The 57,671-nt window shown below is 59.8% G+C and carries 38 protein-coding genes and 2 pseudogenes (1 of these 40 running past the window's edge); 18 read left to right on the top strand and 22 right to left on the bottom strand.

The window, feature by feature from the left end:
- Positions 1 to 710, top strand: the 3' portion of a protein-coding gene (locus K5D32_RS20160) for a metal ABC transporter solute-binding protein, Zn/Mn family (protein ID WP_221593905.1). 208 nt of this gene lie to the left of the window's left edge; the window shows 710 of its 918 coding nt (coding positions 209-918); its start codon lies off the left edge, out of view; its stop codon occupies positions 708 to 710.
- A gap of 176 nt (positions 711 to 886) precedes the next feature.
- On the opposite strand, the gene K5D32_RS20155 is transcribed toward K5D32_RS20160, so the two are convergent.
- From K5D32_RS20155 to K5D32_RS20140, 4 genes are all read right to left on the bottom strand, one after another.
- Positions 887 to 1,114, bottom strand: coding sequence for an MbtH family protein (locus tag K5D32_RS20155; RefSeq protein ID WP_221601559.1), 228 nt, complete (start codon positions 1,112 to 1,114; stop codon positions 887 to 889).
- 82 nt (positions 1,115 to 1,196) lie between these two features.
- Complete coding sequence (locus K5D32_RS20150) at positions 1,197 to 2,597, bottom strand: aspartate aminotransferase family protein (protein ID WP_221578622.1); 1,401 nt, start codon at positions 2,595 to 2,597, stop codon at positions 1,197 to 1,199.
- 180 nt (positions 2,598 to 2,777) lie between these two features.
- On the bottom strand, positions 2,778 to 15,785 hold the full coding sequence (locus K5D32_RS20145; protein ID WP_221601570.1) for a non-ribosomal peptide synthetase: 13,008 nt from the start codon (positions 15,783 to 15,785) through the stop codon (positions 2,778 to 2,780).
- 95 nt (positions 15,786 to 15,880) lie between these two features.
- On the bottom strand, positions 15,881 to 16,639 hold the full coding sequence (locus K5D32_RS20140) for a thioesterase II family protein (protein WP_221601558.1): 759 nt from the start codon (positions 16,637 to 16,639) through the stop codon (positions 15,881 to 15,883).
- 320 nt (positions 16,640 to 16,959) lie between these two features.
- On the opposite strand from K5D32_RS20140, the gene K5D32_RS20135 reads away from it, so the two are divergent.
- A complete protein-coding gene (locus K5D32_RS20135) occupies positions 16,960 to 17,490 on the top strand; it encodes an RNA polymerase factor sigma-70 (RefSeq protein WP_025260702.1) in 531 nt (176 codons plus the stop codon).
- 74 nt (positions 17,491 to 17,564) lie between these two features.
- On the opposite strand, the gene K5D32_RS20130 is transcribed toward K5D32_RS20135, so the two are convergent.
- Both K5D32_RS20130 and K5D32_RS20125 read right to left on the bottom strand, forming a co-directional pair.
- On the bottom strand, positions 17,565 to 18,086 hold the full coding sequence (locus K5D32_RS20130) for an SgcJ/EcaC family oxidoreductase (RefSeq protein ID WP_221536824.1): 522 nt from the start codon (positions 18,084 to 18,086) through the stop codon (positions 17,565 to 17,567).
- Positions 18,087 to 18,296: 210 nt separating this feature from the next.
- Positions 18,297 to 18,818 carry an SgcJ/EcaC family oxidoreductase gene (locus K5D32_RS20125; protein ID WP_025260704.1) on the bottom strand — a complete coding sequence of 174 codons (522 nt, stop codon included), beginning with the start codon at positions 18,816 to 18,818 and terminating at the stop codon, positions 18,297 to 18,299.
- Between the two features lie 195 nt (positions 18,819 to 19,013).
- Between K5D32_RS20125 and K5D32_RS20120 the strand changes: the two genes are divergently transcribed.
- The 6 genes and pseudogenes from K5D32_RS20120 (at position 19,014) to K5D32_RS20100 (ending at position 25,297) form a co-directional block, all read left to right on the top strand.
- Positions 19,014 to 20,198: a sensor histidine kinase gene (locus K5D32_RS20120; RefSeq protein WP_221540032.1), complete on the top strand. Its 1,185-nt coding sequence runs from the start codon at positions 19,014 to 19,016 to the stop codon at positions 20,196 to 20,198.
- Positions 20,195 to 20,863, top strand: a complete 669-nt coding sequence (locus K5D32_RS20115) for a response regulator transcription factor (RefSeq protein ID WP_025260706.1) — start codon at positions 20,195 to 20,197, stop codon at positions 20,861 to 20,863. Before K5D32_RS20120 ends, K5D32_RS20115 begins: the two co-directional genes overlap by 4 nt.
- Before the next feature lie 77 nt (positions 20,864 to 20,940).
- Positions 20,941 to 22,095: pseudogene (locus tag K5D32_RS20110) on the top strand (PAS domain S-box protein); the annotation flags it as partial.
- Positions 22,096 to 22,512: pseudogene (locus K5D32_RS26010) on the top strand (LuxR C-terminal-related transcriptional regulator); the annotation flags it as partial.
- Complete coding sequence (locus K5D32_RS20105) at positions 22,509 to 24,836, top strand: ATP-binding protein (protein ID WP_311775792.1); 2,328 nt, start codon at positions 22,509 to 22,511, stop codon at positions 24,834 to 24,836. The pseudogene K5D32_RS26010 and the gene K5D32_RS20105, both read left to right, overlap by 4 nt.
- The gene (locus K5D32_RS20100) at positions 24,833 to 25,297 is read left to right on the top strand and encodes a response regulator (RefSeq protein ID WP_025260709.1); all 465 of its coding nucleotides are present in this window, start codon (positions 24,833 to 24,835) and stop codon (positions 25,295 to 25,297) included. The genes K5D32_RS20105 and K5D32_RS20100 overlap by 4 nt, the downstream gene beginning before the upstream one ends.
- A gap of 6 nt (positions 25,298 to 25,303) precedes the next feature.
- Here the strand turns inward: K5D32_RS20100 and K5D32_RS20095 are convergent, their stop codons facing one another.
- The 4 genes from K5D32_RS20095 to K5D32_RS20080 form a co-directional block, all read right to left on the bottom strand.
- Positions 25,304 to 25,735, bottom strand: a complete 432-nt coding sequence (locus K5D32_RS20095) for a universal stress protein (RefSeq protein WP_221559854.1) — start codon at positions 25,733 to 25,735, stop codon at positions 25,304 to 25,306.
- A 213-nt stretch (positions 25,736 to 25,948) separates the two neighbouring features.
- Positions 25,949 to 26,968 carry a tRNA dihydrouridine(20/20a) synthase DusA gene (dusA, locus tag K5D32_RS20090; RefSeq protein WP_221601557.1) on the bottom strand — a complete coding sequence of 340 codons (1,020 nt, stop codon included), beginning with the start codon at positions 26,966 to 26,968 and terminating at the stop codon, positions 25,949 to 25,951.
- 276 nt (positions 26,969 to 27,244) lie between these two features.
- Complete coding sequence (locus K5D32_RS20085; protein WP_221601556.1) at positions 27,245 to 27,529, bottom strand: type II toxin-antitoxin system RelE/ParE family toxin; 285 nt, start codon at positions 27,527 to 27,529, stop codon at positions 27,245 to 27,247.
- On the bottom strand, positions 27,519 to 27,761 hold the full coding sequence (locus tag K5D32_RS20080; protein ID WP_221601555.1) for a CopG family ribbon-helix-helix protein: 243 nt from the start codon (positions 27,759 to 27,761) through the stop codon (positions 27,519 to 27,521). Before K5D32_RS20080 ends, K5D32_RS20085 begins: the two co-directional genes overlap by 11 nt.
- Positions 27,762 to 28,039: 278 nt before the next feature.
- Between K5D32_RS20080 and tal the strand changes: the two genes are divergently transcribed.
- Entirely contained in the window at positions 28,040 to 28,966 is a 927-nt protein-coding gene (gene tal / locus K5D32_RS20075; protein WP_221578785.1) for a transaldolase, read from the top strand.
- 79 nt (positions 28,967 to 29,045) lie between these two features.
- On the opposite strand, the gene rssC is transcribed toward tal, so the two are convergent.
- Both rssC and rssB read right to left on the bottom strand, forming a co-directional pair.
- Positions 29,046 to 29,531 (bottom strand): anti-sigma factor antagonist RssC, encoded by a 486-nt coding sequence (rssC, locus tag K5D32_RS20070; protein ID WP_117166539.1) that lies wholly within the window; start codon positions 29,529 to 29,531, stop codon positions 29,046 to 29,048.
- Positions 29,528 to 30,712, bottom strand: a complete 1,185-nt coding sequence (gene rssB / locus K5D32_RS20065; protein WP_221578786.1) for a two-component system response regulator RssB — start codon at positions 30,710 to 30,712, stop codon at positions 29,528 to 29,530. Before rssB ends, rssC begins: the two co-directional genes overlap by 4 nt.
- A 265-nt stretch (positions 30,713 to 30,977) precedes the next feature.
- Between rssB and K5D32_RS20060 the strand changes: the two genes are divergently transcribed.
- On the top strand, positions 30,978 to 31,277 hold the full coding sequence (locus tag K5D32_RS20060; protein ID WP_025260714.1) for a PilZ domain-containing protein: 300 nt from the start codon (positions 30,978 to 30,980) through the stop codon (positions 31,275 to 31,277).
- A 76-nt stretch (positions 31,278 to 31,353) separates the two neighbouring features.
- Here K5D32_RS20060 and K5D32_RS20055 read toward each other — a convergent pair whose 3' ends face one another.
- The gene (locus K5D32_RS20055; RefSeq protein WP_221601554.1) at positions 31,354 to 32,055 is read right to left on the bottom strand and encodes a VacJ family lipoprotein; all 702 of its coding nucleotides are present in this window, start codon (positions 32,053 to 32,055) and stop codon (positions 31,354 to 31,356) included.
- Positions 32,056 to 32,244: 189 nt separating this feature from the next.
- Here K5D32_RS20055 and K5D32_RS20050 point away from each other — a divergent pair, with 189 nt between their 5' ends.
- Together K5D32_RS20050 and K5D32_RS20045 are read left to right on the top strand one after the other, a co-directional pair.
- Positions 32,245 to 32,850, top strand: a complete 606-nt coding sequence (locus K5D32_RS20050; RefSeq protein ID WP_221578787.1) for an HAD family phosphatase — start codon at positions 32,245 to 32,247, stop codon at positions 32,848 to 32,850.
- Between the two features lie 106 nt (positions 32,851 to 32,956).
- The gene (locus tag K5D32_RS20045; RefSeq protein WP_025260717.1) at positions 32,957 to 33,220 is read left to right on the top strand and encodes a DUF4404 family protein; all 264 of its coding nucleotides are present in this window, start codon (positions 32,957 to 32,959) and stop codon (positions 33,218 to 33,220) included.
- Between the two features lie 42 nt (positions 33,221 to 33,262).
- On the opposite strand, the gene queF is transcribed toward K5D32_RS20045, so the two are convergent.
- From queF to K5D32_RS20025, 4 genes are all read right to left on the bottom strand, one after another.
- Entirely contained in the window at positions 33,263 to 34,093 is an 831-nt protein-coding gene (queF, locus tag K5D32_RS20040; RefSeq protein ID WP_221593901.1) for an NADPH-dependent 7-cyano-7-deazaguanine reductase QueF, read from the bottom strand.
- Positions 34,094 to 34,219: 126 nt separating this feature from the next.
- The gene (locus K5D32_RS20035; RefSeq protein ID WP_198725718.1) at positions 34,220 to 35,464 is read right to left on the bottom strand and encodes a lipoprotein-releasing ABC transporter permease subunit; all 1,245 of its coding nucleotides are present in this window, start codon (positions 35,462 to 35,464) and stop codon (positions 34,220 to 34,222) included.
- Between the two features lie 63 nt (positions 35,465 to 35,527).
- On the bottom strand, positions 35,528 to 36,211 hold the full coding sequence (gene lolD / locus K5D32_RS20030; RefSeq protein ID WP_176767545.1) for a lipoprotein-releasing ABC transporter ATP-binding protein LolD: 684 nt from the start codon (positions 36,209 to 36,211) through the stop codon (positions 35,528 to 35,530).
- A gap of 7 nt (positions 36,212 to 36,218) precedes the next feature.
- Entirely contained in the window at positions 36,219 to 37,469 is a 1,251-nt protein-coding gene (locus K5D32_RS20025; protein ID WP_221578277.1) for a lipoprotein-releasing ABC transporter permease subunit, read from the bottom strand.
- Between the two features lie 101 nt (positions 37,470 to 37,570).
- On the opposite strand from K5D32_RS20025, the gene K5D32_RS20020 reads away from it, so the two are divergent.
- Both K5D32_RS20020 and K5D32_RS20015 read left to right on the top strand, forming a co-directional pair.
- Positions 37,571 to 38,158 (top strand): PilZ domain-containing protein, encoded by a 588-nt coding sequence (locus K5D32_RS20020; protein WP_025260722.1) that lies wholly within the window; start codon positions 37,571 to 37,573, stop codon positions 38,156 to 38,158.
- Between the two features lie 60 nt (positions 38,159 to 38,218).
- Entirely contained in the window at positions 38,219 to 38,941 is a 723-nt protein-coding gene (locus K5D32_RS20015) for a glycerophosphodiester phosphodiesterase family protein (protein WP_221601553.1), read from the top strand.
- A 42-nt stretch (positions 38,942 to 38,983) separates the two neighbouring features.
- Here K5D32_RS20015 and sthA read toward each other — a convergent pair whose 3' ends face one another.
- The 3 genes from sthA to K5D32_RS20000 form a co-directional block, all read right to left on the bottom strand.
- Positions 38,984 to 40,378 (bottom strand): Si-specific NAD(P)(+) transhydrogenase, encoded by a 1,395-nt coding sequence (sthA, locus tag K5D32_RS20010; RefSeq protein WP_221601552.1) that lies wholly within the window; start codon positions 40,376 to 40,378, stop codon positions 38,984 to 38,986.
- Positions 40,379 to 40,522: 144 nt separating this feature from the next.
- The gene (locus tag K5D32_RS20005; protein ID WP_221601550.1) at positions 40,523 to 41,542 is read right to left on the bottom strand and encodes an FAD:protein FMN transferase; all 1,020 of its coding nucleotides are present in this window, start codon (positions 41,540 to 41,542) and stop codon (positions 40,523 to 40,525) included.
- A complete protein-coding gene (locus tag K5D32_RS20000; RefSeq protein ID WP_221601548.1) occupies positions 41,539 to 46,116 on the bottom strand; it encodes a dermonecrotic toxin domain-containing protein in 4,578 nt (1,525 codons plus the stop codon). The genes K5D32_RS20005 and K5D32_RS20000 overlap by 4 nt, the downstream gene beginning before the upstream one ends.
- Before the next feature lie 292 nt (positions 46,117 to 46,408).
- Between K5D32_RS20000 and K5D32_RS19995 the strand changes: the two genes are divergently transcribed.
- Positions 46,409 to 47,701, top strand: coding sequence for an MFS transporter (locus K5D32_RS19995; protein WP_025260727.1), 1,293 nt, complete (start codon positions 46,409 to 46,411; stop codon positions 47,699 to 47,701).
- A 60-nt stretch (positions 47,702 to 47,761) separates the two neighbouring features.
- On the opposite strand, the gene K5D32_RS19990 is transcribed toward K5D32_RS19995, so the two are convergent.
- Both K5D32_RS19990 and K5D32_RS19985 read right to left on the bottom strand, forming a co-directional pair.
- Positions 47,762 to 49,027 (bottom strand): MFS transporter, encoded by a 1,266-nt coding sequence (locus K5D32_RS19990; protein WP_221601546.1) that lies wholly within the window; start codon positions 49,025 to 49,027, stop codon positions 47,762 to 47,764.
- A 95-nt stretch (positions 49,028 to 49,122) separates the two neighbouring features.
- On the bottom strand, positions 49,123 to 50,586 hold the full coding sequence (locus K5D32_RS19985) for a glyceraldehyde-3-phosphate dehydrogenase (protein ID WP_025260729.1): 1,464 nt from the start codon (positions 50,584 to 50,586) through the stop codon (positions 49,123 to 49,125).
- A gap of 215 nt (positions 50,587 to 50,801) precedes the next feature.
- On the opposite strand from K5D32_RS19985, the gene mfd reads away from it, so the two are divergent.
- The 3 genes from mfd (at position 50,802) to K5D32_RS19970 (ending at position 57,593) form a co-directional block, all read left to right on the top strand.
- Positions 50,802 to 54,254 carry a transcription-repair coupling factor gene (mfd, locus tag K5D32_RS19980; RefSeq protein ID WP_221593897.1) on the top strand — a complete coding sequence of 1,151 codons (3,453 nt, stop codon included), beginning with the start codon at positions 50,802 to 50,804 and terminating at the stop codon, positions 54,252 to 54,254.
- Positions 54,255 to 54,265: 11 nt separating this feature from the next.
- Positions 54,266 to 54,790, top strand: coding sequence for a CsiV family protein (locus K5D32_RS19975; protein ID WP_221560753.1), 525 nt, complete (start codon positions 54,266 to 54,268; stop codon positions 54,788 to 54,790).
- 67 nt (positions 54,791 to 54,857) lie between these two features.
- Positions 54,858 to 57,593 (top strand): DEAD/DEAH box helicase, encoded by a 2,736-nt coding sequence (locus K5D32_RS19970; RefSeq protein ID WP_221560752.1) that lies wholly within the window; start codon positions 54,858 to 54,860, stop codon positions 57,591 to 57,593.
- Positions 57,594 to 57,671 lie beyond the last annotated feature (78 nt).

Below are 57,671 nucleotides of genomic sequence, written 5' to 3'. Positions count from 1 at the left end.
GCCAGACCGCCTACTTCACCGGGCGCGGTGCCGAAGCCCTGCGCAAACTGAGCGTGGAAGCCGATGCGGTGATCGGGCTGCGTTCGATCTGGGCCGATGACCCGCTTTACCCCAATGCTCGACGCAGCAATATCCGCATCGTCGAAATCGACGCCGCACGCCCGGTGGATGGCAGCCTGCCGGGCATCGCCTTGCAACCCGGTCAGAACGTCGATGGCCTGAACAGTCAACCCTGGCTGGCCAGCAATAACATGGGCCGCATGGCCGATGTGATGGCGGCGGATCTGGTACGCCTGGCTCCGGCCGCCAAACCGAAAATCGAAGCCAACCTGGCAGCCCTCAAGCAGCAGTTGCTCAAGCTGAGCGCAGCGAGTGAGGCCAGTCTGGCCAGTGCGGATAACCTGAGCGTGGTCAGCCTGTCCGACCGTTTCGGCTACCTGATCAGCGGCCTCAATCTGGAGCTGATCGATACACAAGCCCTCACCGACGAACAATGGACACCCGAAGCCCTGCAAAAGCTGACGGCGACGCTCAAGGATAATGATGTGGCCGTGGTGCTGGATCATCGCCAGCCACCGGAAACCGTGAAAGCCGCTGTGGCTGCGGCAGGCAGCAAATTGCTGGTGCTGGGGGTTGATGGGGAAGATCCATTGGCCGAACTGCAGGGTAATATCGAGCAGGTTATTGCGGGGTTGGCAGGCAAGGAATAAACGCCCATACAGGTCTGTGTGGGAGCGGATTTATCCGCGAAAGCGGCTGACGATGAAGATGCAGTGAGTGGCCCGGCCTCTTCCCGAATAAATTCGGTCCTACGCAGGCTGTGGGCGGCTTGGAAACAAAAACGCCCCGACATTGATCGGGGCGTTTGTTTTATAGCGCTACGCAATCAGTGCGCAGTAGCCGCCTGTGCTTCCATCTTCTGGCGCAGGCTCAGTGGGCGCATGTCGGTCCACACTTCTTCGATGTAGGCCAGGCATTCGTTCTTGAAGCCGCTCTTGCCCACGGTGCGCCAGCCGTTGGGGATCGCCTTGTAATCCGGCCAGATGGAATATTGCTCTTCGTGGTTGACCACGACCTGAAAGACGATGTCGTCGCGGTCGAAAACTGAAGTCATTGCTGCTCTCCATGATTGATTCAGTGCCGCTGCGCCAATTCACAACGGCTATGTAAAGTGAACGTATCGCTACGTCGAAAAATTAAAGACTGGCCACCGCCGCCGAAAGCGCCCGACCGAATATACCGGCCACTTCGTCGATCTGCTCGGCAGTAATCACCAGCGGCGGCAGGAAGCGCACGACGCTGCCGTGACGACCACCCAGCTCCAGAATCAACCCACGCTTGAGGCATTCACGCTGCACCAGCGGTGCAAGACGGGCAAAGACCGGTGGGTGCCCCAGTGCATCGGGCTCGCCATTGGGGTCTACCAGCTCGACACCGAGCATCAACCCGCGACCGCGAATATCCCCCAGTTGCGGGAAGTCGCGTTGCAGCTCGCGCAAGTGCCGGGTCAAGCGTGCGCCCACGGTGTTCACGTGCTCGCAGACGTTGTGTTCCTTCAGATAGTGCATCACCGCCGAACCTGCGGCCATTGCCATCTGATTGCCGCGGAATGTCCCGGCATGAGCGCCTGGCTGCCAGGCATCCAGCCATTGGCGATAGACCACCACCGCCAGGGGCAGACTGCCGCCGATGGCTTTGGACAACACCACCACGTCTGGAATGATCCCGGCATGCTCGAAGGCAAACATCTTGCCGGTACGAGCGAAACCGCTCTGGATTTCATCGACGATCAGGGCAATCCCGGCCTTCTCGGTGATGCGACGCAGGCCCCGCAGCCAGTCCAGGTCCGCCGGAATCACACCGCCCTCGCCCTGCACCACTTCGACGATCACCGCAGCCGGTAGCTGCACCCCGGCTTCGGGATCGTTGAGCAGGTTTTCCAGGTAATGCAGATTGGCCTTGACCCCTTGCGCGCCGCCCAGACCAAACGGGCAACGGTAATCGTAAGGGTACGGCATGAACTGCACGCCGGAGCTGAGCAAGGCACCCAACGGTTTTTTCGGCCCCAGGCTACCCATCAGGCTCAAGGCACCCTGGCTCATACCGTGATAACCGCCCTGAAACGACAACACGGTGCTGCGCCCGGTGGCGGTACGCACCAGTTTCAGGGCTGCTTCCACGGCATCGGTGCCGGTAGGGCCGCAGAACTGGATTTTCGCTTCCTGGGCCAGTTCCTGTGGCAGCAGGCCGAACAGGTCCTGGACGAACTGATCCTTGACCGGCGTGGTAAGGTCCAGGGTATGCAACGGCAATTCGTCGCTGATGACCTGCTGGATGGCCTCGATCACGACCGGATGGTTATGACCCAGCGCCAGGGTGCCAGCCCCCGCCAGACAATCGATGAAGCGACGCCCCTCGACGTCCTCGACATGAATGCCCCTGGCACGCTTGAGCGCCAGAGGAATGCGTCGCGGATAGCTGCGAGCGTTGGACTCCTGGCGACTCTGACGGGCCAGCAAGGGCGATTCGTCGAACTGGTAAAGCGTCTCGGCAGGCTGCGCCGGCTGATCTTCAATAAACCTGGTAGCGACTGACATCTGTGCAACCCTCAATACGCTGTCGATAAGCGAAATCTTTAAGTGGCCTGATGCACGACCTTCTGGTCGTGCAACGTCAGGCATTCATTGCTTCATTGAAAAACGCGCCAGCCGCCTGCGGATTTACACCCTGTCACAGCTTTTTTATCAGCCGTGCCTTTGCGCCGACGAGAGGCTGGTTTACAGCCCCTCCAGCTCAGCCATCAGGTCCGCCAGCCGGTCGAATTTCTGCTCATCGACCTTCTGCCCGCCAAGACCTTCCAGATGCCCGGCCAACCCTTGAATGGTGTTGAACTCGAACATGGCGCGCAGCGGTACATTGCGTTGCAGCAGCTTCTGCGCACGAGTCACCACCTGAGTTGCCAGCAATGAATGCCCGCCCAATTCAAAGAAGTTGTCGGTAATCCCGACCCGCTCGACCTTCAGCACATCGGCCCAGATATCAGCCAATTGCTGCTCAATTTCGCTGTGCGGTGCCACGTAATCGTTCTGCACCTGGCTGACATCCGGCTTGGGCAGGGCCTTGCGGTCAAGCTTGCCATTCGGCGTCAGCGGCATAGCTTCCAGCATCACCAGATGGCTCGGCACCATGTAATCCGGCAGGCTGGTCTTGAGGTGGCTTTTCAGTTCATCGCGCAGCAAGTCCGGGTCCTGTGCATGGGCACGCGGCACCAGATACGCCGCCAGCACCTTGCCCAGTGGGCCGTCGATATCCAGCACCACGGATTCACGAATCCCTTCGTGCTCCTGCAGGCGGGTTTCGATTTCGCCCAGTTCGATGCGGTAGCCGCGAATCTTCACCTGATGGTCGACCCGGCCCACGTATTCGAGCACGCCATCTGCACGTCTGCGTGCCAGGTCGCCAGTGCGATACAGACGCTCGCCCGGTGCGCCGAACGGGTTGGGCACGAATACCGGCACAGTGCGTAGCGGGTCGCTGACATAACCGCGACCGACACCGGTCCCGGCCACGCACAGCTCGCCGACCGCGCCCAACGGCACCAGGTCCAGCGCCTCGTCGAGCAGGTACAAACGGTTGTTGTCGGTGGGCGTACCGATCGGCAGATAGGTGCTGCGGGTCGACGCCGGATCGACGCGGAAGAACGCCACGTCGTCGGAACATTCGGCAGGACCATAAGCGTTGACCAGCCCGATATCCGGGTAGCGTTGCAGCCATTGACTGGCCAGTTCCGGCGGCATCGCCTCGCCAGTCGGCAGCATCCAGCGCAAGCCGTCGAGGGTTGCACGCTCCTCGGCCAGCAGCCCTTGAATCAGGGACGGCACGCTTTCCAGCACACTGATGCGTTGGGCCTGAACATGGCTCAGCAAGGCCTGCGGATCACGGGCGATATCGTTCGGCACGATGTCTACCCGCGCCCCGAACAGCGGTGCCGCCAGGAACTGCCAGACCGAGATATCGAAACTCTGTGAAGCGGTCTGGGCGATCACGTCGGCATCGCTCAGGTTCAGATAAGGCACCTTGCTCAACTGGTTATTGAGCATGCCGCGCTGTTCGACCATCACGCCCTTGGGCAAGCCGGTAGAACCCGAAGTGAAGATCACGTAGGCCAGATTGTCCGGCGCGCTGTAACGGCCAGGATTGCTCTGGGGCAGTTCACTCTGCGGCACGGTTTCCCAGACGAGCAGACGTGGACGATCAGCCTCAGGGATATCGGCCAACAAAGCCTGAGCCTGTTCGCGACATTCGGCGCTGCACACCAGCACCGGCGTTTGGCTTTGCCCGATGATGCCGCTCAGGCGCTGGTTCGGCAGCGCCGGGTCCAGCGGCAGGTAACCGGCACCGGCCTTGAAGCTGCCGATAATCATGCCCAGCAATTCAGGACCCCGTTCGGCCAGCAGCGCAATCGGCTGGTCGAAACCGGCTCCGGCTTCGATCAAGGCATGGCCGAGACGGTTGCTGAGTGCGTTCAGCTCGGCATAGCGGTATTGGCGATCCAGGCAACTGACGGCGATACGTTGCGGGTGCGCCGCGACCTGCGCCTCGAACAGCTCGGCATAGCTGCGCTCCAGCGGGTAGTCATGGTCGCTCTGATTGCAGCCATCGAGCAGGAACTCGCGCTCCGTTGCACTGAGCAGCGCCAGCTCGGACATGTCGCCATGGAAGCCTTCGATCAAGGCCAGCAGCAGGCGCTTGAACTCGCCCAGCATGCCTTGAACCGTGGTTTCGTCGAAGTAGCGCTGGTCATAGGACAGATGCAGCCCAAGGTCATCGCCGGGGTAGCACACCGCCGTAATCGGGTAATTGGTGTGGGTACGGCCCGAATCCGAGGTGGCATTGAGGCTTTGCGCACGGTCCAGCACCGAGACTTCCACCGGCGCGTTCTCGAACACGAACAGGCTGTCGAACAGCGGCTGGCCCTTGGGCAGTTCGCTGTTTTCCTGAATGGTCACCAGCGGCAGGTATTCGTACTCGCGCAGCTCCATGTTGCTTTCCAGCAAACGGCTCAGCCACTGACGAACGCTGCAACGCTGGTCGTCCTGGGGCAGCCCCACACGCAGAGCGATGGTGTTGATGAACAGGCCCACGGTGCGCTGCATCTGCGGCATTTCCACCGGACGCCCGGCCACGGTCACGCCGAACACCACGTCGCGGTCCCCGCTCATGCGGCGCAGGGTCAAGGCCCAGGCCGCCTGGGCAAAGGTGTTGATGGTCAGTTGATGTTGCTGGGCAAGCTCGCGCAGTCGCACACCATCGGCCACATCCAGACGGGTATAGCAATCGCCCACCACCATGCCGCCACTGTCACCGGCATGTTCGCGCAGGAACGGACGGTCGCTCGGGATCGGCGTCGGACGCTCGAAGCCCTTGAGGTTTTGCCGCCACCATTCACGGGCCTGAACCAGACCACGGCGTTGCAGCCAGCCGATGTAATCGCGATAGCGCGGCGGCGCGGCCAGTTGTGCGTCGCGGCCTTCGCCCAATGCGCTGTAGATGTCGAAGAAGTCGTTCATCAGCAACGAGCGGCACCAGGCATCGATCAGGATGTGGTGGTTGCTCATCATGAACCAGTAGCGGGCGTCGTCGACACGAATCAGGCGCAGGTGGAACGGCGGCTGGTTGAGCAGATCGAAACCAGCCTCGCGCTCGGACTTGAGCAAGGCTTGCAGACGCGGTTCCTGCTCGCTCTGCGCCACATCGCGCCAGTCCAGATAGTCAATGGGCGTATTGCCCGGCTTATGGATGACTTGCAGCATGGTTTCGCCGATGTCCCAGCAGAACGAGGCACGCAAGGCTTCGTGACGGGCAATGACTGCCTGCCAGGCCTGGGCGAAACGTTGCGGGTCCAGCTCGCTGTTGATGCGGTAGCGGTCCTGCATGTAATACAGGCCGGTGCCCGGTTCCAGCAGAGTGTGCAGCAGCATGCCTTCCTGCATCGGGGTCAGCGGATAGACATCTTCGATATGACTCGCCGGGACCGGCAGCGCATCCAGATGCGCCTGATCCAGAGCCGCCAGCGGGAAGTCCGAAGGCGTCAGGCCGCCGCTGCCGTCTGCCAGGCAATGGGCAATCAGCGCCTGCAATTGTTCCAGATAAGCCTGGGCCAGTTCGGTGATGGCCTGAGTCTGGTAACGCTCGCCACTGAAGGTCCAGCGCAGCACCAGTTCGCCGCCGTACACCTGACTGTCGATGCTCAGCTCGTTAGGCAGTGGCGCATGAGCGTCATGGGCCGCGCCCGCCGACTCTTCCAGCGGGCGGAACAAGGCATCGCTGCCAAAGCTCTGGTCGAACTGCCCCAGGTAGTTGAAGGTGATCGGCGCGACCGGCAAGGCCTGCATCGCCGCGCGGCTGGTGCCATCGGCCAGATAACGCAACACGCCATAACCCAGCCCTTTGTGCGGAACCTGACGCAACTGCTCCTTGATCGCCTTGATCGATGCGCCCGGCCCGGCCTCTTCGGCAGATGCAGGCGTCAGTCGCAGCGGATAGGCACTGGTGAACCAACCCACAGTGCGGGTCAGGTCGATTTCGTCGAACAGGGTTTCGCGGCCATGGCCTTCAAGCTGAATCAACGCCGACGCTTGCCCGTTCCAGCGGCAAACCACCTGGGCCAGTGCGGTCAGCAGCAGGTCGTTGACCTGAGTCCTATAAGCGCTTGGCGCCTGTTGCAGCAACTGGCGGGTACTTTGCGCGTCCAGCCGCACGCTGACGGTCTGAGCATGAATATTCTGCTGACCGCCCTTGGGATTGTCGCAAGGCAATTCAGCACTCGGCCCGCTGAGCTGGCGCTGCCACCAATCCCGCTCTTCACGCAAGGATTCACTACCGGCGTAAGCCTGTAGACGCCCGGCCCAGTCACGGAAAGCGCTGGTCTTGGCCGGCAACTGGATGGCTGCGGCATCGGCCAGTTGGCGATAGGCAACTTGCAGATCGTCCAGCAGCACGCGCCACGAAACACCATCGACAACCAAGTGGTGAATGACCATCAGCAGGCGCTGTTGACCTTGCGGCCCGTCCACCAGCAAGGCGCGCAGCAGCGGGCCGTTTTGCAGGTCGAGGCTGCGCTGGGTGTCCGCGAACAACGCGGCGCACTCACTCATGTCAGAAACACGCGCTTGCAGCAGCAGGCTTTCACCGGTGACGGCACGGTGCTCGGCCTGCCATTTGCCAGCGTTCTCGCGGAAGCTCAGGCGCAAGGCGTCGTGCTGTTCAAGAATCGCCAGCAACGCCTGTTCAAGGTGACGAGGTTCCAGCGCCGTGGTCGGCTCCAGTACCAGCGCCTGATTCCAGTGCTGACGCGCAGGGATCGGCGTCTCGAAGAACCAGTGCTGAATCGGCGTCAGGGCGGATTCGCCGATCAGCAGGCCTTGCTCGGCCTGCACCCGCTCGCTGGTCGTCGCAACAGCGGCCAGGGTCTGGACGGTCTGGTGCTGGAACAGGTCGCGAGGGCTGAAATGAATCCCGGCCTGACGCGCACGGCTGACCACCTGGATCGACAGGATCGAATCGCCGCCCAGCTCGAAGAAGTTATCGTTGAGGCCGACTTTCTCGACGTTCAGCACCGCGCACCAGATACCTGCCAGGGTCTGTTCCAGTTCGCTGGTAGGTGCCACATAACTCTGACGATTGAGTTCCGGGTCCGGCGCTGGCAAGGCGCGGCGGTCGAGCTTGCCATTGGCGGTCAGCGGCATGCTGTCCAGCAGGATCAGGTGCGTGGGCACCATGTAATCCGGCAGTTGCGCCTTCAAATGCGCCTTGAGGGATTCGCGCAGTTGCGCCTGTTGCTCTTCGCCCTGCCCGGCCACCTCCGTGACCAGATAACCGGCCAGTTGCTTGCCCGCTGGCGTATCCAGCGCCAGCACCACAGCTTCGCGAATGGCCTCGTGCTCCAGCAGACGGGTTTCGATTTCGCCCAGTTCGATACGGAAACCGCGAATCTTCACCTGATGGTCGATACGGCCCAGGTACTCCACCAGACCGTCGGCCCGCTGGCGCACCAGATCGCCGGTGCGATACAAACGCCCGCCATTGCCGCTGAACGGGTCGGCAACAAAGCGCTCGGCGGTCATCGCCGCACGCTGGTGATAACCCTGCGCCAGTCCGGCACCGCCGACATACAGCTCGCCGGTCGCGCCCTGAGGCACCAGCGCCAGATCGGCATCGAGGATGTACGCCACCCGAGCGCCCACCACGCTGCCGATCGGCACACTGGCCTCGCCCTCTTCCAGCCAGGCCGGAGCCAGACTGGCCAGGGGCATGACCACGGTTTCGGTCGGACCATAGGCGTTGAAGAACAGTTCTGGCTTGAAGACCGCACGAATACGCTGCAAATGCTCGCCGGTCAGCGCCTCGCCACCGGTGATACACATGCGTACCGGCAAGGTCTGGCCCTGAGTCGACAGCCATTGCGCCAACTGACTGCCGTAGCTTGGGGTGAAGCCGAGAATGTTCACCTGCTGGCTGCGGATCAGCTCGCAGATTTCTTCGGCATCCCACTGCCCCTGAGCACGCAACACCACTCGCGCTCCGCTGAGCAGCGGCACCAACAGACGCTCGGTAGCGGCGTCGAAGTTGATGGAATAGAAGTGCAGTTCACAGTCATCGGGACGCATCTCGAAGCGACGAATCACCGCCTGACAGTGCATGGCGATTTCACCATGGGACACCACCACGCCCTTGGGCTTGCCAGTGGAACCGGAGGTGTAGATCAGGTACGCCTGATGCTGCGGCAGGCTGATGAAAGGCAGCTCGCTTGTCGGATAAGCGGCCAGGGCTGGCACGTCATCTTCCAGGCACCAGCGAGCGACACCCGCTGGCAACTCGCCCAAGGCATCGAACAAGGCGGCATTGCTCAACAGCAGGCCGATGCCGCTGTCTTCGATCATGTATTGCAGGCGTTCCAGCGGGTATTCCGGGTCCAGCGGCACATAAGCGCCACCGGCCTTGAGGATCGCCAGCAGGCCGACCACCATGTCCAGGGAACGCTCCAGCGCCAGACCGACACGCACTTGCGGGCCGACGCCACGCTCGCGCAGCATCCAGGCCAGACGGTTGGCGCGGCTATCCAGTTCGGCGTAACTCAGGGTTTCACCGGCGAAAGTCAGGGCCGGTGCATCCGGACGCGCCTTGGCCTGTTCGTCAAACAGACTGTGGATGCACTGGTCCAGACGCTGCTCGCCTGCTTCGACGCCCAGGCTGTCGAGCAACTGCTGACGCTCGGCCTCCTGCAAAAGCGGCAGTTCACTCAAGCGCTGCGCCGGATCGGCCAGCAAGGCTTGCAACAGATTGAGCAGGTGCCCGGCCATCTGCGCAATGCGCGGCTCGTCGAACAGATCGGTGCTGTAGGTCAGGCAGCAACCCAGACGATGATCCAGTTCGGTGACTTCCAGATTCAGGTCGAACTTGGTGGCTCGAGCATCGTTGACCAGATACTCGACGGTCATGCCCGCCAGTTCGCGGCTCTGCTGGAATTCCCAGCGCTGCACGTTGCACATCACCTGGAACAGCGGGTTATAAGCCGCGCTGCGTGGCGGTTGCAGGGCTTCGACCAGGTGATCGAACGGCAGGTCCTGATGGGACTGGCCTTCGATGACCGTGTGACGAACCTGCTCGAACAGTTGCTCGACACACATCTGGCCGTCGAGCTGCACGCGCAGCACCTGGGTGTTGAGGAATGCACCGATCAACCCTTCGCTTTCCGGACGAATCCGGTTGGCCACCGGCGCGCCGATGCGCAAGTCGGTCTGGCCGCTGTAGCGGTAGAGCAGCACCGCCAGAGTGGCGGTCATGGTCATGAACAGGGTCAGGCCATTATTGGCGTTGAAGGCACGTACACGAGCGGCCAGTTCATCGCTCAGGTCGAAGCGATACAGCTCGCCTTTATGGCTCTGGACCGGCGGACGCGGACGATCACTCGGCAGCTCCAGCAGCGGATGCTCGTTGCCCAACTGCGCCGTCCAGTAATCCAGTTGCCGCTGACGTTCCCCGGCTTCCATCCACTGGCGCTGCCAGACGCTGTAATCCAGGTATTGCACCGCCAACGGCTCCAGCGGCGAAGAACGGCCCTCAAGGAAGGCTTCGTACAGCAGGCCCAGTTCACGGGCGAAGATATCCATCGCCCAGCCTTCGGTGACGATGTGATGCAGGGTCAGGACGAAATAGTGTTCCAGCTCGCCAGCCCTAACCATGCAGGCGCGCAGCAGCGGGCCGGTTTCCAGGTTGAAAGGCTGGTGCGCCTCGCTGTCGGCGAACGCTTGCAGGCGGCGCTGCCGGGCTTCGCCTTGCAGCGCCGAGAAGTCCTGCCACTGCATGCGTAGGCCGGTTTCTTCGGACACCTTCTGGCACGCCACACCATTGACGCTCGGGAAAGTGGTGCGCAGGGTTTCGTGGCGCAGGATCAAGGCTTGCAGCGCTGCCTCGAAACATTCGATGTTCAGCACGCCATTCAGACGCGCCATGCCACCTACGTTATAGGCCGGGCTGTCGGGCTCCATCTGCCACAGGAACCACATGCGCTGCTGGGAATAGGACAGCGGCACTGGCTGGTTGCGGTCGATCCGGGCAATCGGCTGCTGGCTGTTGCGGGCACCGGACGCCTGAATGGCTTCAACCTGCTCGACAAACGCGCCCAGCTCACTGGCCTCGAAAAGTGTCCGCAACGGCAGCTCGATATCACAAGCCTGACGCACCCTGGAAATGATCTGGGTAGCCAGCAACGAATGGCCGCCCAAGGCAAAGAAGTCATCGCGCAAGCCAATGCGCGGCACGCCCAGCACTTCGCGCCAGATACTGGCGACCTGTTTTTGTAGCTCAGTCTCGGGCTCGACGTGTTCACGGCTCTGCCAGACCGGCTCCGGCAAGGCGCGACGATCCAGCTTGCCGCTGGGGCTCAGAGGCATGCTGTCCAGGCGCATCAGTTGCGCCGGGACCATGTACTCGGGCAGTTCAAGAGCCAGGGAAGACTTGATGCGCTCGATCTGCTGCGCCTCGGTTTCCTGCTCCAGCGCGGCCGTGTAGTAACCGATCAGTTGCGGGCCAGCGGCGGTTTCCCGCACCAGTACCGCGGCCTGACCGACGCCTTGCTGAGCCAGCAGACGGGCTTCGATTTCCTGAGGTTCGACCCGGAAGCCACGCAGTTTGACCTGCTGGTCCAGACGCCCCAGATATTCCAGCGAACCATCCGCCGCCCAGCGCACCAAGTCGCCGGTACGGTACAGACGCGCGCCCTCTTCGCCCGAAGGATCGATGACAAAACGCTCGGCCGTCAGCCCCGGACGGCCCAGATAACCACGGGCCAGACCGATGCCACCGATACACAGTTCACCGGCCACGCCACGGGGCAGCGGGTTCAGGTCGCTGTCCAGAACCCGGCACAGCACGTTGCCCAGCGGTCGGCCAATGGGCGAGCGCTCGCCATCCGCCAACTGACAGTGCCAGTGAGTGACGTTGATCGCGGTTTCGGTCGGGCCATAGCGGTTGTGCAGTTGCACATTCGGCAATTGCTCCAGCACCCGGTTGCGCAGTTCGGCAGGCAGCGCTTCGCCACCGGAGAACAGGCGACGCAAGCTGCTGCACTGTTGCGCCAGCGGCTCATCGATGAAAAGTTGCAGCAGCGGCGGCACGAAATGCAGCGTGGTAACGCCGTATTCCTTGATGCGCTGGGCGATGCGATGCGGATCGCGATGCTCACCGGGATCGGCCAGCAACAGACGGCAGCCGGTGATTAGTGGCCAGAAGCACTCCCACACCGAAACGTCGAAACTGATCGGTGCCTTCTGCATCAGCACATCGGTTTCGTCCAGCGCATAGGTGGCCTGCATCCATTGCAGGCGCTCGGCCAGTGCGGCATGGGTATTGCCCACGCCTTTGGGCTGACCGGTGGAGCCGGAGGTGTAGATCACGTACGCCAGATTATCGCCATGCAGGTGCAAACCCGGCGCACTGACGGGCCAGTTTTCCAGGTGCAGGGTGTCCATGACAATGGTGCTGACACCTTCGGCACTCGGCAGATCGCCCAGCAAATGGCTTTGGGTCAGCAGCAGCGCAACGCCGCTGTCTTCAAGCATGTAGGCCAGTCGCTCGGTCGGGTAATCCGGGTCCAGCGGCACATAGGCGCCACCGGCCTTGAGGATCGCCAGCAGGCCGATCAGCAGTTGCGGCGAACGCTCAGCCGCAATCGCCACCTTGACGTCCGGGCCGACGCCCTTGTCCCGCAGGTAATGGGCCAGACGGTTGGCCTGGGCATGCAGGCTGGCAAAATCGAGGCTACCGCCGTCCCACATCAGGGCAATGCGTTCCGGGGTCTGGCGGGCCTGAAGGTTCAGCAGTTCCGGCAGCCATTGAGCGGCAGGCGCGCAAGGCGCAGCACCCCAGCTGGCCTGCTCGGCCAGATCCTCGGCGCTGAGCAATTGCACATCACCCAGCACGGTATCGGCCTGCTCGCAGACCTGAGTCAGCAAGCGCACGAACTGCCCGGCCATGCGCACGATGGTTTCGCGCTCGAACAGTTCGTCGGCGTAGTCGAAGGACAGGTTCAGGCGACCGTTGCGATCCTCTTCACTGTGCAGTTGCAGGTCGAACTTGGCTTCACGGCTGTGCCAGGGCAGTTCTTCGGCCAGCAGACCCGGCAGGCGACGCAAGGCGCTCAGGTCCCGCTGCTGGTGGTTGAACAGCACCTGGAACAGACCCTGCTCACGGGCCTGCGGGAACGCTTCGACCAGTTGATCGAACGGCAGGTCCTGATTGGCCTGGGCTTCCAGCGCTGCCTGACGGGTTTGCGCCAGCAGCGAGGAAAATGGCAGGCGCGAATCCAGTTGCGCACGCAGCACCAGGGTATTGATGAAGAAACCGATCAGGCCTTGGGTTTCATGGCGCGGACGGTTGGCACCGGGCACGCCGATGCGAATATCGCTCTGACCGCTATAGCGATGCAGCAGGCTCTGGAAGCCAGCAAGCAGCACCATGAACGGTGTCGATTGATAAGCCTGGGCAGCCTGTTTTACCGCTGCGCTCAACTCGTTGCTCAGGCGCAGGCTGTAACGCGAAGCGCTGTGTTGCTTGCGGGCCGAACGCGGATGATCAGTGGCCAGCGTCAGGGTCGGTTGCTCGTCACCCAGTTGCGCCTTCCAGTAATCGAGCTGACGCTGGGTCTCGCCACGAGCCAGCCATTCACGCTGCCAGTGGCCGTAATCGGCGTAACGCAACGACAGCGATGCCAACTCCAGTGATTGCCCTTGAACGGCGGCTGCATAAAGGCGCGAGAACTCGTCGATCAGCACATTCAGCGACCAGCCATCGGCGACGATATGGTGCAGCGTGACCAGCAACTGATGCTCTTCATCGTCCAGTTTCACCAGCGTGACGCGCAGCAGCGGGCCGGCTTCCAGATCGAACGGCTGACGCGCCTGCTCTTCGCGGATGGACTGGGCACGGGCCTGACGTGCTTCGGTGGACAGGTCGCTGATGTCGATCACGTGCAGCGGGAGCTCGCTGACCGGGTCGATACGCTGCAAGGCCACGCCGTCCTGCTCGTAGAAACGGGTGCGCAGGGATTCATGACGTTCGATCAGGCGCTGGAAGCTGCTGCGCAGCGCCGTGGTGTCCAGCTCGCCACGCAAGTGCAGGCCACCGGGAATGTTGTAGGCGCTGCCTTGGGGGTCCATTTGCCAGAGGAACCACAGACGGTTCTGGGCCAGGGATTGCGGCAGCGCATCGTTGCCCGGCAAGCGGGGAATGGCGTCCTGAGTCTGGCCTTCGCGTTGCAGCGCTTCGATCTGAGCAACCAGTGCCGCAAGAGTCGGAGCTTCGAACAGCAGGCGCAGATTCAGCTCGATGCCCAGGGCATCGCGCAAGCTGGCGACCACCTGGGTCGCGATAATCGAGTTACCGCCCAGCAGGAAGAAATGGTCATCGGCGGCCACTTCTTCCAGTTGCAGATGCTCGCACCAGACTTTCGCGACCTGCGCCTGCAGGTCGGAACCGCCAGTAGACGTTGCGCCTTTATCGGCCACGGTGCCTTGCGGGAATACCGCATAGCTGTCCAGGCTGCCGTCGGCCAGACGGGTCCGGCAGGCAGAACGTTGCAGCTTGCCGCTGGAGGTCTTGGGCAAGGCGCCCGGATTGAGCAGCACCACCACAGTCGGCGCTTCCTGGAAAGCCTCGGCCACGGACTGGCGAATCATCTTGATCAACGTCTCGGGAGCCAAGGCTTTCTGCACACTGCGCCCCACTTCCGCCGCAATGCCGATCCCTTCGCTGCCCTGCTGAGTCACGGCGAACGCCGCAATCCGGCCTTTGCGCACCGCATCCACGTCACGCTCGACAGCCTTTTCGATGTCCTGCGGGTACAGGTTATGGCCACGCACGATCAGCATGTCTTTCAAGCGACCGGTGATATACAGCTCGCCATGGCGCAGGAAACCCAGGTCGCCGGTGCGCAGCCAGGTACGGCCTTCATGCTCGACAAAGGTCTTGGCCGTGGCTTCGGGATTGCGCCAGTAACCGTGGGCGATGCTCGGGCCACAGGCCCAGATTTCGCCGACGCTGTTTTCACCCAGCACGGCCAGGGTCTGCGGATCGGCAATCAACACGCCATGTTCAGGCTGGCTGGTGCCGCAACTCATCACCGGATTGCCGTCGCCCGGCTCGGCCACATTGCGCGCCAGTGCGCGTTCGTCCAGACGCAGCGACGGGATGCCCTTGCCGCGCTGACCACCCGCTACGAACAGCGTCGCTTCGGCCAGGCCATAGGAGGCGAAGAAGCTGTCCGGGGTAAAGCCGCAGACGGCGAACTTGTCGGCAAAGCTGTCCAGGCTGTCCTGACGAATCGGCTCGGAGCCTGAATAGGCCACGCGCCAGCGGCTCAGGTCCAGACGTGCCAGCGCCGAGTCGCTGACCCGCGAACTGCACAGCTGATACGCGAAGTCCGGGCCGCCGCTGATGGTGCCGCCGTATTCGCTGATCGCTTCCAGCCAGCGCAGTGGCCGGGTCAGGAAATAGGCTGGCGCCATGAGCACGCAAGGCACACCGCTGAAAATCGGTTGCAACAGGCCGCCGATCAAACCCATGTCGTGGTACAGCGGCAGCCAGCTGACGATCACGTCATCGGGGTTGAGATCGATCCCGAAGCCATGGCGGATCAGCAGTTCATTGGCGACCAGATTGCCATGGCTGACCTGAACGCCCTTGGGCAAGGCCGTGGAGCCTGAGGTGTATTGCAGGAAAGCGATATCGTCATGGCTCAAGGCCGGGCCTTGCCAGCCTTCGGCGATTGCGCTGTCTAGGGTATCGACACACAGCAATTGCGGGGCATTGGCAGCCGCCAGCTCATCCATTTGCAGCAAGGCCGGACGCAAGTCGGAGCCGGTCAGCAGAAGGCGCGGCTCGGCATCGGCGATGATCGACAGCAGTCGCTCCTGGTGGTGACGGCGATTGGATTCCGGTGGATAGGCCGGCACCGCAATCACACCGGCATACAGGCAGCCAAAGAAGGCCGCCACGTAATCCGGCCCGCTGTGGAACAGCAGAATCGCACGATCACCCGGCTCGGCTCGGGCTTTCAGCGCGGCGGCGATGGTCCGCGCACGCAGGTCCAGATCACGGTAGGTCAGCACGATGCCCTGATCTTTTTCGTCAGTGAGAAAACGCAAGGCCAGGCGTTCAGGCGTCTGCGAAGCGCGACGCTGAAGGGCTTGCGCCAGGGTATCGGGGAGTTCAAACGCATCCATGATGAGGTTCCTGCTGTATTCGGCTTGCCAAATGAGGTCTGGATTTCAAGAAAAGGCGCGCGCTGTCGGGCACAAACGCGCGTGAGGCAATCAGGGGATCAACCGGCCACCAGGGCCATTTGCCGCGCTGCGCCGTTGCGCCAGCGGGTCAGGTGCTGTTCGGCGTAACGCCGAAGGTGACGCAGCAGTTGGGCCTGCTCGTCGACCAGATAGAAGTGATGGCCCTCGAACATGTCCAGGGAGAAACCGGTGCAGGTTTCTTCCTGCCAGTCGAGCAGTTCTTCCACCGTGACGCTGTCCTGCTTGCCGCCAAAGACATGGATAGGCACGCTCAACGGCTCGCGCTCACCATATTTGAAGCTGCCGCAGGCCAGGAAATCGGCGCGCAGGATGGGCAGCATCAGTTGCATCAACTCATCGTTGGCAATCACGTTTTCGCTGGTGCCCTTGAGCTTGCGAAGCCGGGCGATCAGTTGCTCGTCGGTCTTGGCGATGGCGTATTCGCTGACATCACGGCGCACCGGCCCTGCAGAGGCAGACATGAACAGGACCAGCGGCGCAGGCAGGCCACGGGCACGCAACACATGGGCCAGTTCGAAGGTCAGCAAGGCGCCGAGGCTGTGTCCGAAAATCGCGTAGGGCCTATCCAGTTCAACACTGATCTCGTCGGCCAGACGGTTGGCCAGCTGTACGATATCGGTCTGCAGCGGCTCGTTCATGCGCATGCCACGGCCCGGCAGCTCAAGAGGACGAACGTTCACCCACTCCGGCAGCTTGCGCCGCCACGGGCTGTAAAACATCGCACTGGCCCCGGAAAACGGCAGACAGAACAGCGTCAGGCTCGCAGGAGTGCTCATATCAGGCCCTGCCATCCGGTAACGCCGACGAAAAAGCTGCGATGCGCGCGCTCGAAACCCATTGTGTCCTCCTGATCTGATCCATGGCCGCAGTCGTGGACGGGCCTGTCATCAATGAGAACGGATGGCATCTGGAAATAATTAGTCGCATCTGAGCTGCGCTACAAAAGTGCACAGGGGGTTAATTGCTCCCTACAGGTGCACTGATTCGATTTCGCATTTGACAATTATTATCATTAAGAATAGTTTACCCGCCGATCAGCAGGTGCCACCCAATACGGGGACACACCTTCTCCAAGACTCGCAGCAAGGTGAATTCCATGACGGAACAAGTGCTCACAAGTAAGTGTGACTCACCCTTACTCCAGGTTTTTATCGACAACTATCTGCTGTTGGTCAAAATCGCCGCCCGCATCGTTGGCTGCCGCTCACGCGCCGAAGATGTGGTGCAGGACGCATTTTTCAGATTGCGTTCCGCCCCCCAGATCACCCTTTCATTCAAGGCCCAGCTCAGCTATCTGTTCCAGATCGTGCGCAACCTGGCCATCGATCACTATCGCAAGCAGGCGCTGGAGCTCAAGTACACAGGCCCGGAAGATGAAGGCCTGAACGTGGTGGTTCAGGGTGCGTCGCCGGAAACCTCGCATATCAATTTCTCCAGCCTGGAGAAAATAGCCGACGCCCTGTCGGAGCTGCCGGCGCGTACCCGATACGCCTTCGAGATGTACCGCCTGCACGGCGTACCGCAAAAGGACATCGCCAAGGAGCTGGGTGTCTCCCCTACCCTGGTGAATTTCATGATTCGCGATGCCCTGATTCACTGCCGCAAGGTCAGCGGCGTCAGAAACTGAATCCGCTTTCACCCACGCAAAAACACATCCGGGGCAAAGGCCCCGGATGTGCTTCAAACATCAGACTTCTTGAATCAGCGGCTGACCTGGTACTCAGGCTGCACTTCCGGCATGGCCGAAGAGTGGTGGTTGAGGATTTTCCACTGCCCGCCTACACGCTCGTACAGGAAGGTGTAACGCGCCTGCACCTTGCTCTTCTTGCCATCAGCAGCGGTCAGGGTGAAGGTGTAGACACCGCTGTCCATCGCTGCATCCGGGCTCAGACGGCGGATTTCGCGGTAGTTGATCTCGCCGACTGGCTTGAGGGCCAGGAAGTGGTCGAAGTAATCGGTGATCTCTGCAGGTGTGGCGCGCACCTTGTTGGAAACCGTTGGCTGCAGAATGGCATTCGGCGCATAGAGGCTGACCACAGTCTGCGGGTTGCCGGTTTTCAGTGCGTTGTTCCAGCGATCAAACAAACCCGAGATTTCCTGGTCCTTCACGTTGGACGGCTGCTCGGCCACCATGCGGTAGGTGTAAGGAGCGGTATCTGCTGCGTGAACCAGCGGAGCGCTCAGAGCAAAAAGCATGACCAGTGCGGTTTTCTTCAGATTCATTGCAACACTCCTACGGGGATCTGTTCAGGGATTCAGTGAGTGCTACTTTGCCGCTGCGAACAGTCTGCGCCATCGGCCAATCGGGGCTATTTGTCTATGCCATTCGGCATATGACATGCCCGTTCGCATGAAAAAACCACTTTCACAAACGCAAAAAAGCACATCCGGGGCAAAGGCCCCGGATGTGCTTCAAACACCAGACTTCCTGAATCAGCGGCTGACCTGATACTCAGGCTGCACTTCCGGCATGGCCGAAGAGTGGTGGTTGAGGATCTTCCACTGCCCGCCTACACGCTCGTACAGGAAGGTATAACGCGCCTGCACCTTGCTCTTCTTGCCATCGGCAGCGGTCAGGGTAAAGGTGTAGACACCGCTGTCCACAGCTGCATCTTTGCCCAGACGGCGGATTTCACGGTAGTTGATCTCACCGACCGGCTTGAGGGCCAGGAAGTGATCGAAATAGTCCTTTATCTCTGCCGGAGTGGCGCGCACCTTGTTGGAAACTGTCGGTTGCAGTACGGCATTGGGTGCGTACAGGCTGACCACTGTCTGTGGGTTGCCGGTTTTCAGTGCGTTGTTCCAGCGGTCAAACAAACCCGAGATTTCCTGGTCTTTCACGTTGGACGGCTGCTCGGCCACCATACGATAGGTATAAGGAGCAGTGTCTGCTGCGTGGACCAGCGGAGCACTCAAAGCAAAAAGCATGACCAGGGCGGTTTGTTTCAGTTTCATCGCAACACTCCTACAGGGGATCTGTTCAGGGATTCAGTGAGTGCTAATTTGCCGTTGCGAACCACTTTCTCCATCGGCCAACCGGGGTTATTTTTCTATGCCAACCGGCAGATAGGCACCCCGCGCCATCACAGGTTTTAATGGCATCATGTTGTGCCCGCGCGGGCATGAATCCACGCCTGGAGTACGACACAGATGCAAAGCCCTCCACATGATCCAGCAAGTGCCCTGGCGATTCGCACACAATATCGCCAGTCACAAAGCCGTGCCGCACGCCTTCGCCTGCTGGTAGATACAGGACAGGAACTGACCCAGTTGCCTCCCGAAGCCATGCGCCAGCGCGTCTTGCAGCGAGCCTGTGCTTTCGTCGCCATGGACCACGGCCTGTTGCTGGAATGGGGAAACGACAATGTGGTGCGCACCACGGCCCTGCATGGCAGTGAAGAACGCCTGCGCAGCCTGGAAATCGTCGCCGACACGCTGGCCATCGGGCCGCAATGGCTGGAACGCGACCATGCCACGCTGCCAAATGTACTGACGCTGCCCCTGCGCGGGGCCGACGATGGCTCCTTTGGCACGCTGGTACTGGCCAACAGTGTGAATATCAGCGCCCCCGACAGCGAAGACATCGAGTCCCTGCAATTGCTCGCCACCCTGCTGGCGGCGCATCTGGAGAACAATCGCCTGCTCGAAGCACTGGTGGCGCGTGAGCGGACCATGTCCGAACTGGTCAATCAGTTGTTCACCGCCCAGGAAGACGAACGCAAGCGCATGGCCTATGACCTGCATGACGGGCTGGCACAGACCCTCGCCGGCCTGCATCAACGCCTGCAGGGTTTTGCCGGTCGCTGCCCCGAACTGCCAGAGCCGCTGGATAACGACCTGCGTGCCATCCTGACCCTGGCCCAGCACTGCGTCGGGGAAGGCCGGCAATTGATCAGCGGCCTGCGGCCAAGCGTTCTTGACGACTTCGGCCTGCTGCAAGCCGTCGACAAGGACGCCGACCGTCTACGCGAAGCCGGTATTAACGTACACTGGCGCTCACGCTCCATGACCCGCCTGCCCAGCCACCTGGAAATCGCCCTGTTTCGCATTGCCCAGGAAGGCATCAACAACATTCTCAAGCATGCCAATGCCGACAACGTGCAACTGGCGCTCGAGCTGCATGAAACCACTGCCTCGTTGCTGATCGAAGACAACGGCTGTGGCTTCATCATTGACCAGCAATCAAGGAACAACGGCGTCCAGAAGCTTGGACTGGTGGCAATGCAGGAGCGAGCCAGCCTTCTGGGTGGCCGACTGGTTTTTGTCAGCAGCCCGGAATCCGGCACACGGATACGCGCTACCGTCCCTCTCAACACAGACAAGGCAACACTATGACGAATACCTTGCGACTGGTCCTGGCAGACGACCATGAAGTGACCCGGACAGGATTCGTATCGCTCCTGGCTGGCCACCCGGAATTCGAGGTGATCGGTCAGGCTTCCGACGGCCAGCAGGCCATCGAATTGTGCGAGCAGATGCAGCCGGATATCGCGATCCTCGATATCCGCATGCCGGTCCTGAACGGCCTGGGTGCCGCGCGTATCCTCCAGCAGCGCATGCCCCAACTCAAAGTGGTGATGTTCACCATGGACGACAGCACCGATCACCTGGAAGCCGCCATCAGTGCCGGTGCAGTGGGTTACCTGCTCAAGGACGCCAGCCGTGACGAAGTGATTGCCAGCCTGCAACGTGTCGCCCGTGGAGAAGAAGCCCTCAACAGCGCCGTCAGCGCCCGTCTGCTGCGGCGCATGACCGAACGCAACAGCAGCCGCGCCATCACCACCGAAGCCCTGACGCCCCGTGAGCGCCAGGTACTCGGGCTGGTGGCCAGCGGTTTCAGCAATCGCGAGATCGGCGAAAAACTCGGCATCACCGCAGGCACCGCCAAGGCACATGTGGAGAAAGTCATTGCCAAGCTGGGGGCCGCCGACCGGACCCAGGCGGCGGTGCGCGGCGTGGCTCTGGGCCTGGTAAGTCAGTCTACAGGCGACTGGAGGTAACCTTGCGCAACCTCAAACCCTGGGAAGACCTGTCGCTACGCGGCAAGGCACTGGTGGCGACTTCATTGCCCCTGGTCATGCTGATGTGTTCTCTGACATTCATCTATATCGCTGAACGCCAGACCACTCAGGCCGAAGAGGATGTACGCAGGGCGCTGCTGGTTCGCGGCGATATCCAGAGCGTTCACACCCAGCTCGCCGAAGCCGCTGCCAGCGTGCGCGGCTATCTGCAGACCCGTCAGGAAGACTTCCTGCCGGGCTATCTGAACGCCCAGACCCAGATTGGAGCCGCGCTGGACCGACTTCACACCAACGTGCGCGACGAACAGATGCGCGAACACCTCAAGGCCATTACGCTGCTGATCGAAAACAAGGTCGACGGCCTTGAAATGCTGCACAGCCTGAATCAGGAAGGAAAAGTCACGATTGCGGCCATCCTCATGGAGAACAAATTCATTCTCGATGAACTGCGCAGCCACCTGAATACCATGCGCGAGCGTGAAGACGCCGTACTGGCGGAGCGCACGGCAGTCGCTTCCGAAAACCGGGAACGCTTGTTCTGGGCAACAATTCTGGCCGCAGGCTCAGGCCTGCTGGGTGCCCTCCTGGCCATATGGATACTGTGCAAAGGCATCGTGGCCCGTGTGCAGCAGGTGCAAGGCAATGCCCAGCGTCTGGTACAAGGCCATCCACTGCTGCCCCAGCCGCCGGAAAACGATGAAGTCGGTCAATTGGGCACTCGCCTGATGGAAGCCAGTCAATTGCTCGCCAAACGTGAACAGGCCCTGCGCGAAAACGAAGAGCACCTGCAACTGCTCACCGAAGGCGCCAAGGAATACGGGATCTTCGCTCTGGATACCAAGGGCAATGTCATCACCTGGAACACCGGAGCCGAACGCATCAAGGGCTACAGCGAGCAGGAAATCCTCGGCCAGCATTTCTCGTTGTTCTATCCACCCGAAGAATGTCCGCGGCACCCTGATACGGCTCTGAGCGAGGCCACCCTCAAGGGTCACTACACGGAAGAAGGCTGGCGCTGCCGCAAGGATGGCAGCCGCTTCCTGGCCAGCGTGGTCATCACGGCCCAGTACGACAGCAGCAATGCCCTTAGAGGTTTCTCGAAGATCACCCGGGACATCACTGACCGCCGTGCGGCAGAAATGGCCTTGGGCACGGCCCGTGAAGAAGTGGAACGCGCCAGCCGTGCCAAAAGCGAGTTTCTTTCCCGCATGAAAGTGATGGTTTTCAACACCGACGACACTGACCATATGGAAGCCGCCATCAGTGCCGGAGCGGTCGGTTATCTGCCCAGGGAAGCCTGCCGCGACGAAGTACTCGCCGGCCTGCAACCTGTGGCTTCTGGTGCCAAAACCCTCAGTAATGCACCGCTGCCGCGTCTGCCCGAAATCAACAGCCACCGCACCCTGATGACCGAAGCCCTGACGCCCCGTGAATGCCAGGTTCTGTGTCTGGTGGCCAGCGGCTGCAGCAACCGGGAAATTGGCGAAAAACTCGGCATCACCACCGGGACTGCCAAATCTCACGTGGAAAAGGTCATCGCCAAGCTCGGCGCCGCAGACCGGACACAGGCAGCGGTTCGTGGCCTGGCCCTGGGCCTGGTCAATCAGACATCCGGTGACTGGAGGTGAATTTGATCAACGTCACGCGCTGGGAAGACCTCCCGCTACGCGGCAAGGCATTGGTGGCCATTTCCCTGCCACTGGTGATTCTGATGCTTTCCCTGGTGCTCATCTACATCGCCGAGCGCCAGACCACTCAGGCTGAAGAAGATGTGCGCAGAGTGCTGCTGGTTCAGGGCGATATCCAGAGCGTTCATACCCAACTCGCCGAAGCGGCAGCCAGTGTGCGCGGCTACCTGCTGACCCGTCGCGAGGACTTTCTGCCGGGTTACCTGAACGCCGAGGCGCAGATCGAAGCAGCGCTGGATCGACTCAATACCAATGTGCGCGACCAACAGATGCGCGAACACCTCCAGGCCATCGCACCGCTGATCGAAACCAAGGTCGACGGGCTGGAAACCCTGCGCAACCTCAGCAAGGAAGGCCAGGACACGATTTCGACCATCCTGATCGAGAACAAATACATTCTCGATGAGCTGCGCGACCGAATCCGCACCATGCGCGAACGCGAAGACACCTTGCTGGCGGAGCGCACGGCAGACGCCGCGGAGACCCGCGCCCGTCTTCTGTGGTCGACGTTGCTGGCGGCAGGCTCGGGTGTATTTGGTGCCATCCTTGCCGTATTGATGCTCTCCAGAGGCATCGTGGCCAGGGTGCAGCAGGTGCAAGGCAACGCCCAGCGTCTGGCGCTGGGCCACCCGCTGCTGCCACAGCCGCCGGAAAACGATGAAGTCGGTCAACTGGGCACACGTCTGGTGGAGGCCGGTCAACTGCTGGCCGAACGTGAGCGGGCATTGCGCGAGAACGAAGAGCGCCTGCGCCTGATCATCGAAGGCGTCAAGGATTACGGGATCTTCGCCCTGGATGCCAAGGGCTATGTCATCACCTGGAACGCCGGGGCCGAGCGCATCAAGGGCTATACCGAGCAGGAAATCCTCGGTCAACACTTCTCCCTGTTCTATCTGCCGGAAGAATGCCCGCAACACCCCGACATGGCGCTGCACGAGGCGACACTCCATGGCCGCTACATGGAAGAAGGCTGGCGCTGCCGCAAGGATGGCAGCCGTTTCTGGGCCAGCGTGGTCATCACCGCCCAATACGACAGCAGCGATGCCCTGCGCGGCTTTTCCAAGATCACCCGTGATATCACCGACCGCCGTGCTGCCGAAATCGCCCTTGGCACAGCCCGGGAAGAGGCAGAACGCGCCAGTCGCGCCAAGAGCGAGTTTCTTTCGCGCATGAGCCACGAACTGCGCACGCCCCTGAACTCCATCCTGGGTTTCGCTCAACTGCTGGACATGGATTCCAGCAATCACCAGAAACCTCAGGTCGGCCATATCCTGCGGGCCGGCCAGCATCTGCTGACACTGATCAACGAAGTCCTGGACATTGCCAGGATCGAGGCAGGCCATCTGTCGCTCAACCTGGAGCCGGTGCTTTTGCCCGAGGTTCTTCAGGAAGCCTTGAGCCTGGTCTGGCCCATGGCCGCAGATGGCGGTATCCAGCTGGCCGAACTGCCGGAGCTGGCAAGCGACAGTGGTGTGATTGCCGACCGCCAGCGTCTGGTTCAGGTGCTGCTGAACCTGCTGTCCAACGCCATCAAATACAACCGCCCCAACGGGCTGGTGAGAATCGAAGTCCAGCAACAGGACGACCGGGTCACCATCAGCGTTATCGACACGGGCAAAGGCATTGCGCTGGATCGACTCGATCAGTTGTTCAAACCCTTCGAGCGTCTTGAGGCCGACTCCAGTGTGGAAGGCACAGGCCTTGGCCTGGCATTGAGCAAAAGCCTGCTGGAAACCATGAACGGCAGCATGACCGTACACAGCACGCCGGGAGAAGGCTGCCGGTTTACCCTGGAATTGCCCTATGCCCAAGTCCACAAGGCAGAAGAAGCGCCGATTCGCCGGATCAGCGCGATGCCTGCCGAACCGCACCCTGCCCGCGTCGAGCATTACGGCAGAGTACTGTGCATCGAAGACAACCTGTCGAGCATGGCCCTGATCGAAACCCTGTTGCAGCGCAGGCCCGGCATTCAACTGCTGTCCAGCATGCAAGGGCAACTGGGGCTGGATCTCGCACGGCAACACGCGCCGCAATTGATTCTGCTGGATGTGAACCTGCCAGACCTTACGGGTCGCGATGTATTGAAGCGCCTGCGACAATCCCCCAGCACGGCCAACACGCCGGTACTGATGATCACGGCCGACGCCAGTGACAAGACCCACCGCGAGTTGCGCCAGGCCGGAGCTACGGCAATCCTGACCAAACCCATCCAGGTGCCCGCGTTCCTCGCGCACCTGGACCAATACCTACCGGAGCCTTCATGAGCGGCGATTTCCGTATCCTGATTATCGATGACCAGCGGCCCAATCTTGAACTGATGGAGCAATTGCTCGCTCGCGAAGGCCTGACCAATGTATTGAGCAGCACCGAGCCGCTGAGAACACTGGACCTGTTCAACAGCTTCGAGCCGGATCTGGTGATTCTCGACCTGCACATGCCGGAGTTCGACGGGTTTGCGGTGCTGGAGCAACTAAACAGGCGTATCCCGAGCAACGACTACATGCCGATCATGGTCCTGACCGCCGACGCCACTCGCGAAACCCGCCTGCGCGCCCTGGCCCTGGGCGCCCGGGACTTCATCAGCAAACCACTGGACGCCCTGGAAACCATGCTGCGGATCTGGAACCTGCTGGAAACCCGCGCACTGTACAAAACCTTGCGCCAGTTACTGCCGCCGGAAAAGATCGAACTGCTGCGCCAGTATCGGGCACCGGCGCAGGCTTGAGTTCGATTACTTGATGAGAATAACCGGCACCGACACTTCGTGAATCACGCGGTTGGCGACCGAGCCCAGCAGCAAACCACCGAAGCTGCCCAGGCCGCGAGTGCCCATCACCACAGTGTCGCAACCCAGTTGCGGCACAGCCAGCTTGACCTGATCGGCGACGTTGCCCAGATCCACGTGAGTCTGATGGGCAATATCTGCCTGCTTCAAGAGCACCACAGCCTCTGCAAGCACGCGATTGGCCTCATTGAAAAGCCCGGCCTTGACGCCCTCGATCATGTCCGGTGCCAGGTAGTCGCTATAGACGACCGGGCTGGCCTGCACGTTGAGCAAATGCACCTGCAGTGGTCGTGCAAGGTTGCCTGACAAACCGATGACGTACTCCAGCGCATGCTTCGAATGAGCCGAGCCGTCATAAGGAACCAGTACTTTGTGCATGACATCTCTCCTTGAATGGGTATGTATTCAACATAGTCCCCTTCAAGGCCAGCAACCATCGCAAAGGCAGCTTTGATTGATCCAGAGCAAATCTGGCTTGAATATTTTTGGCGGCGGCGTCGACGCCGTATTGAGTCTGTCGGAGTAGAAGCGAATTTATTCGCGAAGGTGCCTTCGCGAATGAATTCGCTCCCACCTGGGTAGCGAAGAGGCCTAACGCCCAGCCAGAAACTCCGCCGCCTGATCCAGCAACAGCAAGGGGTTTTCTGCTTTGTGGATGTCTACCGACAACAACTGACGAAAGCGTCGCGCCCCCGGAAAACCATGAGCCATGCCCAGGATATGCCGCGTGACATGGTGCATGGTGCCGCCGCTCTCGATATGCGCAGCAATATAAGGCCGCAACGCTTGCAGAGCCTCTGCACGACTGATGACCGGCGCGGTGCTGCCGAACAGTTGGCTGTCCACCTCAGCCAGCAGATAGGGATTGTGATAAGCCTCACGCCCGAGCATCACGCCATCGAAGGTCTGTAAATGCTCCTGGCATTGCTCAAGGGTCTTGATCCCGCCATTGAGAATGATCTCCACGTCTGGGAAATCCTTCTTCAACTGTGCAGCCACGTCATAACGCAGCGGCGGAATATCACGGTTTTCCTTGGGCGAAAGCCCTTCCAGAATCGCGATACGGGCATGCACCGTAAAGCTGTTGCAGCCTGCTTCATGAACCTTGCCGACGAAATCACACAGCTCGGCGTAACTGTCACGGCCATTGATCCCGATCCGGTGCTTGACCGTAACCGGAATCGCCACAGCATCCTGCATGGACTTCACACAATCGGCCACCAGCTCGGGATGCCCCATCAGACAGGCGCCGATCATATTGTTCTGCACCCGATCACTCGGGCAGCCCACATTCAGATTGACCTCGTCGTACCCTACTTCCTCAGCCATCCGCGCACAGGTCGCCAGATCCGCAGGATTACTCCCGCCAAGCTGCAAGGCCAGCGGATGCTCGGCCTCGTCATAGCGCAGAAACCGCTCACGATCACCGTGAATCAATGCACCTGTAGTGACCATCTCGGTGTACAGCAGGGCATTCTTCGACAGAAGGCGCAGGAAGTAACGGCAATGGCGGTCAGTCCAGTCCATCATCGGCGCAACGGAGAAGCGGCGAGACAACGCAGGCCCTGATTGTCTAGCGTTTACGGGGGTTTCGGTTTTTTCGACGGTCATTTGTACTGGTCTTGTATACAGCGGTTTTTACCCGTTTTTGCTTGTTTTTCAGGAGCGGTTGCTACGATGTAGCACTCGTTTTCAGAAATGTAGCAAGTCAGAATGGGTACGATCACAGCACGCAGGCGCAAGAAAGACAACTCAGATACTTTCTGTGCACGGATACGGATCAATCAAGATAGTCGGAGAGTTTATCAGGAAGCCAGACATTCGACCGCAAGCAGGTTGTTCGACTCTGGATCAGACGCAAGGAAACCAGGTATCGGGACTTTAACGTCACCATTGAGAACGCGGGCGTTGTCTTGTATGAAAAATCCCGAGTATTTGCAGACGATCACCACGGACTCGATAGGGGATCAGATAGGACCAATTCGGCACCGCCCACTCTCGTGTATTCTTAACCCGCCCCTCACGCCCCATGGCAGGAAATTTTGCGAGGTTATCAACGCTCGCGAAGATCGCGTCAGAAAAATCGTCAGCGGCATTCGGGTTTTCCAGCGCAATGTAGTTGGCTTCATCTTCCAGATTCTTGAGGGCTTTTTCCAGCCACTCAACCCGCATCCCGACTCCAGCGCCTGGCACGCATTGCCGCAACTTGCTCATCGCTTGCAAATTTACCCTCGTCGGCTTCCCTGACGGCCTGCTCGATCTGCGCGATCAGCGTTTTTTCGTGCTCGATGTAATCACGAAGCACGTCCATGGCCAGATAGCTCGCACTCTGACCATTCGCTTTGGCGAGGTCAGTCAGGCAGTTGGAAAGGTCTTCCGGAAGGTTCAGGGATATCCCGGCCATGGCAACCTCGGCATTGGGTAGTGGTTGGGTATGTTACACCGTCAAACACCCTCGGCAACCGACAGCTTGTCGCGAGGTGTATCTGAAGCAGATCAAGGGAACAACCAGCCCCGACCACGCTCAAATCCAGTCTGAACCCGTCTTCCACACCCCGAGCATCATCTATTGCCCACAAACAAGGACAGCACGTCATCAAACGCAGACTTCATGGTCTGCGACCTTGAGTGGCAGGCAGCGCTCGGGTAATGTCATCCAACCGCACAGGACAGAGCACGCTAATGACTTCCAAGCTGGAACAACTCAAGAAATTTACAACAGTCGTCGCCGATACCGGTGATTTCGATGCCATTGCCCGCCTCAAGCCGGTAGACGCCACCACCAACCCTTCTCTTCTGCTCAAGGCGGCTTCAAGCGAAAGCAATGCTGAGCTGCTTGCCGAGGCGTTCAGTGGCAGCAAGGGTGATATCGGTCTGGCGTCTGACCGCTTCGCCGTTGCCATTGGTCGCAAGATTCTCGATGTCGTGCCAGGGCGCGTTTCTACCGAGGTGGATGCACGGCTTTCCTTCGATACCAATGCGATGATCGAGCGTGGCGAGCGTCTGGCCAGCCTGTACGATGCAGCCGGTATTGGTCGCGACCGGATCCTGATCAAGCTGGCTTCCACCTGGGAAGGCATCAGGGCCGCCGAGAAGCTGGAGAAGGATGGTATCCAGACCAACCTGACCCTTCTGTTCTCTTTCGCTCAGGCAGTCGCCTGTGCCGAAGCCGGTGTGTTCCTGATTTCGCCGTTCGTGGGCCGTATCTACGACTGGTACAAGAAATCGTCGGGCCAGGAGTACACAGGTGCAGAAGATCCGGGCGTGCAGTCCGTGACCCGCATCTACAACTACTACAAGGCTAACGACTTCAAGACTGTGGTCATGGGTGCCAGCTTCCGTAACCTGAGCCAGATCGAACAACTGGCTGGTTGCGACCGCCTGACCATCAGCCCGGACCTGCTCAAGCAGCTGGCAGAAGACAGCGGCAGCCTGGAGCAGAAGCTCGCACCAGGCAACGCTGGCGAAGCCCGTCAGAGCCTGTCCGAGAAGGAGTTCCGCTGGGCCTCCAACGAAGATGCCATGGCCACGGAAAAACTGGCAGAAGGCATTCGTCAGTTCGCTCGCGACCAGGAAAAGCTCGAAGCATTGCTCGCCGCCAAGGCCTGAATGCACTAAAGGGCGGCCTCCTTGCGGGGGCCGCCCTTTTTATTGCCCGCTGTTCAGCGCGGCAAGTCTGCAGATTCGCTTATCGCTGCCCTTCGAGGGCATTGACCAGGTCATGGAAGGCTTCACGATTGGAGTCGTTCAAGCCCATCAGGATCTTGTGCGCTTCCAGCACCTTGGCCTTGACCACCTCTTCGCACTGATCCTGCGACGGCAGGTCGGTCAGGCACTCGGGACGCGGGATAGGACGATCGACGATGTTGAACACCTGATCGAAGCCCATCGACTGCAAGAGCCGTGTGATGTCTTCGTGGGTCGTTACCAGGGTTGGCAGCAACCCGACCTTCTGACGCGACAGAATCGACAACTTGGCCAAAAGGCCCAGCGTCGTACTGTCGATGCTGCGGGTTTCGGTCAAGTCGATCACCACGGCCGAGAAATTCAGCGCGGAGAAGATTCTCTCGATTGTCGCATCCAAGGCCGAACACAGCGTTAAACGCACTTCGCCCACGAACTTCAGTACGAAGGTGCCTTCCTGCTCGGCGAACTGGATTCTACCGGTACTCATTCAAGATTCCTGCGTAACACTAACAAGGCGATATCATCCGGCATCTCCCCTAGCGTAGCCAATTCAAAAACCTCCTGCAGTCCTTCCAGGCTGCCACCAGCAGTCTTCACCATTTGCGGCAAGACCGCTTCTTTTTCCTTGAGTGTATCACCGGGCAGAAGATCCAGTATGCCATCAGACAGCATCGTCAGACTGAAGGACTCGGGCAGTTCCAGTTCATGGTCCTGATAGGTCGCCTCGTTGAACAGCCCGACAGGAAGACCGCGACCCTGCAGATAGCGCGCCTCCCCGTCCGTGAACAGCACAGGCAGCGGCAGATGGCCGCCGACAGCATAGGTCAGGATGCCGGTATCTTCGTCGATAACGCCACCGACCATGGTCACGTGCTTGCCCAGCTTGCAACTGATAAGGCCACGGTTGATGTGCGACAGCACGTCCGACGGCTTGAACTCAGGCAATGTGCCGCCGCGCTTGGATTCGAACAGCAGGCGCGTGGTCATGAACTTCAACAGCACCGTAATGAAGGCTGAAGATGCACCATGGCCCGAAACGTCAGCCAGATAGAACGCCACGCGCCGCTCATCGACACGGAAATAATCAACGAAGTCGCCGGACAGATACAGTGACGGGATGATCTGGTGGGCGAACTGGAACTCGTCGATAGCCCAAGGCGTGATCGGTAGCATGTTCATCTGCACCTGACGACCGGCATCCTGGTCTTCCTGCAACAGATGAAGGCTCGCCTCCAGCTCGCGATTGGCCGTTTCGAGCTTTTCGCGATAGTTCTGGTTTTCCTGAAGCAGACGGGCACGGTCCAGTGCGCGGTGCACGGAGTGTTCGAGAACGGCCAGGTCTTCAAGCGGCTTGATCAGGTAGTCGGCAGCGCCAAGGCGCAAGGCCTCGACCGCATCGCTCATGACGCCTGCACCGGAAACGACAATGACCGGGGTCTGTGGAGAAAGCCCCGTCACCTGACGAATCAGCTCAAGACCTCCCATCTGGGGCATGCGCAGATCGCAAATGACCAGATCGGGCTTTTGCTGCTCGAATGTCTGTATCCCCTGCAGGCCATTACTCGCCTGGAGGACACTGAAGCCACTATCTTCCAGATAGGCGGCGAGACTCGCACGCACTACGTCGTCGTCATCGATAATCAGCAGTGTGGCACTGGTTTTTGGCATGTGGGCAAACGGCGCCAGATGAGGTTGTGTAGGCGGCCCGGACGTGCCGGTACCTGCTTACTGGATTCGCTTCTAGCCTCTCTGCAACGGCAGGTCCGCACTCGGACCGGCAATCAGGTTTCAGAGGTGCCCTTCAAGGCGCAGACGGTACTCCCATCCGACGGGCGTTTCAAGCGTACAACCCTGCTCACTTTACGTCTTTACATCGCAAATCGCCGGGAGTTATAAGAACCTACTAATCAGCAACCAAAACGAAGGGCTAGACATGGGTCAAAATGATCGCAGCTACGAGGAGAAACGCGACTATATTCGCATGCGGATCGATGCAGATATCAACCTGCTCCATGCAGGTCAGGTGATTCCAGCCGTCTGCATCGACCTTTCCAGCACCGGAATGCAGGTCGAGGCACCGCGCTCCTTCAAGATCGGAGACAAACTCAGCGTCAGCATCGATTCCGATCACCCGGCACTCTCGGGACTGTCCGCCCAGACAGAAGTCGTCTGGCTGACAGATATCGAAGGCGGCGGGCAAAAGCTGGGGCTTTCGATCATTTCGATGAATTGATTGCCCCCTCACGTCCCGAAAAAGAAAAAAGGCGACCAAGGTCGCCTTCATTCATTCGGTCAACATTGAGTAACGATTAAAAATCGTCTTCGACCTGACCATCCTTGACCTTGAATTCGCGGTTCTGCAAATAGGCGTTGCGGATGAAGGTGTATTTGTCACCACTCACCATGCGCTCTGCCGAAAGCAGGCTGGCGCGCATATCGATCAGGTCAGCAGCGCGCAGGCTATTGCGGGTTGGCACATGGTCGATGTAACGGTACGGTTCGGTGTAGGTGTCCGGGTATTTGGCGATGGCATCACGCACGGTGCTCGGGCCGAACAGCGGCAGCACAACGTAAGGGCCACTGCTTACACCCCAGTACCCGAGGGTCTGGCCGAAATCCTCATCGTTGCGCTGCAAGCCCATGTGGGTGCCGACGTCGATGACGCCCAGCAGACCGAACGTGGTGTTGACGATAAGACGCGCAGTATCGACACCGGCAGCCTCAGGCTTGGCCTGCAGGATGTTGTTGGCCAGATTGCCCACATCGCCGATGTTGTTGAAAAAGTTGTGTACGCCGTCTTCGACGAATTGCGGAGCTATGTATTGATAGCCCTGCGCAATAGGCTTGAGGGTGTAGGTGTCGAGGGTGTCGTTGAAACGGAAAATGACGCGATTGACACTCTCCCACGGATCTTCTTCGGCCGCCTGTACCGCCATCGGAACGAAGGCAACTCCCACACATACACACAACCGAGCCAGACGCCCGGCAAAGCCTGCACCGATCACGGGCATAGCTGAAACTCCTGATCAAGATGATGACGCGCGACTGCGAGCCCATACGCAAGGATGGGCAGTATAAAGCGTTCCGCCAGAAATAAGTCAGTTCTGTCAGTTCGCCAATAGTTTAAACACCGTCACCGGACATTCATCCGAATGTCACAAAAGCCCGGTAGCGTCCATGGATATTTCAGAGACATTACCATGCTCGCGCCGGTTGCCAATTCCCTGCCTGACTTCCCCGCCCTGCTGTTCGGCCTCAGCGGCTGCCTGGTGGACTTTGGTGCGCAGGCAGGCATCAAGGCCCAGGAACCGGACTTCGCCCTTGCGACGCCCGGCGCCATCGATATTCTGCAAACCCTGAGCCGCCAGGGCATGCCCTGCGCCTGGATCGATGAATTGCCCGAAAACCTGAGTCATGCACTGGCTGCGACTGTCAGCGAATGGATCACGGCGGCTCCACGCCCGAATGCAAAATGGCCTGCTCCCGACGCCTGCTGGCTGGCCCTGATGGCGCTGAAAGTGAATCAGCTTGAGGGTTGCGTGCTGATAAGCGGCGACCCGCGCCTGCTGCAATCGGGGCTGAATGCCGGACTCTGGACCATCGGCCTGGCATCCTGCGGGCCGTTGTGCGGCCTCTCCCCTGCGCAATGGCAGGCACTGAGCGACAGCGAACGCGAACAACGCCGCGCCTACGCCACCCTCAAGCTTTACGCTCAGGGCGTGCATTCGGTCATCGATCATCTGGGTGAACTGGAGTCCTGCCTTGCCGATATCGCCCTGCGCCGCAGCAAGGGTGAAAAGCCCTGATACACATCATGCAGGCAAGTCCTGAGTGGATTAGTCTTAATGCATCACGGACCTTTCGCTCAATGCGAGAGTCCATGAAGCAGACTTATCAACAAAGGAGCACGCCATGCCTGCCCGCGAACTGCAAGAACAACTCAATACCCTGCGCGAGCAACTGGAGCACAATCCGCCGCTGTCCGAAGCCGAGCGTGACAATCTCCGTGAGCTGATGGAGCAGATCGAAACAAAGATCCAGCTGGAAAGCATGACCCAGGACGCCAGCCTGGCCGATGGCGTCAATCTCGCGGTAGAACGCTTCGAGCTGGAGCATCCGGCCATTGCCGGGACCCTGCGCAATATCGTCCAGACGCTGGGCAATATCGGGATCTGACTGCATGTACAAAAAAGCCCGTCGAATGACGGGCTTCTCTGCTTACTGACGCGCCAGTCGACGGTTATCGACCTGCAACGCTTCAGTACTGCGATACGGGTTGATATCCAGCCCGCCACGGCGCACATAGCGCGCATAAACCGTCAGCCTCTCAGGCTTGAGCAAACGCTGCAGGTCGAGAAAGATCCGCTCCACGCATTGCTCATGGAAGTCCGAATGCTGGCGGAAGCTGACGATGTAAGCCAGCAGGCTTGCATGATCCAGCGCCGCACCACGGTACTCCACGACCACACTGCCCCAGTCAGGCTGGCTGGTTACAGGACAGTTGGATTTGAGCAGATGGCTGTGCACACTTTCCTCGATGACACGGGAATCGTCGCAGCGCAGCAGCTCGGGTTGCGGATGGTCATAGCTGTCGATGCTGACATCCAGATCGTCGATACAGGCGCCCGGCAAGCTGGCCACACCTTCGCTCTCGATCTCGGCCAGACGGCTGATACGCACACCTACAGGCTTGCCCGCCGCTGCCGACAGGTCCTTTTCAAGGGTCGCCTGCAACTGCCCGGTGCTCTCGAAGGAGGTCTGGTTCAGCGAGTTGAGGTAGAGCTTGAAGGACTTGGACTCGATGATATTGGGCGAGTCAGCCGGGATGCTGAACTCGGCAATGGCCACCACCGGCTTGCCCGACGGCAGCAGCCAGGACAGCTCATAGCAATTCCAGAAATCGACACCCTGATAAGGCAACGTCTGAGCCGTCAGCCCCAGCTCGGCCCACTTCGCAGCGCGCGGAATCGGGAACAACAGGGATGGCGTGTAGGTGGCGATGTACTCACTGGACTTGCCCAGCGGAGAGTGTTCGGCTGCGGGATGCATGGCGATACCTGGAATCTCATGAATTAACCCGGCAAGTTTATAGGGTTTGCACCGGGCTTTCAGCTCTAACGCCTGCGCGCACTGTAACGCCCGTGCAGCAATGAATTCATTGCTGCACGGTATCGGTCATTCGTACCGCAGTGCATGAGCCGGCTGCACCTGGGCGGCGCGCCATGCGGGGTAGATGGTTGCCAGGAAACTCAGGATGAAACCGGCACTGCAGATCAGCACCACGTCACCGCCCTGCAACTCCGAAGGCAGGTTGCTGATGAAATACACATCGGAACTGAAGACGTGCTGGCCGCTGACCCGCTCGAACCAGCCCACCAGACTGCTGACGTTCAGCGCAGCAATCACGCCCAGCACGCCGCCGATCAGGGTGCCGACGATACCGATCACCGTGCCCTGAACCATGAAGATCGCCATGATCTGACGCGGCGTGGCACCGATGGTACGCAGGATGGCGATATCCGCGCCCTTGTCGTTCACCACCATGATCAGGGTCGCAATGATGTTGAACGCCGCCACGGCGACGATCATCAGCAGCAACAGGCCGATCATGGTTTTTTCCATTTTCATCGCACTGAAAAGGCTGCCCTGGGTGTGAGTCCAGTCATCGGCACGATAATCGGCGCCCAGGCTCGAAGCGATGGCAGTGGAAACCTGCGGCGCCTTGTACAGATCCTTCAGCGCCAAGCGCACGCCCTGGACCTGATCAGGCTGCCAGCGTTGCATCTGTGCGGCGTCGGCAATGTTGATCAGGGCCATGGAGCCATCCAGTTCGGCTCCCACCTTGAACACGCCCACTACGGTCAGACGTTGCATGCGCGGCGTGATACCGCCCGGTGCGCTGCTGACTTCAGGCACGATCAGGGTCAGCTTGTCGCCCACGCTCAAGCGAAAGCGACGAGCCGTGATCTCGCCCAGCACCACGCCGAACTCGCCCGGCTTCAGGTCCTGCAGGTTGCCGCGAATGATGTGCCTGGTCACGATGGAGACCTGATGCTCAAGCGCAGGATCGATACCACTGACCTGGATCGGCTGCATGGAGCCCTTGTAGGACAGCATGCCTTCCATTTCGGTGAGTGGCACGGCTGCCGTGACTTCCGGGTTCTTCAGGGACGCTTCTGCCAGGGATTTCCAGTCATCCACCGGCTTGACGCCCGCAATCATCGCATGGGGCACCATGCCGAGGATCCGTGAACTCATTTCACGCTGGAAACCGTTCATGACCGACAACACCACGATCATCGCCAGCACGCCCAGCGCCAGACCGATCATCGAGGTCATCGAGATGAACGAGATAAAGCTTTTACGGCGTTTTGCGCGGGTGTAGCGCGCGCCGATGAAGATGGATAACGGTCTGAACATTCGCGGAGCACCGTAGAAAAAGGTAAAGACCCCGACGCGATGACTTGCGTCGGGGCGGGTCAATCAGCCAGCGACGAGGCGACCGTCTTCCAGGCGCAGAATGCGGTCCATCTGCCGTGCCAGGTTCATATCGTGGGTCACCACCAGAAACGCAGTACGCGACGAAGTGCTCAGCTCACGCATCAGGTCCTGAATGCCCTGGGCCGTGTGATGGTCGAGGTTGCCGGTGGGCTCATCGAGCATCACCAGCCCTGGCTGGTTGACCAGCGCACGGGCAATCGCCACACGCTGACGCTCACCGCCGGACAACTCCGATGGCTTGTGCGCCAGCCGATGCCCCAGACCTACACGTTCCAGCAAAGCCGTGGCACGCTGGCGCGCTTCGGGAATCGGTGTGCTGCCGATCAGCAGCGGCATGCAGACGTTCTCCAGCGCGGTGAACTCGGGCAACAGGTGGTGGAACTGGTAGACGAAACCCAGCGCCCGGTTACGCAACAGGCCGCGGGCCTTTTCATTCAGCGCCGACAGCTCTTCACCGGCCAGCCAGACGCTGCCCTCGGTAGGTGTATCCAGGCCACCAAGCAGGTTCAACAAGGTACTTTTGCCCGAGCCCGAACTGCCGACAATGGCCACGCGCTCGCCCGGATGCAGCTCAAGCTGCAGACCGGACAGCACCACAACGGACTCCGGACCTTCCTCGTAGGACTTACCCAGGTTGCGGCAACTCAATACTGCTTTATCTAACATGCCCGACTCACTCATAACGTAACGCCTCCGCAGGCTGGGTGCGCGCCGCACGCCAGGCTGGATACAGGGTGGCGAGGAAACTCAGGGCCAACGCAGCACCGCAGACCTGGAACACATCCTGGGCCATCAGTTGCGAAGGCAGATAATCGATGAAGTACACGTCGGCGTTGAGAAACTTGTGGCCCATCAGGCCTTCAAGTGCCGAAATCGCCGAGCTGACATTGAGCGCCGCCACAATACCCACCGCCGCGCCGATCAGCGTACCGACCACACCGATCACAGAGCCCTGCACCATGAAGATGGCCATGATCTGTCTCGGGGTCGCGCCCAGGGTGCGCAGGATGGCGATATCGCCCTTCTTGTCGTTGACCACCATGACCAGCGTGGAAATGATATTGAACGCAGCTACCGCGACGATCAGCAGCAACAGCAGGCCGATCATGGCTTTTTCCATGCGGATCGCCTGATACAGGTTGCCGTGGGTGCGGGTCCAGTCGCGAGAGTAGAAGTTGTTCTCGCCCAGCTTCTGGGCAATTTCCCATGACGTGCGGGGAGCAGCGAACAAGTCATCGAACTTCAGGCGCAGGCCCTGGACCTGATCCGGCTTCCAGCGATGCAGACGCCCCAGATCCTCGAGGTTGGTCAGGCCCAGATAGCCGTCCAGCTCACCGGCGCCGACGTGAAAAATGCCGACCACTTCAAAACGCTTCATGCGCGGAAACATGCCCGCAGGCGTGACCGTGACTTCCGGGGCAACGAAGGTCAGCTTGTCGCCAATGCCGACACCCAGCTTGGTGGCGGCCTTGTCGCCGATCACGATACCGAAACTGCCGGGCGCAAGGCTGTCGAGCTTCCCCTGTTTCACAAAGTTGTCGATGATCGAAACCTTGCGTTCCTGAGTCGGGTCAATACCGTTGAGCAGCACCTTCTGGACCTTGCCGTCGTGGGTCAGCAAGCCCTGCATCTGGGTAAATGGCGCAACCGCCAGCACCTGCGGGTTTTCCTGGACTTTGGCAGCCAGGCCCTGCCAGTTGGCAATGGGCTCGCCCGATTCGATGGTGGCGTGAGGCACCATGCCCAGCACGCGGGTGCGCATTTCGTGATCGAAACCATTCATGACCGATAACACGACTATCATCACCACTACGCCCAGGGCGAGGCCGATGATGGACGTCAGGGAGATGAAGGAAACAAAATGATTACGTCGTTTCGCACGGGTGTAGCGCGTGCCGATAAATACAAAAAGAGGTCTGAACATGTAGGAATTGTTCGCAGGAATGGGGTCGTCCGTGTGGCGGGCCTTGACGTGCAGCTTTACACTCGAAACTCTCTGACCACAGCAGCTACCATGGGTTCGCCATGTCGACACTAGATGAAGAAGAACGCCGCGAATACTACCGTATCGAAGACAGCGTCGCACTGGAAATTAACCCCCTGTCTCAGGCCGACCAGGCCAGTCAGGAAGCCATGCGCGACACGTCGGTACTGTTCGATCTGCTCAGCGAGCTGCATGTCAGCGAGTTCGAATCCCAGCACCTGCTGCGTCAGCTCGACGAGCGTGACCGGGTGCTCAACAGCTTTCTCAAGTCGCTGAACAAGCGTATCGACCTGCTGGGCCGGGTTGTTGCCCATACCGCGCTGGGCAAGCTTGGCGCACCGCAGCCGGTAAAGCTTTCCGAAGGTGGCCTGCTGTTCACTTCAAACCAGAGCTACACCCTCGGCGAAAAACTGTCGATCAAGATGGTACTGATGCCCCAGGCTTCAGGCCTGATGCTGAGTGCCACTGTCATTCACTGTAACACTCTGGAAAACGGCGAATTCGATGTAGGCACCGAATTCGTGGACCTGCCGGACGCCCAGCGCCAGTTGCTCGCACGCCATGTGCTGCAACGCCAGGCCCAGCAACGTCGTCAGGCGCTTGAACAAGGCAGCTTGCCCAAGGCCTGAGCCCGCTCCCTTGCACACATCACATTCATGTAATTGGCGCCTTCGAGGCCAGGAGTAATTGTGACGCTTATCTACGGCCACCGCGGCGCCAAGGGCGAAGCACCGGAAAACACCCTGACCAGCTTTCAGGAATGCCTCAAGCATGGCGTACGCCGTTGCGAACTGGATCTGCATTTGTCTCGCGACGGGGAGCTGATGGTCATTCACGACCCGACCCTCAAGCGCACCACGGATCGGCGCGGCAAGGTCAACGAACATCTGGCCGCCGACCTTGTGACCTACGACGCTCGCAAGGGCGGCCCCGGCTGGGTTTCGCCCTGCCCGATTCCGCATCTGGAAGAACTGTTCGAGAAATGCGACTTCGAGCATTGGCAACTGGAAGTCAAAAGCGCTTCACACAACCGCGCCGCCAATACCGTGCTGGCGATTCGTGAACTGGCTCAGCGCCATGGCTTGCTGGACAAGGTGACGATCACCTCAAGCTCTCGGGAAGTGCTGCGCGCTGCCGTGGAGCTGACGCCGGATATCAGCCGTGGGCTGGTCGCCGAATACGCCTGGCTCGACCCGTTGAAGGTCGCCCAGAGCTACGGCTGCGAGATACTGGCATTGAACTGGACGCTGTGTACCCCGGAGCGTTTGCAGAAAGCGCAACGTCAGGGTTTGCATGTGTCGGTATGGACCGTCAACGAACCTGCGCTGATGCGCAGGCTCGCCGACTTCGGCGTAGACAGCCTGATTACAGACTTTCCCGGTTTGGCCAGCGCCACCCTCGAGAATCGCTGAAATCGGTCTCCCCGGCCGGCTCAGGCCACCGGCCGGAGCCGCTTAAAAAAGCCGGTTCAGACCATCGTAGGCCGCTACCCGATAGGCTTCGGCCATGGTCGGGTAGTTGAAGGTGGTGTTGACGAAATACTTGATCGTATTCGCAGCACCCTCCTGGTTCATGATCGCCTGACCGATATGTACGATCTCCGAAGCCTGGTCACCAAAGCAGTGAACGCCCAGGACTTCCAGGGTTTCGCGATGGAACAGGATCTTCAGCATGCCGACCCGCTCACCGGAAATCTGCGCACGGGCCATGCCCTTGAAGAACGCCTTGCCCACTTCGTAAGGCACCTTGGCCTGAGTCAGTTCATGCTCGTTCTTGCCGATCGAGCTGATCTCGGGAATCGTGTAGATCCCGGTCGGCACGTCGTTGACATAACGCCAGCTGCCGTTGTCCACCAGACTGCCCGCTGCCGAACGACCCTGGTCATAGGCGGCGCTCGCCAGGCTCGGCCAGCCGATGACATCGCCTGCGCCGTAGACATTCGGAACGCTGGTGCGATAGCTCTCGTCGACTTCGATCTGGCCACGACCGTTGGCCTTGAGGCCGATGTTTTCCAGCCCCAGCTTGTCGGTGTTGCCGGTGCGACCATTACACCAGAGCAAGGCGTCGGCCTTGATCTTCTTGCCGGACTTGAGGTGCAGGATCACACCGTTATCCAGGCCTTCGACCTTTTCGTATTCTTCGTTATGGCGAACCATGACGTTGTTGTTGCTGAAGTGATAACTCAGCGCCTGGGAAATTTCCGAATCCAGGAAGCTCAGCAACTGATCGCGGTTGTCCACCAACTCGACCAGCACACCCAGACCACTGAAGATCGAGGCGTATTCACAGCCGATCACGCCAGCACCATAGATGATCAGCTTGCGCGGGGTATGACCCAGGCTGAGGATGGTGTCGCTGTCATAGATACGCTTGTGATTGAAGTCGATATCGGCCGGACGATAAGGGCGCGAACCGGTGGCGATGATGACCTGGTTGGCCACCAGCTTTTCGACGACGCCGTTGGCGCATACCACGTCGATGCTGTTTTCGTCGGAGAAACTGCCAGTGCCGAAGAACACATCCACACGGTTGCGAGCGTAGTAGCCGGTACGCGAGGCCACTTGCTTGGAAATGACGATTTCAGCGTTCTTCAATACATCCGGAAACGAAAACCAGCGCGGCTCGCCAATGGCCCGGAACATCGGGTTGGTGTTGAAGTGGATGATCTGCTTGACCGCATGACGCAATGCCTTGGAAGGAATCGTGCCCAGGTGAGTGCAGTTGCCGCCGACCTGCCGACGACTGTCGACCATCGCAACCTTGCGCCCCGCCTTGGCGGCATTCATTGCCGCTCCTTCTCCGGCTGGGCCGGAACCCAGTACCACTACGTCGTAGTTGTAGACAGCCATGCGTACTCCTTTAGAACATACCGAGGCGCCACTCTGGCATCTCTGGCTAAATCACGGGGCCCAGTCTAGCGCTGCACCAAGGGGGCGAACATTACCCCTTGGTCGCGTTGAAGGCCACTTTTGTCTGCAATCGGTCATTCAGGCTCACTGCGCCTGCACGGCACATAGCTGATCAAACGCCGGGTTGTTGCGAATGATAAAGCGCTTATCGGCACGAATCACAAAAAAAGCAGCAATTTGATGCTGTTGTGCGTAATCCCAGCCTCGCTCCGGCCCCAGAATCAGCAGCAGTGTGGACAAGCCATCGGCCATCAGCGCCGAAGGATGAATCACTGTCACCGATGCCAGGTCATGACTCACCGGCGCTCCGCTCAGCGCGTCGAGAGTATGGGAATAGCGATGCCCTTCATGCTCGAAGTAATGGCGATAATCACCGGACGTCGAAACACCACAACCGTCCAGGGCAAAGATCTTCTGCGCGATCTGCTGATCGTCGCGAGGGGCTTCCAGGGCAACCCGCCACGCCGAACCATCGGGCTTGCGCCCTTTTACCTTCAGTTCGCCGGTGACCTGCACCATATAGTCATGCACGCCCAGTTCATCGAGCCGTGCAGCAATACGGTCCACCGTATGGCCGGCAGCCATGCTGCTCAGGTCTATCTCAACGTCGGCATCCTTGCACAAGCGCCGGTTATCGATGCTCAGGCGTCGATAACCCACTCGTTCACGAGCCCGGGCCAGTTCCCGTGCCGTCGGCACCTGCTGGACGCGGGACTGGGGGCCGAAGCCCCACAGATTCATCAAGGGCAGGACCGTCAGGTCGAAAGCGCCTTGAGTTTCACGGGACAGATGCTCGCCGACGCGCACCAGATCCAGCACCGCAGGCGGCATGGCCTGGCATTGACCGGCCGCCATGACATTGAATCGCTCGATATCCGAGTCGCTGCGCCAGGTGGACATCTGCTGATCCACCTCGGCCAGGATCGCCTCGACCTCAGGCTGGACAACACGTATATCGGGCTGACCCGGATGGCGCACATAGCTGACCGAATAACCGCTGCCCATGGTCGGCCCACCAAAATTCTGCAAGGCAGGCCCGGAATCACAACCGGCCATGACACCGGAAAACAGCACAAACACTATCCGGCCCAACCACACCCTCATGGAGCCAACACCAGAAACAGGCGCTGGGCGATGTCCTTGCCGATGGCACTGCGATAAATATTGACCACGTCCTTGGCCCCTCCCGAGGTTTTGATCAGTGACTTGTAACCGATCATCCGCTGCTCGGGCAATTTCAGATGAGCCGCCGTGAATGCCTGCGCAGCATCGGTTTCGTGTCGGTAATGAAAATGCGCCCACCAGAGCAAGCGATTGTCCTTGTCACGAATCGCATATTCCTGAAGAAAGTCATCACGCTTGGCACCCGACATGTTTTTCCTGCGGTCGAAAGAGGAAATGTTGATTTCACCCTGTCGATGCAGATAGCTGATGCGGGCGGCTGTCGGTGGCTGCGCCTTGATCATCGAGATACGCAGGCTGCGACCTTCGGCAATCAGGCGAGCAGCAGCATCACGCAACTGCGCCGCACTTTCGCTCAATTGCCCGGACGGGTTTTCCGATGACGCCGCGCTATCGGTCATTTGCTCGGCAAGAGCAGTCAACTTGCCAGCCCTCATGACAAGGATATCTTCGATGTCTTCTGGCTCGTACGCACGTGTCGCTTGCAGGCGAGCCTTTTCGAGTGCGGGCTCCACCTCCAGCAGCAATGTCCGGGCACGTCTTTGCAGTTCACCTGCCGATGTCGGTCGCACACCGGGCGCCGGCTTTTCAGGTTTGACGGTCTGGATTTCCACCCACTCGCCATCGGCATGCCGATGCCAGGAGCTGATGACCTGGCCAGTCTGCGTATTCATGATGTCGGCGACTTCACCGGGAAAGCTTCTTTCATTCTGGCGGACATGCCCGACGAAAGAGCGGTGATTGCGCGTCCTGATGACTCTTTTGTAGGGCTGCTCGACCCGCGGCACATATTCAACCATGGCCGGCGGAGGCTCTACATTTTCCTGGATCAGCTTCGCCAGTTGGGCTTGAGTTCTCTCGCACAGCGCATTCAACTCGGTCCTGAAGTTTTCGAGGTACTGGACTTGATCGCCCGAAAACAGGCCGACATCGACGTTGTCAGCAATCCCCTTGGCCTTGTTGTACTCGCGCAAGACACTTTCCAGAACATCGATTCGCTCGGTCAGCGAATAATCGTTGGGTCTTTCGAGTTCGGCATGAGAAGCGAACGCGCCATTGAGCCCCATGTCATTACGCAATTCCTTGAAAGGGCGAAACTCCTCATTGATCTCAATGTGCTCTTTACTGAAACACAGTTCCAGGTACGACATCATGTGCTGGAATTGCCATTCCAGACCGGAGAACAGCTTGCCTTGATACAGCGTTGTCACCTGCTTGCGCCAATACTCTTCGCCCACCTTGGGCACTGCACGCAGCTTCTCCCAAAGCGACTCGCGAATCTGTGACCAGTGCACGCCTTTTTCCTGCCTGCTGAGCAGCGACTTGAACATACCCAGATAGGTTTCGATGTTCTCATCCGACACCACACTTCCAGTGCTGGACATTTTCGCAATCTCGGCATGGGCAACAACCCCGTTTTCAGCCGCCAACCGGCCTTCCAGAAACTCAAGGTAAATCGTCACCCGTGCAATATCCTGCGCCATCTGCCGCTCAGGAGGCCGATCCCCGACTCTCAACTGCTCCCAAAGACTCATGCGCTGCTTCAATAACTCGACCTCATCGCCCATTGCGCTTTCGAGACGGTCGAAAAACATCTGCCTCACTTCACCAGTGGCCGTATTCAGATGCGAGTTGTAGCCCGTGATTCTGGTCACCAGCTCGGTTTCACGCACATCAAGCTCTGCCAGACTCTTATTGATACGAGCCAGGTTTTCTGCGTTCTGCTGAGCCAGTTTGCGAATGTTTTTCTTCGGCCCGCCACCGCGCAGATGCAGTGACAAGTCCAGATGCCAGCCTTGACCATCGTGCCTGAGCCACGGACCGGGCACCGATGGATTGTCGGGCCGCACCACACGCACTCCATCCTCTTCGACCGTCACCCGAAACAGGTCGCTGCCGACTCTTGCCAGCCAGAGGCCATTGAAGCTGTAGAGACCGGCATTCGTTCCCGAGGCAATGGGTTCTCCGGTAACCGTTGCAGGCCAGACCTTGAATTTTTCCAGCTCAAGACGCTGCGCCCCGCTGAGCCGGCTGCCGGGTTGCGACCAGGAAAAATCGAGAGCCGTCCAGGTATCGCCCAGAGGACGCTCAGCAATCGAGGTGTCCTGGCGCACAACCACAGGGTCGGCTGCCACAACCGGCTCCGCCAGTTTCTTGTTGACTGCCAGCATGTTCACGGATGACAGGGTATTTGGGGAAAACCCGGAGTGGAGCAAGACCAGCGAAATATTGAGCAGCAACTCGGCAAGCTGTGCAGAACCGCCTTCACTCTCAGAGCCAGACGCGGCAAGTTGCTGGTTGATGCCAGACAACAATTGCGCCAGCCACAAGGCATTGGCAACCGGCCCGCTGAACAGCGGCAACACCGTATTAAGCACCAACCAGCCGCCTTCCTTGAACAACGCCCAGCGGCTTTCAGCGTTGGAAACAGCGTTGCGGTCTGCCAGCTCTATCAACGCCCGGGCATTGGCATTGAACAGACCGGGCATGATTTCGCCCTTGAGCACATCCTTACCGAGCACGGCTGGCAGGGGTTTTTCCAGCGGCGCGAAATCCGAACCCTGGCCGAACCGGATGATGTGCGGTTCATCGAAACCGCCGCTGGCATAAACCGGACGCGCATTGTCACTCAGCCAGACCAGTATGTCGTTTTGCAAGGCTCCCGGTTGTCTGACCGCCGCCAGCAGCGCCGACCAACTGGCAAACTCGGTCAGTGGAACTCGGGCAAAGGGCCGATACAGCACATGCGGGCCAACAGCCGTGTCCTGCGGGCCGATCACGAACATATTGCCCACCACATCGGCCTGATGCCCCGGCTGACGAACGAAAGCCAATGGCCGCAGGACTATGGGCTGAATGCCCACACGCCGCTCGGCCACGATCGTCTGCATGATGGCGCAAACCGATTGATAGCCCTTCTGGCTGAGTTCGCCCTTGATCTTCTGTTCCAGCGCCTGCAAAGGCAGTTGCAGACGCAATTGACCGGCAAACAAAGCCTCACGCCGTTGTGCCTCGGGGGTATCAGTCACCAGGTAGCGCTTGAGCAGATCCGGGTAGACCTGGCCGATATCGACCCGCACGGTGAGTTCTTTCAGATAATCAGCCGTCAGCCAGTGCGGCAATGGCTTGCCATCGGCACGCCGGACCTTGATTTCCCCTGCCGGGAGCCCGGAGAGGTTTTCAAGGGCAAACTCGGGAAATGTCATGAGCACCGGATCAACGCTACCCGTTGCAAAAGGCTGGCCTCCTGCCGGCACTGCGGCGGCAGTGACCTTATCGATCCGCACCTGAATCTGATGGGGCAGAAAATCCACTCCATCAGGGTGATCCTGGGCAATGGCAACAGCCAGAGAGCGGGATGCAAACTCAAGAATCGGCGGCAGCCCTTCATTGAAGGACTTGCCTCTGGAGCGCTTCTGGATCACCGCCAGGGCACTCATCAAACGGCTGTAAGCGTTGCGATCCGCTTCCTGCGCGTTTTTCATCCACAGAGGCAAACGGTCTATGCCCAGCGCCGGGGGCTGACCAGGTGCCATATCAGTCGCCTCGAAAAGTGCGCAAATATCGGTCAGTGCCGCCAGTAAATGCTCCAGACGGTCAAGATCGTAAGGCTGGCTGCTCTTGAGGCACTGTATGCCCACCAACTGGTTTTCCAGCAATGCCATGGCCAGAACGCTGAAAATATCGTCTTCAGGTTCGTGGGCGGTCCACTGTACGTCCAATTGCCTGGTCTGATCATCCAGCATATGCGCCAGGCTCAGTTCCCAGGATCTGAGCGTCGACCAGCCCTGGCAGCGCCCCGACAACTGATACATAAGGACCTGCTCGCTACCCTTCTGACCATTGAACATGACCAGGGCCGGTAGTATCACGGACTCGGTATCCTGGCCGTTGATCTGCAGACGAACAATACAAGTGCGTGGCAACGGACGCTTGACAGCCAATCGTTCGCGCTCGGCCTTTTCCGGAAAAAGAGCGACATCGTGCAACCAGGCACGAGCCGTGGACTCTTCGGGCCGAGCAGACGTTGCGCTCAGGTCATCGAGCAATGCCTGCTTGATCTTGAACGCCAGCCAGTCCCAACGACTGCTGCAATCGACACGCTCGCCACTGCACTCGCTCCAGTAATTGACCAGTGCCTGCTTCAGGTTCTCGAACAAGCCGAGCGCCAATCGATTTACCAGCGCACCGATGGCGGCCATGTCTACCGGTAATGGGCCTGAAGCCCCCAGCAGAACATTCAGCGCGTTGGTCCACTTCACGCTGGACTGAGCCGAGAAATGTTCCAGCAGGCAATCGATAAGGTCCTGAGACTCGCCCATGGCAGACGATGAGGTGGCGACTGCGATCGGGGCATGGGAAACGACCGCAACCTGCGGATCAATCTGCAGCGTTGGATACAGCTCACGCAACCCCTGACACAAGGTGGCGGTAGCAACTGCGCGCAAGGTAGGCCGCGCTGCAAATTGTTCTGCAACATCGAATGCAATAGTCATATGAAATCCAGCTCACTTGTTTGAATGGCTGCCCTTCGAGCCAAAAGCCCAGGCGCTATATCAATGAGCTAAAGCCATATGCCCCCTCCCAGAGACATAAACAAATACCGCATGCAGTCATGGCCAAACGAGCCATGCAAAACGGCTGTCATGTGACAGAAGGTTGTTTTCAGACCAATTTACACATATGGTTACAATTAAGCGGCACAGGCGGGCGTAAGCCCTCGCCACTGCAAAGCAGGACATAAATACAACGATCCCCGAGCTAGACAGCCTAAGTGAGTATTTTCCAATGGCCTCAAACACAGGCAAAGGCAAAGCGATTTTTCGCGTTGTCAGCGGCAATTTCCTTGAAATGTTCGACTTCATGGTCTATGGCTTTTACGCCACGGCCATCGCCAAGACCTTCTTCCCTGCCGACAGCGCATTCGCTTCGTTGATGCTTTCGCTGGCCACTTTTGGTGCTGGCTTCCTGATGCGCCCGCTGGGTGCGATTTTCCTGGGTGCGTACATTGACCGTCACGGTCGCCGCAAAGGGCTGATCATCACCCTGGCACTGATGGCACTGGGCACCGTTCTGATCGCTTGCGTACCGGGTTATGCAACCCTGGGCGTTGCCGCACCTTTGCTGGTTCTGCTGGGCCGCCTGTTGCAAGGCTTCTCCGCAGGCGTTGAGCTGGGCGGTGTTTCGGTCTATCTGGCGGAAATTTCCACACCGGGCCGCAAGGGTTTCTTCGTCAGTTGGCAGTCCGCCAGCCAACAGGCCGCCGTGGTGTTCGCCGGTCTGCTGGGTGTGGGCCTCAATCACTGGCTCAGCCCTGACCAGATGGGCGAATGGGGCTGGCGCGTGCCATTCCTGGTGGGCTGCCTGATCGTGCCGGCCATTTTCATCATTCGCCGCTCACTGGAAGAGTCGCCTGAGTTCGAGGCTCGCACTCATCGTCCGAACCTGCGTGAAGTCATGCGTTCCATCAGCCAGAACTTCGGCCTGGTGCTGGGCGGTATGGCGCTGGTGGTCATGACCACTGTTTCGTTCTACCTGATCACCGCCTACACCCCGACCTTCGGCAAGAACGAGTTGCACCTGTCGGACATCGACAGCCTGCTGGTGACGGTCTGCGTGGGCATATCCAACTTTATCTGGCTGCCGATCATGGGCTCGTTCTCCGACCGTATCGGGCGCAAGCCGCTGCTGATCGCCGCAACCGTACTGGCCATCGCCACAGCTTACCCTGCCCTGTCGTGGCTGGTGGCACACCCGAGCTTCGGCAATCTGCTGATGGTCGAGTTGTGGTTCTCGTTCCTGTACGGCTCGTACAACGGCGCGATGGTCGTGGCCCTGACCGAAATCATGCCGGTCGACGTGCGCACCACCGGTTTCTCTCTGGCCTACAGCCTGGCGACCGCGACCTTCGGTGGCTTCACGCCTGCGGCATGTACTTACCTGATCCATGTACTGGATAACAAGGCTGCACCGGGTATCTGGCTGACTGGTGCCGCGATTCTGGGTCTGGTCGCTACACTGGTGCTGTTCCGCAAAGGCGGACATCAACTGCAAGCGCCTGGCGCTGCAGCGACTGCCTGATTCACGGCCCGCTTCAAGCCAGACAGTAATGCCCCGACCTCGTGTCGGGGCATTTTGTTTTCAGGCCTTCAACTTCCACGGCTTGAAGCTCAGCCACAGCAATACACCCGGCAACTGCAAGGCAACCATGAGGCCCAGTGACCACTGATACGCCTCGACCGGATGCCCTGCGCCCTCGCCCGCTGGCCATAGATTCAGCACGCCGCCCATCAGCCATTGCAGGAAAAACGCGAGGACGAACAGCACCAGATTGAAGGACGAACTCACCCGACCTGCCAATTCCGGGGAAACCGATTGGGCAATGATTGCGTAGTTCATCGTGGTAGATGTGCCAAAAAAGCTGAAACCCATGGCAATCAGGTACGGTGAAACCGGCAGGCCGCTGGCCATGAGCACCTGAAAGACGATGAAGATCACCATCCCCGCGCCACAGACCATGATCGGCTGCACCCCGAAACGGCGCAGATAATCGGTGATGGCGCCAAAGGCCAGGGAGCCGGCAACCATGGCGACCGTGCCGAACAGCAGCACACTGGCCATCTCCGAATCACTCAAGCCCACCATGTCATGCAGCCACGGCCCCATCCACAACGACAGGACCGACATGTAAATGGCATGGGCACAGACCGAGTACAGGGCCAGACGCCAGAAGGACCATGACAGGTAAAGCTTGCCCACGGCGGCAAACATGTCGGAGTAACGGGTGCGTTTGGCTTCGTAAGTGCGGGGAACGCTGAAATGAATGATCGCGGCGACACACAAGGTCAGCAGCGCAAGGATCAGAAACGCCTCACGCCAGGTGAACCAACTGAGCAATACATGCAGAGGTGTCGTGGAAGCCATGGCCCCCAGCCCGCCAATGGACAGCAGGCAGGCCGTCACCAGAGGCAAACGCTCCACCGGCAACCAGATGGCACAGGCCTTGATGGCGCTCATCAGCGACCCGGCAACCCCCAGGCCGATCAGACCACGCCCGACCATCAAGCCGGCTTCGGTACTGGACACGCTGAAGATCACCGAGCCCAGCACTGCCAGCAGCAACATGGGCGCCTGCACGCTACGCGGACCGTAGCGATCCAGCATGACCCCCAGCGGAATCTGCGCTGCAGCGAAGGCCAGAAAATACACACCCGTCAACAATCCCAGACTGCTGGCAGGCAAACCCAGGTCGGCCTGCAAGTCGACATAGATCACCGCATTGACCGTGCGGAACATGTAAGAGATGAAATGGCCCAGGCCAAAAGGAATGAAAATCGTCAGGAACAACAGGAAGAAGCTGCTTTTGAGCTGTTTTTGCGAACAATCCATCGTCGAACCACCGCTCATCGAGCGACTCTCCATAAACAAAACGGGCCGAAACCTGTAGATACAGGATTCGGCCCGTTTGGGGAACTGCCCGGCAATACCGGGCAGCTACATCATTACTGCGGGAAGGCTGGCGGATTGACGCCGGCGATATCTTCCATGACGCGAACAACCTGGCAGCTGTAACCGAATTCGTTGTCGTACCAGACGTACAGAACAACGCGGTTATCGTTGACGATGGTTGCTTCGCCATCCACCACACCGGCGTGGCGCGAGCCCACGAAGTCGGTGGAAACCACTTCCAGCGAGTTCACGAAGTCGATCTGCTTGTGCAGGTCCGAGTGCAGCGCCATGTGACGCAGGTACTCGTTCATTTCTTCGCGGCTGGTGGCTTTCTCGAGGTTGAGGTTGAGAATGGCCATGGACACGTTCGGCGTCGGAACGCGGATCGCGTTGCCGGTCAGCTTGCCGGCCAGTTCAGGCAGAGCCTTGGCAGCAGCAGTGGCAGCACCGGTTTCGGTGATAACCATGTTCAGCGCAGCGCTACGGCCACGACGATCGCCCTTGTGGAAGTTGTCGATCAGGTTCTGGTCGTTGGTGTACGAGTGAACCGTTTCAACGTGACCGTTGACGATACCGAACTTGTCGTTGACAGCCTTGAGCACCGGCACGATGGCGTTGGTGGTGCAGGATGCAGCGGACACGATCTTGTCGTCAGCAGTGATTTCACCGTGGTTGATACCGTGCACGATGTTCTTCAGCTTGCCCTTGCCAGGCGCAGTCAGAACGACGCGGTCGATACCCGGGCATGCCAGGTGCTGGCCCAGGCCGTCGGCATCACGCCATACACCGGTGTTGTCCACCAGCAGGGCGTCCTTGATACCGTACTGGGTGTAATCCACCTCGGCAGGGTTCTTGGCGTAGATGATCTGGATCAGGTTGCCGTTGGCAGTCAGGGTGCTGTTGGCTTCGTCGATGGTGATGGTGCCGTCGAACGGACCATGTACCGAGTCACGACGCAACAGGCTGGCACGCTTGACCAGATCGTTTTCCGCGCCTTTGCGGACAACGATGGCACGCAGGCGCAGGCCTTCGCCACCACCGGTCTTCTCGATCAGGATGCGGGCCAGCAGACGACCGATACGTCCGAAACCGTAAAGCACGACATCGGTGCCCTTGGCTGGAGTGGCGTTTTTCTTGCCAACCACACTGGCCAGTTCGTCACGCACGAACTGCTCGGCGGAACGGCCATTGCCTTCGGTCTTGAATTTCACGGCCAGCTTGCCCAGGTCCACCGAAGCGGCGCCCAGCTCAAGCTCACTCATCGCTTTGACGAGCGGGAAAGTCTCGTGCACGGACAACTCAAGTGCGTCGGACTGGCGATGACGCGCAAAGCGGTGAGCTTTGAGAATCGCGATGACTGAACGGTTGATCAGGCTGCGGCCATAGATCGAACTCACCACATTGTTATTGCGGTAGAGCTGACCGATAAGCGGGATCATCGCCTCGGCGAGTGCTTCACGATCGATCCATTCACCAAGACACTGGTCGGGCTTCTGAGTCACGGGAACCTTCCACATGTAGGGGCTGAAAAAAGGGGCTACATTATGCCGCCGCCTTTGTTTATGAGCAATGCGCCGTTGTCAGATCAATGCGCACTACATTTGTTCCTTGTACACGCAGGAAATTTCCGAGCAGGACTTTTACGCCTCAAAACCGACCTGAAAACTGACAGGCACCACCTTCCACCGGTACAATCGCCGCCCCTGTCGCAACGCCTGGAGCCTGACCTTCCGTGCCCGTTCTGCGTCTACCGCTTCTTCCTGCCGCTGCCGGCAAACAACACTGGGGCAACCTTCCCGGTGCCGCACTGAGCCTGGCGATTGCCGAGGCCGCGAGCGCCGCCAAGCGCTTCACCCTGCTTTTGACCGCCGACAGCCAGAGCGCCGAGCGGCTGGAACAGGAGCTGAGGTTCTTCGCGCCGACGCTGCCGGTCCTGCATTTCCCGGACTGGGAAACCCTGCCCTACGACCTGTTCTCGCCGCACCAGGACATCATTTCCCAGCGCATCGCCAGCCTTTATAGCCTGCCGGAGCTGGATCACGGCGTATTGGTAGTTCCCATCACCACAGCCCTACATCGGCTGGCACCGACAAAATTCCTGCTGGGCAGCAGCCTGGTGCTGGACGTCGGCCAGAAGCTCGATGTCGAAGCCATGCGCACGCGCCTGGAAGCCAGCGGCTATCGCTACGTCGATACGGTGTATGAGCATGGCGAGTTCACGGTGCGCGGCGCGTTGATCGATCTGTTCCCGATGGGCAGCAAGGTGCCGTACCGGATCGACCTGTTCGACGACGAAATCGAAACCCTGCGCACTTTCGACCCGGACACCCAGCGCTCCATAGACAAGGTCGAATCGGTTCGCCTGTTGCCGGCCCGTGAGTTTCCGCTGCAGAAAGAAGAAGTCACGCGCTTCAAGGCCCGTTTTCGCGAGCGCTTCGACGTGGATTTCCGGCGCAGCACGATCTTCCAGGACCTGAGCAGCGGCATCACGCCAGCCGGTATCGAGTACTACATTCCGCTGTTCTTCGAAGAAACCTCGACCCTGTTCGATTACCTGCCCCAGGACACTCAGGTGTTCTCACTGCCGGGCATCGAACAGGCTGCCGAAAACTTCTGGAACGATGTGCGCAACCGCTACGAAGAACGCCGCATAGACCCCGATCGCCCGCTGTTGCCGCCTGCCGAACTGTTCCTGCCGGTGGAAGACTGCTTTTCACGCCTGAAAAGCTGGCCGCGTGTGGTTGCCAGCCAGCAGGATGTCGAGCCCGGCGTCGGTCGCGAACGCTTCCCGGCCCAAGGCCTGCCGGATCTGGCCATCGAAGCCAAGGCCAACCAGCCACTTGCCGCACTGTCGAGCTTTCTCGATGAGTTCCCCGGTCGCGTGCTGTTCACCGCCGAATCCGCCGGACGCCGCGAGGTGCTGCTGGAACTGCTGGATCGCCTGAAACTGCGCCCAAAAACCGTCGACAACTGGCTGGACTTCGTCAACGGCAAGGACCGGCTGGCAATCACCATTGCGCCTCTGGACGAAGGCCTGGTGCTGGAGCAACCGGCGCTTGCGCTGGTGGCCGAGAGCCCGTTGTTCGGCCAGCGGGTCATGCAGCGTCGGCGCCGCGAAAAACGCAACGACGGTGGCAATAACGATGCCGTGATCAAGAACCTCACCGAGCTGCGCGAAGGCGCACCGGTGGTGCATATCGATCATGGGGTTGGCCGCTACCTGGGGCTGGCGACACTGGAAGTCGAAAATCAGGTGGCCGAATTCCTGATGCTGGCCTACGCCGAAGACGCCAAATTGTATGTGCCGGTGGCCAACCTGCACCTGATCGCCCGCTACACCGGCAGCGACGACGATACCGCGCCGCTGCACCGCCTGGGTTCGGAAACCTGGCAGAAAGCCAAGCGCAAGGCCGCCGAGCAGGTACGCGACGTTGCAGCCGAGTTGCTGGATATCTATGCCCGCCGGGCCGCCCGCGAAGGCTACGCTTTCGAAGACCCGAAAGCCGATTACGCGACCTTCAGCGCCGGCTTCCCGTTCGAGGAAACCCCGGACCAGCAGACCACCATCGAAGCGGTACGTGCCGACATGCTGGCACCCAAGCCCATGGACCGGCTGGTCTGCGGCGACGTGGGTTTCGGCAAGACCGAAGTAGCGATGCGCGCCGCGTTCATTGCGGTACACGGCGGACGTCAGGTGGCGATTCTGGTGCCTACCACCCTGCTCGCCCAACAGCACTACAACAGTTTCCGCGACCGCTTTGCCGACTGGCCTGTGCGGGTCGAAGTCATGAGCCGCTTCAAGTCCGCCAAGGAAGTGAGCGCTGCCGTGGCCGATCTGGCCGAGGGCAAGATCGATATCGTCATCGGCACCCACAAGCTGTTGCAGGACGATGTGAAAATCAAGAATCTGGGGCTGGTGATCATCGACGAAGAGCACCGCTTCGGGGTGCGCCAGAAGGAACAGCTCAAGGCCCTGCGCAGCGAAGTCGATATTCTGACCCTGACCGCAACACCGATCCCGCGCACTTTGAACATGGCGGTGTCGGGCATGCGCGACCTGTCGATCATCGCCACACCGCCAGCCCGCAGGCTTTCGGTGCGCACCTTCGTCATGGAGCAGAACAAGCCGACCATCAAGGAAGCGCTGTTGCGCGAGCTGCTGCGCGGCGGTCAGGTCTATTACCTGCACAACGACGTCAAGACCATCGAGAAATGCGCCGCCGACCTGGCCGAACTGGTGCCCGAGGCCCGTATCGGCATCGGCCACGGCCAGATGCGCGAACGCGAACTCGAACAGGTGATGAGCGACTTCTACCACAAGCGCTTCAACGTGCTGATCGCCTCGACCATCATCGAGACCGGCATCGATGTGCCAAGCGCCAACACCATCATCATCGAACGTGCCGACAAGTTCGGGCTGGCGCAGTTGCACCAGCTGCGCGGCCGGGTCGGACGCAGTCACCACCAGGCTTACGCCTACCTGCTTACACCGCCACGCAAGCAGATCACGCCGGATGCAGAAAAGCGCCTGGAGGCCATCGCCAACACCCAGGACCTGGGCGCAGGCTTTGTACTGGCCACCAACGACCTGGAAATCCGTGGCGCCGGCGAACTGCTGGGCGACGGCCAGAGCGGCCAGATCCAGGCCGTCGGCTTCACGCTGTACATGGAAATGCTCGAACGCGCTGTCAAGTCGATCCGCAAGGGCGAACAGCCGAACCTCGACCAGCCACTGGGCGGTGGTCCGGAGATCAATCTGCGGGTTCCGGCACTGATTCCCGAGTCTTACCTGCCGGACGTGCATACCCGACTGATTCTCTACAAACGCATTGCCAATGCCGCCGACGAGGATGGACTCAAGGACCTGCAAGTGGAGATGATCGACCGCTTCGGCCTGCTCCCAGAACCCACCAAGAGCCTGATACGCATCACACAGCTCAAGCTGCATGCCGAGCAACTGGGCATCCGCAAGATCGATGCCGGGCCTCAGGGTGGACGTCTGGAATTTGCAGCCGATACTCCGGTTGACCCGCTGACGCTGATCAAACTGATCCAGAGCCAGCCCAACCGCTACAAGTTCGAAGGTGCCACACTCTTCAAATTCATGGTCCCCATGGAGCGCCCCGACGAGCGCTTCAATACGATCGAAGCGCTGCTTGAGCGCCTGACCCCGAAAACTGCTTGAAGGATTCATCCATGCGTCTGTTTCGTTCATTGATCCTGCTGCTGACGCTTGTCGCTCCGACAGCTTTTGCCGACAGTCTGTACCAGGTGGAAATGATCCTGTTTCGCCAGCTCGGCGAACCTGCCGCTACACTGCAGTTCGCTCCTGAAGACTGGAGCGCGGGCGCCAAACGCATCGACTCCAGCAACGAGCGAAGCCCTGCCTTGAACGACATGGCCAAAAAGCTTCAGGACAGCGGCAAATATCAAGTGCTGCTGCAAAAGGCCTGGCAACAGAACATCGGCACCGAAAACAGCAAAATGGCCGTGACCAGCGGCCAGGAACAACTCGGCCACTTCCCGGTAGAAGGCACCATCAGCCTGGCAATCGCGCGCTTTACCGATGTATCCGCAGACTTCTGGATCAACCAGCTCGACCCCCATGGCATATTGATCAGCAGTGAGCACATGAAACAGACCGCCAGGGTCAAGAACGGCGAGCTGATCTATCTGGATAACAGCAATCTGGCTGTGCTGATAAAAGTTTCTCCCCTTTGAGCATTCAGGAGCGCGGCTGCGCTCCCTTTCTTTTGAGCATCGCTACGGCGTAGGGCTTTTTAAAACTGTGTCGTCCATTCTCGAAAAAGTCCTTGCCTCGGCATGGACACAGCTATTCAAACCCCAGACTCTTGAGCGGGGGTACAGCTATGCCCTGCAAAAACGCATCGCACTCGAAGAGTCCAGCCCGCAGATCATTCGCACCACCTGCCGGGGCTCGGGGTACGAGCTCTACACCCAGACCCTGCTGTTCAAGGACCCGGATCGCTACAAGAACTTTCTGGTCTGCAAATGCACCTGCCCGGTACACAATGACTGCAAGCACTGCGTAGCGGCCCTGCACTTCTTGCAGGACCCGGCCAACAAACAGGCCCTGGCGGCAGCCATGGCTTCCCATGCCCCCGAGGTCGTCGAACATCAGGCCACCCTGCCCGAGCGCCTGATCGACGACATGAAACCTGTGCCGCGCCTGATACTGGCCAGTATCGAGTTCAGTGCCTACGAACCTCGCAACGGCCGCATGCAGCGTCACATCCAGCACCGTGCGGCCCTGGCCTTTGCCTATGGCAAGCATTACGCCGTCGGCACGACCAACGTCAGTATTCTTGTCAGCTCACTGGGCAGCGACCTGGTCAACCAGAAGAGCGACATCATCGAGCACACCGAAACCGAAACCCTGCGCATCCGTCGCCAGGGCGAACAGGAGCGGCAGTATCGCCAGCAACTGAGTGACATCGGTTTCAAGGTCGCCACCCGACAAAGCAAGGCCCTGCCCGACAGCGCCGGTGACATGTACGAGCTGCCCACCGACAAGGCATGGCTGCATTTTGTACTGGACGACCTGCCAAGACTGCGCGAACAAGGCTGGGAAATCGAAATACGCGATGACTTCGGCTTCGATGTCACGCCCGTGGATGACTGGTATGCCGTCATCGACGAAGAAACCGAACGCGACTGGTTCGACCTGGAACTGGGCATCATCGTCAACGGCGAACGCCTGAGCCTGCTGCCGATCCTGATCAACCTGCTGCGCAGCCACCCGGAACTGATGAGCCCTTCGGCCGTTGCCAAGCGCGGCGATGAAGAACAGTTACTGGTCCAGCTCAACCACTTCACCCAGAGTGGCGGCGGCCCGGTGCAGGTCGCACTGCCTTACGGACGGCTCAAGCCGGTGCTTGCGACCCTGGGCGATTTCTACTGGCGCGAGGAAGACAGCAATACCCTGCGCATGAGCCGGGCCGATGCAGCGCGCCTGACCGAACTCGATGACTTGCCACTGGTCTGGCAAGGCGGCGACCGGCTGCGACAGTTCGCCGAACGACTGGTGAACATCAAGGATGCGCCGGTCAGCCTGCCCGAAGGGCTGAATGCCACACTGCGCCCTTACCAACTGGAAGGCCTGAGCTGGATGCAGTCCTTGCGCGAGCTGGAAGTGGGCGGCGTGCTGGCAGACGACATGGGCCTGGGCAAGACCCTGCAAACCCTGACGCACCTGCTGATGGAGAAACAGGCCGGACGCCTCGACCGCCCTGCCCTGGCGGTCATGCCCACCAGCCTGATCCCCAACTGGCTGGACGAAGCCGAAAACTTTACGCCCCAGCTCAAGGTCCTGGCCCTGTATGGCGCCAACCGTCATCAGGAAGCCAACAACCTTCAGGACTACGACCTGATCCTGACCACCTACGCCCTGCTGCCACGGGACCTTGAACTGCTGGAAAAGCTGCCGCTGCACGTGCTGATTCTCGATGAAGCACAGTACATCAAGAACCCCAACAGCAAGGCGGCCCAGGCTGCACGCAACCTCAACGCCCGCCAGCGCCTGTGCCTGAGCGGTACGCCACTGGAAAACCACCTGGGCGAGCTATGGTCGCTGTTCCACTTCCTGATGCCAGGCTGGCTGGGCAGCAGCAAGGAATTCAACAGCAACTACCGGACGGCCATTGAAAAGCACGGCAATGTGGACCGCCTGCACCACCTCAATGCTCGTATCAAACCGTTCCTGCTGCGCCGCACCAAGGAACAGGTGGCGACCGAGCTGCCGCCCAAGACCGAGATCATTCACTGGGTCGAACTCAATGACGCGCAACGCGACGTCTACGAGACGGTGCGCCTGGCCATGGACAAGAAGGTTCGCGACGAGATCACCCGCAAAGGCGTGGCCCGCAGCCAGATCATCATCCTTGAAGCCCTGCTCAAGCTGCGTCAAGTGTGCTGCGACCTGCGACTGGTCAACGACGACATGCCGGTCAATGCCAAACAGGGCAGCTCGGCCAAACTGCAAAGCCTGATGGAGATGTTCGAGGAACTGCTGGCCGAAGGTCGCAAGATCCTGCTGTTCTCGCAGTTCACCTCGATGCTGACCCTGATCGAGCAGGAACTGGAACAGCGCGGCATTCCCTACGCCCTGCTCACAGGCTCGACCCGTGACCGCCGCACACCGATCCATGAGTTCCAGAACGGCAAGCTGCCGGTGTTTCTTATCAGCCTGAAAGCCGGCGGCACCGGCCTGAACCTGACCGCTGCCGACACCGTGATTCACTATGACCCCTGGTGGAACCCGGCAGCCGAAAACCAGGCCACCGACCGCGCTTATCGCATCGGTCAGGACAAGCCTGTATTCGTCTACAAGATGATTGCCCGCGGCACCGTAGAAGAGAAAATCCAGCGCTTGCAGCAGGAAAAGTCCGCCCTGGCGGCAGGTGTTCTGGATGGTCGTTCGGCTGGGGACTGGAAGCTGAGGGACGAAGACCTGCAAGCGCTGTTCGCGCCGCTGCCGGCTGCGCCGAAGAAAGGCAGGAAATAATCCCCCCGTAATCAGATGGACTCGCCCCCGCCGAGGCGTCTATGCGCCACGGTGGCATCCTATAGATGTCAACGACAG

It is taken from the genome of Pseudomonas cichorii (assembly GCF_019719005.1).
Lineage (GTDB): Bacteria > Pseudomonadota > Gammaproteobacteria > Pseudomonadales > Pseudomonadaceae > Aquipseudomonas > Aquipseudomonas cichorii_E.
The sequence above is the reverse complement of the archived record's forward strand: the minus strand, read 5'-3'. Positions and strand labels throughout refer to the sequence as shown.

Excerpts from the sequence above, each read along its gene's own strand:
- K5D32_RS20155 (WP_221601559.1), bottom strand. The coding sequence starts at position 1,114 with ATGACTTCAGTTTTCGACCGCGACGACATCGTCTTTCAGGTCGTGGTC.
- K5D32_RS20150 (WP_221578622.1), bottom strand. The coding sequence starts at position 2,597 with ATGTCAGTCGCTACCAGGTTTATTGAAGATCAGCCGGCGCAGCCTGCC.
- K5D32_RS20140 (WP_221601558.1), bottom strand. The coding sequence starts at position 16,639 with ATGAGCACTCCTGCGAGCCTGACGCTGTTCTGTCTGCCGTTTTCCGGG.
- K5D32_RS20135 (WP_025260702.1), top strand. The coding sequence starts at position 16,960 with ATGACGGAACAAGTGCTCACAAGTAAGTGTGACTCACCCTTACTCCAG.
- K5D32_RS20130 (WP_221536824.1), bottom strand. The coding sequence starts at position 18,086 with ATGAATCTGAAGAAAACCGCACTGGTCATGCTTTTTGCTCTGAGCGCT.
- K5D32_RS20125 (WP_025260704.1), bottom strand. The coding sequence starts at position 18,818 with ATGAAACTGAAACAAACCGCCCTGGTCATGCTTTTTGCTTTGAGTGCT.
- K5D32_RS20120 (WP_221540032.1), top strand. The coding sequence starts at position 19,014 with ATGCAAAGCCCTCCACATGATCCAGCAAGTGCCCTGGCGATTCGCACA.
- K5D32_RS20115 (WP_025260706.1), top strand. The coding sequence starts at position 20,195 with ATGACGAATACCTTGCGACTGGTCCTGGCAGACGACCATGAAGTGACC.
- K5D32_RS20100 (WP_025260709.1), top strand. The coding sequence starts at position 24,833 with ATGAGCGGCGATTTCCGTATCCTGATTATCGATGACCAGCGGCCCAAT.
- K5D32_RS20095 (WP_221559854.1), bottom strand. The coding sequence starts at position 25,735 with ATGCACAAAGTACTGGTTCCTTATGACGGCTCGGCTCATTCGAAGCAT.
- dusA (WP_221601557.1), bottom strand. The coding sequence starts at position 26,968 with ATGACCGTCGAAAAAACCGAAACCCCCGTAAACGCTAGACAATCAGGG.
- K5D32_RS20085 (WP_221601556.1), bottom strand. The coding sequence starts at position 27,529 with ATGCGGGTTGAGTGGCTGGAAAAAGCCCTCAAGAATCTGGAAGATGAA.
- K5D32_RS20080 (WP_221601555.1), bottom strand. The coding sequence starts at position 27,761 with ATGGCCGGGATATCCCTGAACCTTCCGGAAGACCTTTCCAACTGCCTG.
- tal (WP_221578785.1), top strand. The coding sequence starts at position 28,040 with ATGACTTCCAAGCTGGAACAACTCAAGAAATTTACAACAGTCGTCGCC.
- rssC (WP_117166539.1), bottom strand. The coding sequence starts at position 29,531 with ATGAGTACCGGTAGAATCCAGTTCGCCGAGCAGGAAGGCACCTTCGTA.
- rssB (WP_221578786.1), bottom strand. The coding sequence starts at position 30,712 with ATGCCAAAAACCAGTGCCACACTGCTGATTATCGATGACGACGACGTA.
- K5D32_RS20060 (WP_025260714.1), top strand. The coding sequence starts at position 30,978 with ATGGGTCAAAATGATCGCAGCTACGAGGAGAAACGCGACTATATTCGC.
- K5D32_RS20055 (WP_221601554.1), bottom strand. The coding sequence starts at position 32,055 with ATGCCCGTGATCGGTGCAGGCTTTGCCGGGCGTCTGGCTCGGTTGTGT.
- K5D32_RS20050 (WP_221578787.1), top strand. The coding sequence starts at position 32,245 with ATGCTCGCGCCGGTTGCCAATTCCCTGCCTGACTTCCCCGCCCTGCTG.
- K5D32_RS20045 (WP_025260717.1), top strand. The coding sequence starts at position 32,957 with ATGCCTGCCCGCGAACTGCAAGAACAACTCAATACCCTGCGCGAGCAA.
- queF (WP_221593901.1), bottom strand. The coding sequence starts at position 34,093 with ATGCATCCCGCAGCCGAACACTCTCCGCTGGGCAAGTCCAGTGAGTAC.
- K5D32_RS20035 (WP_198725718.1), bottom strand. The coding sequence starts at position 35,464 with ATGTTCAGACCGTTATCCATCTTCATCGGCGCGCGCTACACCCGCGCA.
- lolD (WP_176767545.1), bottom strand. The coding sequence starts at position 36,211 with ATGTTAGATAAAGCAGTATTGAGTTGCCGCAACCTGGGTAAGTCCTAC.
- K5D32_RS20025 (WP_221578277.1), bottom strand. The coding sequence starts at position 37,469 with ATGTTCAGACCTCTTTTTGTATTTATCGGCACGCGCTACACCCGTGCG.
- K5D32_RS20020 (WP_025260722.1), top strand. The coding sequence starts at position 37,571 with ATGTCGACACTAGATGAAGAAGAACGCCGCGAATACTACCGTATCGAA.
- sthA (WP_221601552.1), bottom strand. The coding sequence starts at position 40,378 with ATGGCTGTCTACAACTACGACGTAGTGGTACTGGGTTCCGGCCCAGCC.
- K5D32_RS20005 (WP_221601550.1), bottom strand. The coding sequence starts at position 41,542 with ATGAGGGTGTGGTTGGGCCGGATAGTGTTTGTGCTGTTTTCCGGTGTC.
- K5D32_RS20000 (WP_221601548.1), bottom strand. The coding sequence starts at position 46,116 with ATGACTATTGCATTCGATGTTGCAGAACAATTTGCAGCGCGGCCTACC.
- K5D32_RS19995 (WP_025260727.1), top strand. The coding sequence starts at position 46,409 with ATGGCCTCAAACACAGGCAAAGGCAAAGCGATTTTTCGCGTTGTCAGC.
- K5D32_RS19990 (WP_221601546.1), bottom strand. The coding sequence starts at position 49,027 with ATGAGCGGTGGTTCGACGATGGATTGTTCGCAAAAACAGCTCAAAAGC.
- K5D32_RS19985 (WP_025260729.1), bottom strand. The coding sequence starts at position 50,586 with ATGTGGAAGGTTCCCGTGACTCAGAAGCCCGACCAGTGTCTTGGTGAA.
- K5D32_RS19975 (WP_221560753.1), top strand. The coding sequence starts at position 54,266 with ATGCGTCTGTTTCGTTCATTGATCCTGCTGCTGACGCTTGTCGCTCCG.